Consider the following 57671-nt stretch of genomic DNA (forward strand, 5'->3'; position numbering starts at 1 on the left):
CTGCCTCGACCTGGGGCCGGGGCAGCTGGACCTGCACGCGTTCGAGGCACTGGTGGCCCGCGGCCGGGCCGCGCGACGGCCGGAGGACGCCCGGGCCGCGTTCCGCGAAGCACTGGCGCTGTGGCGCGGGGAACCGCTCACCGGCATCGACAGCGGCGTCGTGCGCGCCCACCAGGTCCGCATCGCGCAGCGGCGGGTGGAGGTGCTCGAGGACTGCCTCGACGCCGAACTGGAGCTGGGGCTGCACCGTGAGATCGTCGGGGAGATCTCGGTGCTGACCGAGGAATACCCGCTGCGCGAGCGGTTCGTGCTGCAGCTGATGACCGCGCTGCACCGGTGCGGCCGCCGGGTCGAGGCCCTCGCCGCCTACCGGGCCGTGCGCCGCCGGTTCGTCGACGAGCTGGGCCTGGAACCCGGCGCCGCGCTGCGTGAGCTGCACCAGGACATCCTCGCCGGATCAAGCGAGGCACCCGCGGCCGGCTGGGCGGCCCCGCGGATGCTGCCCGCGCGCCTGCCGTACTTCACCGGGCACGAGCGGCTGCTGGCCGGGCTCCGGCGCGGCCTCGCCGACGACGGCCCCGGCGCCGCGGCGGTCACCGTCCTCACCGGACGCGGCGGCGTCGGCAAGTCCGCCGTGGCTGCGGAGGCCGCCCACCGCGCCGCGCCCGCCTTCCCCGACGGCGTGCTCTACGCGCGTCTCGCCGAGGAGGACGCCGCCGATGTGCTCGCCCGGTTCCTGCACGCACTCGGCGTGCCCGCCGCGGAGATCCCCGAGGAGCTGGACGGCCGCGCCGCGCTGTACCGCAGCGTGCTCGCCGGGCGCCGGGTCCTCACCGTGCTGGAGGACGCGGCGAACCTGTCCCGCGTGACGCCGTTCGTCGCGGACGCCCGCGGCTGCCGGCTGCTCGTCACCACCCACGCCCGGGTGGCGTCGCGGCCCGGCGTGGCCGTGGCCGAACTGGACGTGCTGGACGGCGCCGAAGGCGTCGAGCTGCTGTCGGCCCTCGTCGGCGAGGACCGCGTGACCGCCGAGCTGTCCGACGCGGTGGAGCTGGTCGAGCTGTGCGGCGGGCTGCCGCTGGCGGTCACCGGCGCCGCCACGCACGTCGCGGCCCGGCCCGGCCGCACGCTGGCCCAGGCGGTGGCGCGGCTGCGCGCCGAGGACGACCGGCTGAACCGCCTCGGCGCGGGCGTCCGCGACGCCGTCGGGCGCGGCCTCGACGAGCTGCCGGCCCCGGCGCGCGACCTGTTCGCCCGGCTGGCCCTGCTCCCCGCGGGCAGCTGGCCGGGCTGGTCGGCGACGGCGCTCGCGGACGCCGGCCCGGCCGAAACCGCGGACGCGCTGGAGGCGCTCGTCGACGCCCGCCTGGTCGACGTGGCCGGCACCCGCTACCGGCTGCCGTCGCTCACCCGGCTGCTGGCGCTCGAACTCCTGGCGGCGCAACCACTTCCCGCCCGCGCGGCGGCGTCACGGCGGCTCTTCGGCGCGTGGCTGCACCTGGCCGACCAAGCCCGGGGCGTCGCGGTGGAAGGCCTGCCGCGGACACCGGTGCCGGCAGGACCCGGCGACCCGCGCACCTGGTACGACCGCGAGCACACCGGCCTGCTGGCCGCGGTGCGCCAGGCCGCCGACGCGGGGGAACCCCGCTACTGCGCGGAACTCGCGCTGGCGGTGGCCGACCTGGCCGGCGAACGCGGCTGGTACGCGGACTGGCGCGAAAGCGGCGAAACGGCCCTGGGCGCGGTGGTCCCGGCGGGCGACCGCCGCGCGGAGGCGGCGCTGGAACGTTCCCTAGGCGAGCTCGCGGTCCGCGAAAGCCGGTTCGCCGACGCGGCCGGCCGCATCACCCGCGCCCTGACGGTGGGCGAGCAGGCCGGCGACCTGACCTGGGACGAACTGGTCCGCCAGGTCCTCGCGGGCGTGGGCCGCGCGCGGGCGGAGGTGGCCGCGGACCCGGTCCCGCTCGCCCCGGCACCGGGAGTGCCGACGCTCGGCAACCGCACGGCGTCACCGCGGATCACGTTGGGCCGCAACCAGTTCGACCTGGCGGCCGACCGAGCCCAGCCCGAGGGGGCGCCCCGGTCGACTGGACGCGCCGGGCACCGCCGCCTGCCACGTCCACGGCCGATCTCGTGGCGCCGCGAGTCCGATTACCCGGAAGAAGCGTGATCCCGGCCGCGCCGGGCATCGCCGGATCGGTGGTGCCGCGAGCGGGTGCTCGGTGCGCCGGGCACCTGTCTTGCGGGTCGCGCGGTCGGTGGCGCGTCGAGCTGGAGTCCGGGGCGGGCGCCTCCCGGCCGGCCGCGCGCGGCCGGCGGCGCTGCGAGCCGGAGCCCGGTGCGTCGGGCGGCCGCCCCGCGGGCCGTGGCGCCTCGAACCGAAGCTCGGCGTGCCGGCTGGCCGTGCGTGGTCGGTGGCGCCGCGAGCCGAAATCCGGCGGGCCGGGCCCCCACCCGCGCCCGGCGCGCCGGGCCGCGAATCCGATGCCCGGGCCCATCACCGTCTGCCGCGGCCGGTCTCGTGGCGTCGTGAGTCCTACTGCCCCGCAGAAGCCTCATCCAGGAGGAACCCCATGACCATCGGTGCCGCGCTGCCCGCCGGCGACCTCTCCGGGGCCGCCAACAGCGTCGAAGAGCTGCTCGCCCAGACCCGTGAGGCCGCCGCCGCCGGGTTGCGTTCCGTGTGGTTTTCCCAGCTGTTCGACCACGATGCCCTGACCCTTGCCGCCCTCGCTGGGCGGGAGGTGCCCGGCATTGCCGTCGGGACCGCGGTCGTTCCGCTCTACCCGCGGCACCCGCTGCACCTGGCCGCCCAGGCGCAGACCGCGCAGGCCGCCACCGGCGGCCGGTTCACCCTCGGGCTCGGCCTCGGCGTGCAGCGCCTGCTGGAACCGGCGTTCGGCTTCGAATACCCGCCGCCGATCACGTCGCTGCGCGAGTCGCTGACCGTGCTGCGCGACATCTTCGGCGGCAGCCGGCCGTCGTTCGACGGCGAGACCCTCACGGCCTGCCCGCCGCTGCCCACGACCGTCCCCGGCGGCGGCGACGTCCCGATCGTCGTCGCCGCCATGGGAGCGCAGGCGCTGCGGGTGGCGGGGGAGCTGGCGGACGGCACGCTGCCGTTCCTGGCCGGGCCGCGCGCGCTCGCGGAGCACATCGTGCCCACCCTCACCAAGGCCGCCGCGGACGCCGGCCGTCCGGAGCCGCGCGTGATCGCGGCCGTGCCGGCGGTGGTCACCGACGACGCCGGCCCGGTCCGCCAGATCGCCGCGGTGCACCTGGGCTACTACGGCGACATCCCGTCGTACCGCCGGATCCTCGACGCCGAAGGCGCCACGCACGCCGCCGATCTGGCCCTGATCGGGGACGAGCGGGTCGTCGAGGCGGGGCTGCGGCGGTACTTCGACGCGGGGGCCACGGAAATCGTCCTGATCCAGTCGGGGATGCGTTCGGCGCGGGACCGGCTGCGCACCTGGCAGCTGGCGGGCTCGCTGAACACGCGGACGTCCTGACCCGGGCCGTGATCAGCGGTCGCCGAGCGGGAGTTCCCGGATGCGCCAAGCCGTGACGGCGGCGACCGCGGCGACCACAGCTGCGACGGTGAAGATGCGCGACATCCCCGTCACCACGGCCGCGGGGCCCGCGCCGCCGGTCGCGAGCAGGGCGCCGAACACCGACGTGCCGACCGCGCCGCCGATCGTGCGGAACATCGTCGTGGTCGCCGTCGCCACCCCGATTTCGGCGACCGGCACGGTGTTCTGGGCGATCAGCATCACCACCTGGGTGGCGAGGCCGAGCCCGGTGCCGACGAGCACCAGCGCGCCGCTGGTGAGCCAGACCGGGGTGCCGGCGTGCGCGGTGGCGAGCACGGCGCAGCCCGCGGCCATGGCCGCCGCGCCGATGACCGGGAACCGGCGGTACCGGCCGGTCCGGCTGGTCACCCGCCCGGCCACCTGGGACGCGACGACGACGGCCAGCGTCATCGGCAGCAGCAGCGTTCCGGAGCCGGACGGGGACGCGCCCTGGACCGTCTGCTGGAACAGCGGCACGAAGGTGATCGTGCCGAAACTGATGACGCCGACCACGAAGGTGACCACCGTCGTCAGCCGGAGGTTCGGCCGGGCGAACAGGCTCAGCGGCAGGACCGGTTCGCTGCTTCGCCGCTCCACCAGGACGAAGGCGACGGCCGCCCCCACCGTGACCACCGTCAGCGGCACCGCCGGGCCCGTGCCGCCGGTGACCAGCAGCAGACCGGTCACCGCCGTCGTGAGCAGCAACGCGCCCGCGGCGTCGAGGTGCACCCGGCGCCGGGGCACCGGCGGCACCACCAGCACCAACGCGGTGGCCGCGAACACCGCGAGCCCGAGCGGGAGGTTGAGGAAGAAGTTCCAGCGCCAGCCCAGCAAGCTCGTCACCAGGCCGCCGAAGAGCGGGCCGCCGATCTGCCCGGCCGCCATGACGCTCGCCGTCATGCCCTGGTAGCGGCCGCGTTCGCGGGGCGGCACCAGGACGCCGATCAGCGACAACGCGCCCACGGCGAGCCCGCCGCCGCCGACGCCCTGCACCGCGCGGAAGGCGATCAGCTGGGGCATGTCCTGGGCGAAGCCGCACGCCACGGAGGCCGCGGTGAACAGGGCGATCGCGCTCAGGTGCACGCGCTTGCGGCCGTAGAGGTCGCCGAGCTTGCCCCAGACCGGCGTGGTCGCGGCCGTGGTCAGCGTGTAGGCCGTGACGACCCAGGCCAGGTGGCCGAGGCCGCCGAGCTGGGCGACGATCGTGGGCATCGCGGTGCCGACGACGGTGTTGTCGAGCATCGCGAGCAGCATCGACAGCAGCAGCACGGCGAACGCCGCCCGCAGCCGGGCCGGGCTCATCGCGGTGGGTTCGGGCCGCGGCGGGGAGAGGATCATGATCGCTCCGTCCAGGGGTGGGTGGCCGGGACGGGCGTAGCCCGCCGGTGGGACGAGGTGGCGCCGTCCGGGACCGCCGTCGAGACGCCGTCAGCAGCGCGCTCCGCGACCTCGCCGCTCAGCCCGTGATTCCGCGGCCGAGGACGAGGTCGGCGACGCGCTCGGGTTGTTCGAGCTGCGGCTGGTGGCCGGCTTCGCGCACCACGGTGAACTCGGCGCCTTCGTCGTTCTCCCCGGCGAAAGCGGCCGCGTAGGCACGTCCGTAGGACAGGCCGGCGACCCCGTCGCTTTCGCCCCAGAGGACCCGCACCGGCAGCCGGACCGCTTCGAGCCGGGCCCGCAACGCCGGGTCGTGCATGTACGGATCGCCCGCGTAGCGGTTCAGTGCCGCGGCGTTGCCCTGCATGGCGGTGAGGCGCTCGGGCGGCAGGAGCGACGGATCCACCCGGAAACGGTCGGGGGAGTGGAAGACGAGGTCGGGCAGCTTGTCCGGTGGCACAGCGGACAGGTCGGTGATCGGGTGCCCGTCGACGGTGATCCCGACGGCGTCCAGCAGCACGAGCCGGCCCACGCGGTGCGCCGAGGCGTCCCCGGTGTCGCGCGCCGCCTGCTCGTCGACGCCCATCTGCGCCGCGATCCACCCGCCGACCGAGTTGCCGGCGACCAGGACGTCCGACACCCCGAGTGCGCCGAGCAGCTGCCGGAAGAGCCGGGCGAGCCCGGGGACGTCGGCGACGTCCCCCGCGGCCGGGGTGCCGTCGAAGCCGGGGATGACCGGCGTGAGCACCCGGGTACCCCGCGCGGCGAGCAGGGTGGCCAGGCCGGCCACCGACGCCGGGCCCGCTCCGCCGTGCAGCAGCAGGACCGGGCGTCCGGTGCCGCGCTCCTCGAGCCGGACGGCGACGTCGCCGACCTGGACGTCGGTGGTCCGCGGCTCGGCCGCCGGGGTGTCGTCGCCGGCGTAGGTGGTGGCCGGTTCGGTGTGGTAGCGGGCCATGATCTCGGTGATTTCGCCGCCCTGCGGCGGCCGCCCCGCCTGCTCGGCGAACGCGCGGAGGTCGCGGAAGTACTGGACGTAGAGGTCGGGCGTGAAGGTGTTGAGGACGACCGCGGGTTCGTCGCCCGGGTTGGCGAAGGTGTGCGGCGCGCCCGGCGGCACCATCACGAGGCTTCCGGCCGGGGCGTCGTGGCTTTCTTCGCCCACGGTGAAGCGGACCGTGCCGCGCACGACGTAGAAGCCTTCGTCGTGCTGGGCGTGGCGGTGCTGCGGCGGGCCGGCGGTGTGCGGCGCGACGACGATCTCGCCGAGGCCCAGCCGGTGGCCGGTGGTGCTGCCGTCTTCGAGGATCCGCAGCTGGATCGGGCCGGTCAGGACGATCTCGCCGGCTTCGGGCCCGACGATGGCGATGCGTGGCATCGATGCTCCTCGTGAGAGTGGACTATCACGAGGAAGGTATACCCTCATTTGGCGTTCGTGCAAGTGGACTCTTAGGATGAGAGCCGGCTTGAAAGGCGGTGCGGATGGACGGCGGGGGACGGGTCAACCAGAAGCGGCGGACGCGCAACGCGATCCTGGCCGCGGCCACCGATCTCGTCCGGAGCGGCGGACCGGTGACGATGCCGGAGGTCGCGCGGGCGGCGGCGGTGTCCGAGGCCACCGCGTACCGCTACTTCCCGGACCTGGCGAGCCTGCTGCGCGAGGCGGTGGCCGGGACGTTGTTCGACCCGGCCGAGGCTCTCGCCCCGATCGCGGACAGCCCGGATCCGGTCGTCCGCGTGGCGGCGGCGACCGAGCACCTGCTGCGGCACGTGCTGGCCCACGAGACGGTGGTCCGCGCGATGATCGCGGCGACGATCACCCGGCCCGCCGACACCGCGGCCCGCCCCGGCCTGCGGTTCGGCTTGATCGACGGCGCACTGACCCCGCCGGCCGACCTGCGCGGCCTCGACGCCCCGGCGCTGGCCCAGCTGAAGCGCGACCTCGCGGTGGTCATGAGCGCCGAAGCGCTGTTCGGCCTCACCGACCTGCACGGCCTGCCCCCCGACGAGGCGGTCCGCAGCCTGATCCGGACGGCGACCACGCTCACCGAAGCCGCTCTCGGAGCAGCTTCGGCGGGTTGAGGACGTGGTGCGGTCCGGCGGTCGGGGGCCTCGGCGGCGGTGCCCCTCCCGGCAGCACCGAAGCCGCTCTCGGAAGAGCGGCTTCGGCGGCCTGACAACGCACCTCCGTCAGCTCGGCACCACGAACACGTGGGTCATCGCCGACGTGTGGTTCGGTGTCGAGCCGGTCACGCCCGTCTCGTCGGTCAGGCCCGCTGCCGCGCCGCCCACCGAGCCCGGGTTGCCCGCCACGTACGTCGTCGTCACCTCGGCGCTCACCTCGGTGCAGCCCGGGTTGACCGGGACCTTCGTGTACAGCGGGATGGCCGCGTGGTTGACCCCGCGCACCACCGTCTCCTCCGTCTGCGCGACCGGGGCGCTCGCGCAGTCCGGGCCGCCCGAGGTCGTGGCCGTGAGGGTGAAGCGGGCCGTCGAATAGTGGATCGGGCTGTCCGGGGTGGGCTCCGGGCCGCGGTGGAACTCCACGTCCGCGATCACCGCCAGTTCGCGGTAGCCCGCCGGCAGCGTCGCCGTGACGACCGGGGCCACCGTCGTCGACGTGACCGGGAGGTTGCCCGGCGGGAGCGAGCGCTGCACCGCCGCGCCGCCGGCGTCGCCGCCCACCGACGTCGAGGCGAACCTCAGCGTCCCGGAGACCGTCTCCTGGGCCTCGAAGGCCGACGTCGATGCCGTGCGCAAGTACAGCGTGCACGTCAGGGCGCCGCTCGTCGTGGCCGTGACCAGGAACCGGTTGACGATCGTGATGTCCCGCAGTGCCGGGTTCGGGCTCGTCGCGGGGAGCACGTTCTCGCCCATGACGACGTTGGACGAGCCCGCGCCCGAGCACCGGATCTCGTTGTCGATCAGGTTGGCCTGGTCGGCGTCGTAGGCCCGCAGCTCCGAGTAGACGTACGCGGTCGTCCCGGCGGTCAGCTGCGTGTCGATGGCGGCCAGCGGCACGACCTTCTGCGTGGCCTTCGCCGGTGGCGTGGGGGCCTTGGGCACTCCGGTGATCACCACCGGGCCGAAGTCCCGGGTGGTCGCGGCCGGGCTCGCGCCGGCCGGGGTGCCGCCGAGCCCGGTGAGGATCAGGGCGAGGGCGAAGCCGGCGCACTGCGTGCGGTTGTTCATGCGGTCCTCCGGGAGCGGTGCAAGGGTCTCGCCATCACCTGCTCGGGTGATCTCGGCGAACCGCGCCAACCTAGCCAGCGGCGCCTATACGGGGCCTACACGCCGTGGACAGCGGCTTTCCCGGCCGCGGACGCCCCTTTCGGGCGATCGATCCGCCCGGCAGTTCTGCTACGTTCCTCATCCGGGGTGGGAAATCGTGGGTGAGACCGCGCGGTTCGGGATCTTGGGTCCTCTGCACGTGACGAACGCGGGCCGGCCGCTGAAACCGGCGGCGCCGCGGCAGCGGGCACTGCTCGCCGCGCTGCTGGTGCGCACCCCGCAGGCGGTCGGCCTCGGCGCCCTCGTGGAGGCGCTGTGGGGCGAGCGGCCGCCGGCCTCGGCCGTCGCGAACGTCCACACCTACGTCAGCCGGCTGCGCCGGGACTTCGCCGGCATCGGCCTGCGCGACCTGCTGGTCACCGACGGCGGCGGGTACCGGCTGCACGTCGGCCCCGGCGCGCTCGACAGCCGGGTCTTCCAGACCACGGCGGAGGCGGCGCGGGCGGCGCTGGCCGCCGGGGACGCCGGCACGGCGGTGGCGCTGTGGGAACAGGCGTGGAGCGCGTGGCGCGGTGAACCGCTCGAAGACGTGCCGTGCGCCGGGTGGCTGGAGGTCGAGGTGGCGCGGCTGCAGCAGACGGCCGCCGCGGCCCGGGAAGACTTCGCCGACGCCCGGCTGGCGGCCGGCCAGTACAGCAAGCTGATCCCCGAACTGGCCGCGCTGGTGCGGCAGCTGCCGTTGCGGGAAGGCTTGTGGCAACGGCTGATGCTGGCCCAGCACCGGGCCGGCCGGCGCGCCGAAGCGCTGGAAACCTACCGCGCGTTGCGGGGCGTGCTCGTCGAAGCCCTCGGCGTCGAGCCGTGCGACGCGGTCCGGGAGCTGCACGAGCGGGTCCTCCGCGGCGAAGTCCCCGAGGACGGCGACGCCGTGCGGCCCATGCAGCTGCCGCCCGACATCGAAGACTTCACCGGCCGGGTCGCCGAATCGGCCGAGCTGCACCGCCTGCTGACCCGCCCGGCGCGGTCGGTGGTCACCGCCATCACCGGCAAGGCGGGGGTGGGCAAGACGGCGCTGGCCGTCCGGGTGGCGCACGAGGCCGGCGAGCACTTCACCGGCGGCCAGCTCTACGTCCGGCTCGGCGGTCCCGGCTCGTCGCCGCGCGAGCCCGCGACCGTGCTGGCGACCCTGCTGATCGCCTTCGGCGTGCACCCGCACGCCGTCCCGGCGGACCTGGAGGCCCGTGCCGCGCTGTACCGGTCGCAGCTGGCTGCGCGGCGGGTGCTGATCGTGCTGGACGACGTCGCGAGCATGGCGCAGATCCGCCCGCTGCTGCCCGGCTCGCCCGGGTCCGCGGTGCTCGTCACCAGCCGCGTGCAGCTGGTCGGCGCGCACACCGTGCACCTCGACGTGCTCGGCGCCGGCGAGTCCGTGCGGCTGCTGGCGTCGATCGCCGGCCCGGCGCGGATGGCGGCCGAGCCCGGCGCGGCCGCCGCGGTGGCCCGCTACTGCGGCAACCTCCCGCTGGCGCTGCGCATCGCGGCGTCCCGGCTGGCCCGGCGCGGTCAGTGGACGGTCGGCCGGCTGGCCGCGCGGCTCGCCGACGAGGGCACCCGGCTGAACGAGCTGCGCATCGACGACCTCGAGGCGCGCGCCAGCCTCGCGTGGAGCTACGAGGCGCTGGACGAGGTGCAGCAGCGGGCGTTCCGGCTGCTGGGCCTGCTCGACGTCCCGGACTTCCCGGCCTGGGTGGTCGCCGCGCTGCTGGAGATCGGCCTGCCGGCGGCGGAAGACGTCCTCGACAGCCTGGTCGACGTGCACCTGGTGGAGGTCTCCGGCACCGACCCGGGCGGCCGCGGGCGCTACCGCTTCCACGACCTGCTGCGGGTCTTCGCCCGGGAACGCGCGAACGCCGTCGACCCGCCTGCCGAGCGGACCGCGGCGCTGCGCCGGGCATTTGGCGCCTGGCTGGGCCTGGCCGTGCGCGCGGAATCCGGGCTGCCGTGCCGGTTCCTCAAGGTGCGGCTCACCCCGGAGCTCGGCGCGCCGTTCGACGCCGGCACCGCCGAGGAGCTGCTGGCCGATCCGCTCGGCTGGCTGGACGCCGAGCGGGACGCCTTGGTCGCCGTGCTGGAGCAGGCGCTCGCCCTCGACCTGACCACCCTGGCCTGCGACACCGCCTGCGTCCTGACCACCCTGTTCGACCTGCGCAGCCACTACGACCTGTGGGCGCACACCCACCGGCTCGCGCTGGCCGCGGCCGGCCGCGCCGGGGCGCGGCGCAGCCGGGCGATCCTGCACCAGGGGCTCGGCGCGCTGGCGTTCTACCGCGACCGCTACGGCGAGGCGAACGAGCACTTCGCGCAGGCGCAGCGCATCTTCGCCGGGATCGGGGAGTGCCGGGGGCACGCCTACGCCACCCTGGGGCTCGGCAGCGTGCACCTGTTCCACGGCGCGCATGCCGAGGCGGCGGCCGAGCTGGACCAGGCACGGGCCACCTTCGACCGGTGCGCGGACGCCGCCGGGGCCGCCTTCGCCCTGCAGGCGCTCGGCATCGTGCACCGGACCGAGGGACGGTTCGAGGAAGCGGCGCGGTGCCTCGGCAGCGCGCTGACCACGTTCCGCGAGCTGGGCAGCCGGTACGGCCAGGCCTGCGCGTTGTTCAGCCTCGGCCTGCACCACAAGGCCCGGGGCGACCGCGAAGAGACCGAGCGGGCACTGTCCGAGGCCATCGAGCTGTTCCACGCGGCCGCCTGCCCCCGCGACGAGGCGCTGGCGCTGCACGTGCTCGCCGCCACCTGCGCGGAGCAGGGCGACGCGGACCGGGCGTCGAGCCTGATGTCCCGGTCCCTGGCGGTCTTTTCGCCGGGCGACGAGAGCGCCGACAAGGCATCGGTTCTGTACAGCCTCGGCTGGGTGGCGCACCGCAACCGGCGCTTCGCCGAGTCCGCCGCCTGTTTCGACCGGTCGGCCGAGCTGTTCGGGCGGCTGGGCATGCGGGTCTCCCACGAGCGCGCGGTGGCCACCCGGCACCGGCTGGGGCTCAGCGTCCCGAGCCGGTGAAGCCGATCGTCCGGACCAGGTGCCGTTGCAGCAGCACGAAGACCAGCAGGCACGGCACCCCGGTGACGGTGGCCGAGGCCATCAGCTGACCGGCGGTCAGGTGCCCGGCTTCCAAAGTGGACAGACCGACGGTCAGCGTGCGCATTTCGTCGGACTGCGCGACCACCAGCGGCCACAGGAAGTCGTTCCAGTGCCACAGGAAGACGAACACCGCCAGCGTCGCGAGCACCGGGCGGCACAGCGGCAGCACGATGCTCAGGTACACCCGCCAGTCGCCGGCACCGTCGACGCGTGCGGCGTCGAAGACCTCGTCGGGCAGGGCCGCGATGAACTGGCGCAGCAGCAGGACGGCCTGGGCGTTGGCCAGTGTCGGCACGATCAGGCCCGCGTAGGTGCCCGACCAGCCCAGCCGGGAGATCACCACCACCGACGGCATCAGCAGCGCGTGGAACGGCACCATCATCGTGGACAGCAACGACCACAGCAGCACCTCGCGGCCGGCGAACCGCTTCCGGGCGAACACGTAGGCGGCCATCGACGCCGAAAGCAGCACGGCCACCACCGAGACCACCGAGTAGATCACCGTGGTGGCCGTCCAGCGCAGGAAGCTCTCGGTCGAGAGCACCCCGGCGAGGTTGTCCCCGGTGAGCGAGTCCGGCAGCCGGTTCGGCAGCGTCGGCGCGCTGCCGGGCGACAACGCGACGAGCAGCATCAGCACGAACGGCCCGACGGCCACCAGGGAGGCGACAGCCAGCAGCGCGGCGGCCCAGCGGCGGCGACCCGTCACGGGTTCCGCTCGAAAGCGCGGCGCTGGGTGAGCGACACCAGCAGCACGATGGCCCACAGCGTCACCCCCGCGGCGGCGGCGCGGCCCACGTCGAAGTACCGGAACCCGTAGTCGTACACCGCATACGCCAGCGTGTAGCTGGCCCGGACCGGGCCGCCGCCCGTCATCACGTACACGGTGTCGAAGACCTGGAAGGCGGCCACGGTCTCGACGACGAGGACGAAGAACAACGCCGGCCGCAGTGAGGGCAGCAGTACGTGGCGGAACCGCTGCCACGCGCTCGCGCCGTCCACTTTGGCCGCCTCCAGGCAGCCGGCCGGGACGTCGCCGATGCCCGCCAGCAGCACGAGCATCGCGTAGCCGAACCCCTTCCACACGCCGACCACGGCGAGCGCGGGCAGCACCAGCCCCGGCTGCCGGAGGGCGCCGGTGGGTTCGAGCACCCACCGCCAGACGACGCCGCCGAGCACCAGGCTGGTGGCGTAGGGCGCGAGCAGCGCGGCGCGGAACAGGCCGCGGCCCCACGGCACGACGTGCAGGAGCAGCGCGGTGCCCAGCGCCGTCGCCACGGTGAGCGGCACGTAGAGGGCGACGTAGCCGAACGTCGTGCGCAGGCTGTCCAGGAAGATCCGGTCGGAGAACAGGCTCCGGTAGTTCTCCGTGCCCACGAACCGCCAGTCCCCGCCGACGTGGTAGTCACTCAGGCTCAGCCCCACCGCCCCCAGCATCGGCAGGAACCGGAACACCCCGAACAGCACCAGCACCGGCAGCAGGAAGACCAGCACCGGCAACGCCCGGCGCGCCCGGGCCATCAGCTCCTGCCGAGCAGCGCGTCGGCCTCCGCGGCGGCCTCGGCGAGCGCCTGTTCCGGGGTCTTCTCGCCGAGCAGCGCGGCCTGCAGGTGCGGCGCCAGCAGGCCCATCACCTTCCGCGCCTGCGGATGCGCGTCCCCGGCCGAGGTGAAGGGCAGGGCCCGGGCGAACTCCCGGTCGACGGCGTCGGCCGAAGGCGGCGCCGCGTCCGACCACGGCCCGAAGAAGCCGGAGCGGGCGCAGAGCTCGCCGGCCACCGGCGGCGAAGTCAGGGCGGCCAGCAGTTTCCGGGCCAAGTCCGGGTTCTTCGCGCCGCGCAGCAACGACAACGCCCCCGGTGTCCCGAACGCCACCCGGGCCCGGTTCTGCAGCGGCAGCCCGATCACGGCGTTCTCCGGTCCGATCGCGGCGATGACGGTGCGGGCCGCGGCTTCGGTCACGGCGTGCGCCATCGCGGCCCGGCCGGTCACCATGGCGTCGTCGGCGAGCCCGCTGCGTTTGGTCGCCGCGTCCCGCGGGAGGCCGTTCACCGCGTTGAGGTCGACCAGGAACCGCAGCGCCGACACGCCTTCCGCCGACGCGAACGCGCTCTTCCGGCCGTCGGGGGTGAACACGCGGCCGCCCGCCTGCCACAGCAGCGGGTAGAAGGTGAGGTTGAGCGTCTCCTCGGTGGAACCGGAGTAGTCGAGCACCGGGATGCCGTGCGCGGCGAGTTTCGGCGCCGCCGCCTTCACCTCGTCCCACGTCCGCGGGAGCTGCGTGATCCCCGCTTCGGCGAACAGCTTCCGGTTGTACACGGTGGTCGTCACGGTCCGGTACAGCGGCACACCGTAGGCCTGGCCGTGCACCCGCAGCGCGTCGAGGACCGGCGGCGAGTACGCGCGCGGGCTGCCCGCGACCACGTCGTCGACGGTGGCCAGCGCGTTCTCCCCGACGTACTGCGGGATCATGTCCGACTGCAGCAGGACCACGTCGGGGCCGTTGCCCGCCATCAGCGCGGCCCCGAGCTTCTCCTGCCTGCCCTCCCACGGCTGCAGCTCGATCCTGAGGTCGGCACCGGTGTCGCGTTCGAACCCGGCCTCGGCCCGCTGCCAGAAGGCCCGGCTCTGCGCCTGGTCGGCGATCACCGGGTACATCCACAGCGTGACCGTGTTGACGGCCGCGCCCGGGCCGCAGGCCACGAGCGAAGCCGCGATCAGCGCGGACACCACGAGGACGGCGGCCGGCCTCATGCGCCCGGGCCCGGTTCGGCCGCGATGCCGAAGAGGCCGGCCGCGTTGCGCCACATCACGTGGTCGTACTGCTCGTCGGTGAGCCCGTCCTCCAGAACCACGCCCATGGCGATCGCGGGGTCGACCAGGGTGCTGTCCGTGCCGAACAGCAGCTGGCCGAGCGGCACCCGGTCGAGCGCGTACCGGAACCGGCCGCGGTCGGTGATCGAGCAGCAGGGTTCGAGGTAGAGCCGCTCGTGGCGGCGGGCCGCCTCGACGGCCGTCCGCCACGCCGGGCCGCCCATGTGCCCCGCGATCACCCGCAGGTCCGGGAACCGCTCCAGCACGTCCACCAGCCCCAGCACGGTCTCGTCCCACGTGTGGACCAGGACCGGCAGCCCCGCCTCGGCGGCCAGCCCCAGCGCGTCCCGGACCTCGGCCGACAGCAGCGGCCGGTCCGGGTAGGTCGTGTGCACCTTGACCCCGACGAACCGGCCGCCGGGCCGGTACTTCTCCAGTTCCCGGGCGGCGCCGCCGAGGTCGTTGGGGTTCACCACCACGTACCCGAGCAGGCGCGGCTGGGTGTCGAGGACCTCCGCCAGCCACCGGTTGCCCGACACCATGTCGTAGGTGACGGCCTCCGAGGCGGAGACGATCTGGCGGTCGATGCCGTAGCGGTCCATCAGCGCGAGGTTCAGGTCGACGCTCCCCACGTCCGTGCTGAAGAACCACGGCCCGGCGTGGCCGTGGACGTCGATGATCATGCCCCCTCCGCCAGCCACGCCGCGGCCGTACCCCCGGCCACCTGCCGCCACGCCTCGTCGTCGAGCCCGGCGGTCCGCAGTCTCAGCGCCGAGGGCAGGACGTCGTGCAGCGGGGCCCGCGACCCGTAGGCCAGGTGGTGCGCGCCCACCTCGCCCGCGATGCGCTCGATCGAGTCGGGACCGCACAGCAGCCGCGTCGAGGCGACGAACCCCGGTTCGCGGCGGGCGAGCACGACGAAGTCCGCCACCCGGTAGGCGTGCACGTCGAGGAAGCACACCCGCGCCCCCCGGCCGGCGAACGGCCGCCAGAACCGGCTGAAGTCGCCGCTGGTGAGCAGGACCAGCCCGTGGGCGACCGCGACGTCCACGACGTGCGCCAGCGCCGCCGAATCCGGCTCCACCCACTGCTCCGGCGGGAAGAGCCGCAGCAGCCGCACCCCGGACGCGGCCATCCGCGGGATCTCCGTGTCCGCGGTCAGCGCGTCCCGGACGTCGACCGTGCCGACGGGGACGAACCGCGTCCGGTCACCGGCCTTGCGCAGCTCGTCGTTGCCCGCGCGCGCGTCGAACAACGCCCCCCGCAACGAGCAGACCAGGCCGCGCCGGATCCGGTGCTTCACGTGCTGTCCGGTCGCCGCGTCCAGGGACGCGTCCAGCCGCCGGCTCGGCAGCGCGCCGAACAGCACGTCGACGTCGATACCGATCTCCTGCCGCCCGGCGGGTACCGGCGGAAAGGGTGACCTGCTCACCTCGTCCCCCGTCCGTCGGATCCGGTACCCGAGCCTGCCGAGCGCGGCTACACGATCGCTACACGCACGCGGGGAAGGCCGCCGCTGCGGGACGGCCTTCCCGGGGAGGTCAGGCGCAGGTGCTGTCGCCGCGGTAGCAGGCGACGCCCTTGAGGTAGGTCCCGCCCCCGTCGGTCATCCAGAGGTCGACGACGTCGGCCCCGCCGACGACGTCCGCGGTCAGGGAGAACGACGTCGACGTGGTCGAGTCGCAGTGCGTGCTGGTGCTCCGGTAGTCGGTCCGGACGCTGCCGGCCCACGCCGACGCGTACACCCGGCGGCACCCGGTGGCCTTGAACGTCCCGGCGACGCCGACCGAGCGGTTGTACCAGGTGACGGTGCCGCGGTAGTAGCTCGCGCCGTAGGTGATGTCGAAGGTGCTGGTGGGGTAGGCGGCGTTGGCGGGCTGGGCGGCGAAGACCATCCCGGCGGCCGCGGCCACCACGGCGGCGGCCGCGCCGATCTTCCGCGTCGTCATTCGTTCTTTCAGTGTCATCACGGGCTCCCCGGTATTCGAGTGGGCGGTCGAGCCGGAAATCTATTGAGCCGCCTTACAGTGCGGCCATACGTTCGCTACACGTGATCGGTGACACCCGGACGGGTTGAAAAGGTTTATTCTGCGAATCGTGGCGTTTCCGCGGCGTATTCACTCGTCAAGGCGATCATGATCTTGTTCCGGTGGCCGGTCCGCCGAACCGTCGGTTAGCGTGGGCGCGGCCCGGGAAACGGCGCGCCACAAGCGCTTCGCCGACCGGTTTCGCCCGAAGGCGTCCGAACAGGAGATCCGGGAAGCCTTCATTTCCTGCGCAACACACGGTTGGTTCCTCGACGGGGAGAAGGCAATGTCATTCGGCAATGGCGCGATTCCGCGCGCGCGGCGGCGCGGCAGGTCCCGCCCCAGGCGGGCCGGCGGAGTGCTGGCGGCGCTGGTACTGGCCGCCACCGCCGCCTGCCCGGACGCGCACGCCTATCCCTCGCGGGTCCAGGTGTTCGTGGCGAACAGCGGTTCGGACAACGTCACCGTGTACGACACGCGGATGCAGGAGGTGGTCGCGACCATCCCGGTGGGCCGGTCACCGGTCGGCGTGGGCGCGGCGCCCGACGGCGACCGGGTCTACGTCGCCAACGAGCTCTCCGACACGGTTTCGGTGATCGACGCGCGCACGTATTCCACGCTGGCCACGGTCCCGGTGGGCCTGCACCCGTTCGGCGTCGCGGTCGCCGGCTCGCACGCCTACGTGACGAACTTCGGTGCCGACACGGTTTCGGTGCTCGACACCACGACGAACGCCGTGGTGCACCGCATCCCGGTCGGCCGGTTCCCGCACAGCCCGGCCGCCAGCCCCGACGGGCGCCGGGTCTACGTGACCAACAACGGCGGGGCCACGGTCTCGGTGATCGACGTCGGAACGGACCTGGTCGTGGCCACCCTCCCGGTCGGCCGCTTCCCGGCGGGCATCGCGACCAGCCCGGCGGGCGACCGGGTCTACGTGGCGGCGACGGGCGCGAACAGCGTCGACGCGATCAGCGCCACCGGGCCGACGCTGATGACGACGCAGCCGGTCGGCCAGGTGCCGATGGGGGTGGCGGTGACCCCGCGCGGCCAGGTCTACGTCGCCAACGCGGGCTCGGACACGGTGTCCCTGCTGGGCCACACGGCGATCCCGGTGCAGGACCAGCCCGAAGGCGTGGCGGCGGCCCCCGACGCCAGCTACGTCTTCGTGACGAACTCGGGCTCGGGCTCGATGTCGGTGATCGACATCGCGACCAACAAGGTGATCGCGACGGTGCCGGTGGGCAGCGAGCCGGAGGGGCTTGCGGTGACGTCATGACCGGGCCTGCGCCGGGTGCATGAGTGGTTCCGCGGCGAGGGCGGTGAGGGTGGTGCCGGGTCGGGTGCTGGCTTCGGCTGCGACGCGGCTCAAGGCGAGCGGGACTCCGCCGCAGAGGTCGATCAGCCGGTCGGCCGCCGGTGCTTCCGCCGCCACCCGGGCGGCGCCGAGCCGGGCCGTGAGCAACGCCCGGGCCTCGGTGCCGGACAGCGCGTCCAGCGCCAAGTGCCGAGCCGCTTGCCGGGCGACCAGGCCGGGCAGACGGGTGCGGCTGGTCACCAGCACCGTGCACGTGCCGCCGCCCGGCAGCAGCGGGAGGACCTGACCCGTGCCGGCTGCGTCGTCGAGCACCAGCAGCAGGCGCTTTCCCGCCACCAGGCTGCGGAACAACGCCGTCCGGCGGTGCGGGGCCGCCGGTACCCGGAGCACCCCCAGCGCCTCCAGGAAGCCGCCCACGACCTCGGCCGGGTCCGTTCCGGCGGGCGCGCGGCCGCGCAGGTCGGCGAACAGCTGGCCGTCGGGGAAGCGGCCGGGGTGGCGGGCTGCCCAGCGCAGCGCCAGCGACGTCTTGCCGATTCCCGCCGGGCCGACGATCGCGCACACGGACGGGCCGGCGTCGAGCCACGCGAGCTCCCGGCGCCGTCCGACGAACGACGCCGGCGTGGCGGGCAGCTGCCGGGGAACCACGGGCGTGCCTGGGTCGGCGATCGGCCTCGCCGGCGCCGGAGAGGCCGCGGGCGGATCCAGGGCCGGGTCCGCGCGCAGGATCCCGGCGTGCACGCGCCGCAGGCCGGGGCCCGGATCCGCGCCGAGGTCGCCGGCCAGCCGGCGGCGGATGCCGTCGAACACCGCCAGTGCGTCGGCCTGGCGGCCCGCCCGGTAGAGCGCCAGCATCAGCAGTTCGCGCAGCCGCTCCCGGTACGGGTGCTCGGCCGCCAGGCGGGTCAGCTCCGGAATCGCCAGCGCGTGCTCGCCGCGGCGCACGTCCAGCTCGGCCAGGTCCTCCAGCGCGCCCGAACGGTACTCCGCCAGCCGCTCCCGTTCGGCGGCTGCAGCAGGAGTGTTCAAGCCCCCGAACGCCGGCCCCCGCCACAGGCCGAGCGCGTCGGTGAGGCACTGCCTCGCGGTGCCGAGGTCGCCGTCCGCCGCCGCCGCCCGCCCCCGCGCCAGCCCGGCCGCGAACCGCGCGCTGTCCAGCCGGCCGGGCGGTACGCACAGCAGGTAGGCCGTGCCCAGCGTCCGCAGCGAACCGCCGTCCAGGCCCAGCGATCGGCGCAGGTCGCCGACGTACTTCTGAACCAGGTTGACCGCGCTCCTCGGTGCCGCCCCGCACCAGACGTCCTCGATGATCCGGTCCCGCTCCACGCGCTGGTTCGCCGACAGCAGCAGCGTGCCCAGCACTCGCAGCGCCTTGCCGGAGCCCACTTCGGCCACGTCCGCGCCACGCCAGGCCGTGACCGGTCCGAGTACCCCGAACCGCACATCGGGCATGCCGACCCCCTTTCCGTGTGACTGCAGTGCCGTTGCAGCGGGCCCTGCCACGATCGCCTCCGTCACGACACTCCGTTCCGAATCGAGGGGGAACCATGAGGATCAAGCACCGGGTCGCGTCGGTCCTGCTCACCGCGTGCGGGCTCGCCGCACCGCTCGCCGCGCCGCCGGCGGCGAGTGCCGCCACCGCGGCGTACTCCGACTTCTGCGCCACCGGGACGGTGAAGTCACTGGCCGACCGGCTCCCGATCGAGGAGGTGCCGTACGGGACCGTGGTCGGCTCGGCGAGCAAGGGCAACGTCCTCGCGTGCTGGCAGAACCACTACACCCTCTCCAACACCCGCTACACCGCCTGCGGCGTGTCGAACGCGAACGGATGGCTGTACGTGCAGGCGACGGACGGGAACTGGGGCTGGACCTACATGACCTGCCTCGCGGACGTTTAGCCCCGAACCAGGACTCCCAGGGTCGCAGCCGGCCCTACAGGATCGGCACATTCAGCCGATATCGCCGGCCCGGCCCCAGTTCGCCGCGCGTTTTTCGACCTCGTCCGCGGCCGGGTGCAGGTTGCCCGCCCGGTACAGGTCGATGGCCTGGTGCCACGCCTCGCGCGCCTGGTCCGGGTGGCCCAGCGCCTGGTGGGCGTCGCCCATCGCGGCGAGCGTGGCCGCCTGGCGGTAGGTGTTGTCCAGGTGGCGCCACAGGGACAGGGCCCGCCGTGACTGCTCCAGCGCCTCGCCGTGGTCGCCGGTTTCGCCGGCGATCGCGGCGAGGCTGTCCAGCGCGTCGGCCTGGCCGTAGACGTCGCCGCGTTCACGGCAGCGGGCCAGCCCCGCCTCGGCGTGGGCGCGCGCCTCGTCGTGGCGGCCCAGCCGGCTCAGGCACCCGCCGATCAGGCTGAACGCGCGCGCTTCCCACTTGCCGTCGTCGAGGGCGCTGTACAGCTCCTGCGCGCTGACGGCGTGCGCCAGCGCCCGCTCGTCGTCCTTCTCGTTCGTCCAGTGCAGCGCCAGCACGAAGTGGACGCCCGCCTGGCCCAGCGTGTCGCCGATTTCCCCGGCCAGCTCCAGCGAACGGTCCAGGTGCGGCAACGCCTCGGCCGGCATCCCGAACGGGCCGTAGACGAGGCCGAGGCGGCGGTGCGCGCGGGCCTGCACGGCCACGTCCCCGAGGCGCTCGGCAGCGGCCAGGCCGGCCAGCCACGACGTGATGTTGGCCTGGAGGTGACCGCGGCGGTAGTGGAAGTTGTCCAGCGTCCAGGCCAGCTGCCACACCCACGTGTCCCAGCCGGCGTCCTCGGCGGCCTGCCGCGCCGCGAGCACGCACTGGTGGTTGCCGTCGAACCAGGCCATCGCGGCCGTGTCGTCGGGCACCGGGGCCGGCACGCAGCCGGGCGGCGGCTCGCCGACGTCGATCGGCGGGTGCTGCTGGTCGAGCAGGCGGCTGGCGCGGTGGCCGGTGTGCAGGTGGAAGCCGATCAGCCGGCGCAGCGCCGCGGTCCGGGCCGGTTCCGGCTCGTCGGCCAGCGCGGTGGCCTGCGCGTGCTGGCGGACCAGGTCGTGGAAGCGGAACCGGCCGGTCACCGGCTGCTGCAGCAGGTGGTCGTCGACGAGGCTCTCCAGCAGCCGCTCGGCTTCCCCGGGGGCCACGGCGGCCAGCGCCGCGGCGGCGGGGACGTCGATGTCCGGGCCCGGGTTCAGGCCGAGCAGCCGGAACATGCGCTGCTGCGCCGCGTCGAGGTGCCCGTAGGACAACGCGAACGCCGCGGCCACGCTGCGGTCGCCCGCGGACAGCTCGGCCAGCGGACGGCCGGCCTGGCGCAGCCGGTCGGCCAGGTGGGCCACGGTCCACGCGGACCGGGTGCGCAGCCGCGCCGCCGCGATCCGGATGGCCAGCGGCAGGTACCCGCACAACGCGACGACGTCGAGGACGGCACCGGCTTCGGCGGCGGGCCGGTCGTCGGCGACGACGCCGTTGAACAACGCGACGGCGGTTTCCTCCGGCAGCACGTCCAGGGACAGGATGTGCGCCGCGTCCAGGCCGGCCAGGCGCCGCCGGCTGGTGACCAGCAGCAGCGTGCCCGGGCTGCCCGGCAGCAGCGGCCGGACCTGCGCGGCGTTCGCCGCGTTGTCCAGCACGACGATGATCGAACGGCCGGCGAGTTCCGCGCGCCACAGCGCCGCGCGGGCGTCCGGTTCGTGGGGGATCCGGTCCGCGGCCACGCCGAGGGCACGCAGCAGTGTGTCCAGCGCCGCCGCCGGGGTGGTCGGTGCCTGGGCGGAGGTGTGCCCGTGCAGGTCGATGAACAGCTGGGCGTCGCGGTAGTGGGCGGCGAGCCGGTGCGCGGCGTGGATGGCCAGGGTTGTCTTGCCGATGCCGGCCATCCCGTCGATCGCCTCGATCACGACGGCCGTCGGCGCGCTGTGCGTGACGCCGTCCCGGGCCGCCAGCAGCCGCGCCAGCTCGGGTTCCCGGCCGGCGAAGTCGGCGATGTCGCCGGGGAGGTCGTTGCGGACCGGTCCGGCCGGTTGGACGACCGGCCGGACCGGGGGCGCGGGCAGCAGCCGCGGATCGTTGTCGAGGATCCGGCGGTGGATCCCGGTCAGGCGCGGCGAAGGGTCCAGCCCGAACCGGCCGACGAGCACCGCCCTGGCCCGCGTGAACGCGTCCAGCGCGTCCGCCTGGCGGCCCGCGCGGTAGAGGGCCGTCATCAGCTGCCCCCACAGCCGCTCGTGGCCGGGGTGCCGGTCGCTCAGCGCCGTCAGTTCGCCGATCAGCGCCTCGCCGGCGCCGGCGGCGAGGTCGGCGTCGATGCGGTCTTCGAGCGCGCCCAGCCGCAACGCCTGCAGCCGCCGGGTTTCGGCCAGCAGCGCCACGGTGCCGGTGAAGTCCTCGTAGGCGTCACCGCGCCACAGCGCCAGCGCGCGGGAGAGCCGGTCCGCGGCCGTCACCGGGTCCGCCGCCAGCGCCGCCCGCCCGGCGATCACCAGCTGTTCGAACTCGCGGGCGTCGAGCAGCGCGGGTGCCAGCCGCAGGGCGTAGCCGGCCGCGCGGGTCTCGATCAGGTCGCCCACGCCGAGGGCGGCGGCGACCGGCGCCAGCGAGCGGCGCACCCGTGACATGTAGGTCCGCACGGTCCGGGGTGTGCCGGGCGTGGCGTCCACGTCCCACAGCGCGTTCGCCATCGTGTCCACCCCGGTCACCCGGCCGGCGTTCGCGATCAGCAGCGCGAGCAGCGTCCGGATGCGGGGACCGCCCAGGTCGAGCGGCCTGCCGCGCACCAGCACCTCGAACGGGCCGAGCACGCGGAACTCCGGTCGGTCCTGCCCCAGGGCCGCGCCCGCCGGATCGTCCATCCCCACCCTGTTCAGGAGGGCCGGACCGCGGTGTGGATACGGGTCCGTTCGGCCCAATCGAGCACTGTCGACGGGCTGTCGACGCGCCTTGTCACGGTGGTCCATGGACGTCGCCAGTGAGATCGTGCTGCGGCTCGCCGATCCGGTGGCCCGCCCCGCGCTCGTGACCGAGCCGGCGACGGCGACTTTCGACCGGTTCGACCTCGCCGTGCCGCTCGGGGCCCGGGTGTCCGCGCCGGCCCAGTTCCGCCGCACCGGCGAGCCGGTGCCGTGGGAGGTCAGCGCGTCCTGGGACACCGGGCAGGCCCCGCCGGTCGCGGCCGACGCGGTGTGGACCGGCGCCGTCGTGCTCCGCACGGCGGTCGCCGACGGGACCATTGTGGACGTCGCCACCGGGGAGTCCGGTGTGGACGACCGGATCGCGCTGGGCACGACCGTGGCGATGAGCCCGCCCGGGCCCGACCCGGCCCCGGTGCTGCTCGCCCTGCCGGTGCGTCACCGTCACCGTGAACCACCTCGTCCCCGCTCATCGCAGCTGCGCCGGCAGGGCGGCGGCCTGATCGCCCGGACGAACGCGCCGGCGGCCTGCTGGGCCTGCCGCGGCAAGGGCCGTACTCGGCCGCGACGGCCGCCGTGCGGGACCCTCATCATCAGCGAAAAGCAGGTCGTGCGGGCACTCCGGCGCGAACCCGCCGACGCGGCCTTACCCTGGACGGCGTTCACGCTGGCCCGGCTCCGGCGGGCCCTTCCCGCCGCCGTTTCCGGTGCCCTGATGCGGAAACCGGCTCAGCGGGTGGCGCGGTCCCAGATCAGCACCGGGGGCTCGTTCGGGAAGTCGGCGTCGTGGGCCCAGACCTTGTCCACCTTCGGGTTGTGGCGCAGGATCGGGAACTCGTCCATGTCGAACACGTTGTTCGGCCGCCGCGAGCCCAGCTCGTCGCCCTGGTGGGCCCAGCCGCTCGATTTGCCCGGGGTGTTCGGCAGGGCGATGTGGACGTCGCCTTCCGCGTTGTGCGCCAGCGCCTTCGACGCGTCCTTCCACACCTTCTCGCCGTTGGGGTGGTTGTCGGCGAACTTGGGCATCTCGACGCCGTTGTCCTTCAGGATGCCTTCGAGGGTGTTGCCGCCGTGCTTCTTCGCCATGTCGATGGCCGGGTCCTCGAGGGAGCCGTGGTACTTCTGCTCCGTGATGTTCTTGCCGGTGACGGGGTCGTAGAGGTGCGAGTTCGGCTTCGACGGGTCCGCGTTCTTGCCCCACACCGGAACCGCGAAAACTCCGAGTCCTTGATGTGGCCGCCCGACCAGAACCACGACTTGTCCTTGCCCGGCGCCATCATCTCGTCCCACTTCTTCGAGAACTTGGCGTACTGCTCGTCGGTCATGTTGTGCGGGCGGATCTTGCCGTCCGGGTCGCGGAACTCGTCGAGGCCGTCCGGTTTCTTGGCGCCCGGCGGGACCTTCGCCGCGTCGCCGCCGCCCGCCGGGTTGTCCGGGGGCTTCGGGCCGCCCGTCTTGCCGCACGGGCTCTGCACCAGGCCGAGCGGGTCGCCGTGCAGGTGCGGCTGCGAGACGTACCCGACCGGGTCGGGCGCCGCGGCCAGGCCCAGCGGGTCCTGGCTCAGGTACCGGCCGGTCCGCGGGTCGTAGTAGCGGTAGACGTTGTAGTGCAGCCCGGTTTCGGCGTCGCGGTACTGGCCGGGGAAGGCCAGCGGCATCGGCGCGGTCCCGGACGTCGACGGCAGCAGTTCGCCCCAGAAGCTCATGCGCGCCTGCCACTCGACCCGGCCGTCCGCGCCGACGAGCTCGGTCGGCGTGCCGGCCGGTGACGTCACCACCGTGTGGAACCGCACCTCCGCGCCGCGCTGCTCGATCTGGACCACCGGCCGGCCGTCGTCGGGGTGGCGTTCCCAGGTGAGCACGCGCGACCGGCCGTCGTCGGTCAGTTCGATCTCCTCGACGAGCTCGGGGCCGCTCCAGACGAACCACGTCTCGGCCGTCTGCCGCGGCGCGCCGTCGTCGCCCAGCTCCCAGCGCCGCTTGGCGAACCGCCGGCCGAGCGGGTCGTACAGGTACGTCCAGAACGCCTCGTCGGGGGCGATGACGGCGATCAGCCGGTCCAGCTCGTCCCAGACGAACCGCCATTCCTCCGGACCGGCGGGGGTGACCCGCACCCGGCCGGTGACGCGGCCCTGCGGGTCGTGGCCGTACCGCGTCCCGGCCGGGGTGAGCCGGCCCGCCGCGTCGTAGGCGAAGCGTTCGACGCCGTCGGGCGCGTGCACCTCGGTGACCCGGCCCGCCTGGTCGAACCCGAACCGGACCGGCCGTGCGTCGTCGATCGCGGCGAGCCTGCCGTCCGGCGTGTAGGTGTAGCCGCGCCGGCCCAGGCCGGTGATCACCTGTTCGCCGAGCCGGTCCGAGGCGTCGAAGACCTGGCGCAGGACCACTTCGCCGTCGACCGAACGCGTGGTCTCCCGGCCGGCTTCGTCGTACTCGAACGCGATTTCGTGCCCCGCGACGCGAAGTGACACCGGACGGTCGCCGTCGTAGTGCCACTCACTGTCCACACCGGACAGCGTGTGGCGGCGGACGCTCGTGGCCCCGTAGGTCCACCGCACGCCGACGCCGTTGAGCGTCTCCTCGCGGATCCGCCCGCGCTCGTCGCGGACGATCTGCAGGACCGACTCGTTGTTGACCGCGTATTCGAGTTGCCCGAGCGCGTCGTAGGCGTACCCGGTGACGCCGGTGGCCGTGCGGCGTTCGACGACGTTGCCGAGCACGTCGTAGGAGTACTCGGTGACCTCGCCGAGGCCGTTCGTCATCCGGAGCAGCTGCCCGGCCTCGTCGTAGGCGTAGGTGAGCCGGCGTCCGTCGAAGTCGGTCTCCTCGACCAGCCGCCCGGCGGGGTCATAGGTGTAGCGCCAGGTCTGGCCGCGCGGGTTGGTCACCGCGATCAGCCGCAGCTCGGCGTCGTAGCCGTACGTGGTGCGCGCGCCGGTGGCGTCGGACTCCTCGATCGGCAGGCCGAACGGGCCGTACGTGCGCCGGGTCGTCCGCCCGGCGGCGTCGCGGTGCTCGACGACGCGGCCTTCGCCGTCGTGGCGCCAGCTTTCCCGAGCGCCGTCGGGGCCGATCCGCCAGGAGCGCTGCCCCTCGGCCGTCCAGCCGAGCCGGGCCGCGCCACCGGAGGCGGTGTGCACCAGCCGGGGCCGGCCGAACGGGTCGCGGTCGCCCGGCCGGGCCGCCGCGGTGATCACCGGCTCGTCGCCGAGGGGGTCCGCCGGCCCGTCGACGCGCAGCCGCGTGGAGACCCCCGGGAGGGCGGCGTAGGGATCGGCCGCCGGGGCCACCACCCGGGCGTCGCCGGCGCGCAGTTCGACCTCGCCGACCGCGGTGGGGCGCAGCCGCACCTGCGAGCCATCCGGCCGCGTCACCGTCGTCAGCACGCCGTTTTCGTAGCCGTAGAAGGTGATCCGGCCCAGTTCGTCGGACTGCGAGAGCAGGTCGTCGTAGCGGGTCCAGGAGTACCGGCGCGTGTGCCCGAGCGGGTCAGTGCGTTCGACGAGCTGGCCGGCTTCGTTCATCCGGTAGGTCCAGGTGTGGCCGAGCGCGTCGGTGTGCCGGGTGGTCCGGGCTTCGGTGTCGTAGGCGAACGTGCCGTTGAGGTAACGCCCGGCGCCGACGCTGCGGACGCAGCGGCCCGCGGCGTCGTAGACGTAGCGGTACCAGGTGCCGGTGCGGTCCTGCCAGCCGACGATCCGGTCGTCGACGTCGTAGTCGAGGTTCACCGGGCGGCCGGTGAAGCCGGCGATCTGGGTCAGCTGGCCGAGCCGGTTGTAGCCGTACCGGACGACGGGCGCGCCGCCGGGCACGCCGAGCGCGGTGATCCGGCCGGTGCCGGCTTCGACGCTGATCTCGGTGCCGTCGGCTCGCCGCAGCAGCCGCGGGGCGCCGCTTTCGGCGTGCTCGATCGTGGTGCGGGAGCCGTCCTGCTCGATCGCCGTCAGCGGCAGCACCTGGCCGCGCCCGCCGGCGAACTCCAGGTCGCGGGCGCCGGCGGAGAGCCGGTAGCCGCCGGCGATCCGGCGCAGCGGGTGGCGCGGCCCCTCGATCGGCAGCACGGGCCGGTCGCCGTCGGGCAGCGGGTAGACGAGGACCATGCCGTCCTCGGCGAAGAACCGGACGTGCGCGCGGCCGACCTCCAGCCGCTGGTCCAAAGTGGACGCCCAAGAGCGGCCGAACCACCGGCCGCCGCGGTAGGCCGACAGGTGCGTCCGCGACAGCACCAGCTCGCCCGCGTCGCCCGGCAGCGTCAGGTCGATCTGGGTCAGCACGACCTCGCCGGTGGCGACGTCGACCGGGTCGGAGACGCAGACCTTCTTGTCGTCGGGCACCGCGCGGTCGCGCGGGCCGTCGCCCTTCGGGTCGCCCTGGGGCTTGCCACCGCCGCCGGGGCCACCCCTCGGCGTGCCCCCGGGCGGCGCTTCGGTCTTCGGCGGTGGCGGGGTGTCGGCCGGCGGATCGCTCTTGGGCGGCGGATCGGTCTTGGGCGGCGGGTCGCTCTTCGGCGGCGGGTCGCCCTTCGCACCGGACGTCGTGGTGCTGTCGCCGTCCTTCGGCGGCGGGTCCGTTTTGGGTGGCGGGGCGTCCGGGTCACCCTTGCCCTTCGGCGGGCCGATGTCCTTCGGGCCGCTCTTGATGTCAGCGTGCTTCGGCGGCGGCGGCGCGGCCTTACCCGGCTTGATGTTCTTCAACGCCTTCGCCGCATCTGCGAACAAATCCCCGGCGCGCTTCAGCAGCGGAATCAGCGCCTTCAGCGCCGTGACCAGCCGCTTCACCAGATCGGCGATCTTCGACGCGGTCTTGGCCACCGCGTTGATCACCTGCGGCACCACCCACGTCATCCCGATGCCGAGGGTGAACACAACCTGCAACGCCCAGCTGATCAAATGCCCGACCAGCTCCGCGATGATGTCCCGCACCAAGGCGCGGACCGCCGCGACCACTTCGCCGGCGGTCTTGACGCCGCTGGAAGCGCCCTCACAGCCCTTCTGCGCCGTCTCCAGCAACGTCACCGTGTCCTGCGCCCGCTGCCGATAGGTGTCCGCCGCGTTCCCGGTCCAGGACGCGGTGTCGGCCTTGACCATTCCGGTCAGGTCCTCGCCGACGCTGCCCAGCTCGGCCGCGATGTTCTTCCAGGTCTCGGATTGCGCGGCGATCTCGTCGGCGTTGCCGGTCAGCCCGTTGAGCGCTTCCTTCAACGGACCGACGTGCTCGATCAGCCACCCGACCCCGGCGGCGAGGATCGCACCGAAGGGGTCCATCGCCATGGACAGCGCGTCGAGGGCGGTCCCGACCGCACCAAGGGCCACCGACGCCCAGTCGCCACTTTCGATGGCCGACTTCAGATCATTCGCCGACTCCAGCAGCGAAACACCCGAATACGCCTTCGTGGAATCCTTGGTCTCCGCCACCAGCGGGTTTGCCATCGCGCAACCCTCTTTTCACCGAGTTGTCGGCCAAAATTAGCAGCGCCGGACCGTCCCCTGCTGGTAGTGGCATCCTGCTGCCCGAAAATCCACGATCGCTGCCCGGCGCGGGCAACGCCCCCGCCGACGTGGAGGTGATCACCACCGGAGCGGCCGGACGAGTGGGCGGTTCCGCCCTCTCTTCCCGGCCGGAACCGCTCCTAGAGTCACTGGGCGACCGGAAGAAAAGGGGTGCCATGGACGGGTTGATGCAGCCACGGCCGCTCACCATCGCCCACATCCTGGAGCGCGCCGAGCGGCTCTACGCGCACAAGGAAGTCGTCACGGCGGGGGAGGGGCGGCTGACCTACGCCGAGGTCGCCCGCCAAACCCGCCGCCTCGCCACCGCGCTGGACACCCTCGGCGTCCCGGCCGGAGCCCGGGTGGCCACCTTCGCCAGCAACCACCGGCGTCACCTGGAGCTCTACCTGGCCGTCCCGGCCACCAAGCGGGTGCTGCACTCGATCAACATCCGGCTGCCGGCCGAGCACCTCGAGTACATCGTCGGGCACGCCGAGGACGACGTCGTGTTCGTCGACCGCGCGCTGCTGCCGCGGATCTGGCCGAGCGCCGGTCGGCTGCGGCGGGTGCGGCACTGGGTGGTGCTGCCGGACGACAGCGGCGTGCCGATCCCGGCGGACCCCCGCGTCCTGGACTACGACGAGCTGGTCTCCGGAGCCGCGCCCGCCACGGGCTCGTTCGAGGAGACGTTCACGCTCACGGACGAGCAGCTGGCGTCGGGGCTGTGCTACACGTCCGGGACGACCGGCCCGCCCAAGGGCGTGCTCTACAGCCACCGGTCGACGGTCCTGCACGGCCTGGGCACCCTCGCCGCGGGGTTCATCGGGCTCTGCGAGAGCGACGTCGTGCTGCCGATCGTGCCCATGTTCCACGCCAACGCCTGGGGCCTGCCCTACGGCGCGATGCTGGCGGGCGCGTCCCTGGTGCTGCCGGGGCCGTCCGCGGATCCGGACCACCTGCTGCGGCTGATGGCGGCCGAGCGGGTGACCGTCGCCGGGGCCGTCCCCACGGTCTGGACCGGCCTGGCGCCCCGGCTGCGGGACCACGACCTCGGCGCCACGCGGTTCCTGCTCGGCGGCGGCTCGGCCGTCCCGCCGGCGCTGTCGGAGGCCTACCGCGCCGCGATCGGCGTCCCCATCACGCATTCCTGGGGCATGACGGAGATCAGCCCGGTCGGCGCCATCGGCGGCACCCGCACCCAGCACCGGGACGCGGCCGAGGCCGACCGGGTGGCGGTGCGGGCCGCCCAGGGCCAGCCGCTGCCGCTGGTGAACGTGCGGATCGCCGACGTCGAGACCGGCCGGGAGCTGCCCCGCGACGGCACCGCCGTCGGCGAGCTGCAGGTGGCGGGCCCCTGGGTGGCGGGCGGCTACTTCCGCGTGGACGCCGGCAGCAGCTTCACCGCCGACGGCTGGCTGCGCACGGGCGACCTGGCCACCATCGACGCCGACGGCTACCTGCGGCTGGTGGACCGGATGAAGGATCTGATCAAGTCCGGCGGCGAGTGGATCTCCTCGGTCGAGCTCGAAGGCGCCATCGCGTCCCACCCCGACGTCGTCGAGGCGGCGGTGATCGCGCGCCCGGACCCGCGGTGGATGGAACGCCCGGTGGCCTATGTCGTGCTGCGCGAAGGCAGCGCGGCGACGGCGGACGAGCTGCTGGCGCACATCACGCCGATGGTCGCGAAGTGGTGGCTGCCGGACGAAGTCGTCCTGGTCCCCGGCCTGCCGAAGACGGGCACCGGCAAGATCTCGAAGACCGCCCTGCGCGACTCGGCCGCAGCCTCAGGACGTGACCGCGCGGAGCTGGTGCAGCCGGAGGCCAAGCTGTAGTTCGAGGTCGTTCTCGTGGCGCCAGTCGAAGCCGAGCACGGTGCCGGCCCGGTCCAGCCGCTTGAGCAGCGTGTTGACGTGCAGGTGCAACGCGCGGGCCGTCGCCGCGACGTTCGCGCGGTGGACGTAGTACGCGCTGAGCGTGCCGACGAGGTCGGTGCCCCGCCGCTCGTCGTACTCGAGCAGGGTGCCGATCGAGCCGGCCAGGAACCGGTCGAGCTCGCCGGCCCGCTCGGGGTCGAAAACCATGGCGTACAAGGCGTACTCGCGTGTGGTGGTGCCCAGGTCGGTGTGGCCGAGCGCGCGCAGCACGGCGCTGCACCGGCCGGCCATGGCGAAGGCGCGGGCCCAGTCGTGGTCGCCCGCCCGTTCCCCGACGACGAGGACGGGACCGCCCAGCGAGCGCCGAAGTCCGGTGTGGACTTCCGCGACGGTCCGGTCGTCGCCGGCGCCGGGCAGGATCATCGTGGCCCGGCCCAGGTGCTCGCCGGCCAGCCCGGCGCGGTCCCGGGCGATGTCGTGCAGGTGCCGCGCCAGATCGGCCGGCGACGCGGCGGGGGAGTCCGCGACCAGCACCAGGTCCAGCGCGTCGACGTCGATCGTGCGCGCCCGGGCGCGGGCGCGCTGGGCCGGGCCGGCCCCCGGCCCGCCGACCAGGAGCTCGGTCAGCAGCTCACCGCTCAGCCGCTCGCCCGCCTCGGCCACGGCCCGCTCCTTGAGGATGAGCAGCCCGAGGATGTGCGTGGCGCGTTCGAGCGTCCGCAGGTCCGTGTCGTCCGGTACGTCGTCGTGGCCGTCCGCCGCCCGGCGCCACACCAGCGCACCGAGGTAGCTGTCGCCGGCCTGGATCGCGGCCACGCTCCGGGTGGTGCCGCCCGCGTCCACCGAGACCGAGCAGCGGCCCGAGCGCCGGGCTTCTTCGACGGCGGCGGCCAGGTCGCTCTCGCCCGTCCGGTCGAGGAGCGTGACGCTCCCGCCCAGCTGGTCGGCCAGGTGCTGGGCGACGTCGGCGGGTGTGCCGCCGCCCAGCACCACCCCGGTCAGTGCTTCGTGGATCGCCTGCGCCCGCTCGGTTTTCCGGTACGCCACCCGCAGCTCCCGCAGGGCGGTCCGGCTCTCCTCGTAGAGCCGGGCGTTGTCGAGCGCGACGGCGGCGTGGTCGGCGAAAGCGTTGAGCAGCGCGATTTCCTCGGCCTGGAAGGACCGTTCGGACCGGTCCGCGGCGAACAGCGCCCCGACCGCCTCGCCGCGGATGACCAGCGGCACCCCGAGCAGCGCGCCCAGTTCCTCGGTGACGACCAGCCGGTCGAAGTCCGGGTCGTGCTGGATGAGCGTCGAGGTGGCGTAGTCGCGCACCCAGTGCGGGCTCTTCGAGGCCAGCACCTTCCCGCCGAGCCCGACCGTGGCCGGGATGGTCGCGGCGAGGAACTCGGCGGAGATCGTCCCGTCCGACGCCCGTGCCGAGAGCCGGCCGTCCGCGCCGACGAGCGAGAGGTAGGTGAAGTCGGTGCCGATCAGGTCGTGGGCGTGGTGCACGATCGACTGCAGGACCTCGTCGAGCTCGCCCAGGGCGGTGAGCGACTTGACGGTCGCGTACAACGACGCGAGTTCACGCTGACGGCGGCCGGGCGAGCCACTGGTCACGGCACGGTCCTCCGGGGGCGTCGGGTGGGGGAAAGATCCACCGAGCGGGGTGGAGGAGTGGGTGGTCCACACCTCCGGTCGCAGCGTAACGGCGCCCTACCATGACCGCCATCACCTTGCCGGAGCTCCTCGACGAAGGCGGCATCCATGGCCATCCCGCTCACCCAACCCGAAGGGCAGTCCGACGCCGCGGTGTCCGCGACCCGGCGCCGGTCCTTCCGCAAACTGCTGGCGGCGGGGCTCGTCGGCAGCTCGATCGAGTGGTACGACTTCTTCCTGTACGGCACCGCGGCCGCGCTGGTGTTCCCGAAGGTGTTCTTCCCGCACTCGACGGCGTTGACCGGGACGCTGCTGGCCTTCAGCACGTTCTGGGCCGGGTTCGTGGCGCGGCCGGTCGGCGGGGTGCTCGCCGGGCACCTCGGGGACCGGTACGGGCGCAAGCCGGTCGTGGTCGCGTGCCTGGCCCTGATGGGGGCCGCGACCTTCCTCATCGGCTGCCTGCCCAGCGCGGCGAGCGTCGGGGCACTGGCCCCGACCCTGCTGGTCATCCTGCGGTTCGTGCAGGGGCTCGCGGCCGGCGGGCAGTGGGGCGGCATCGTGCTGCTGCTGACCGAATCCGCCGGTCCGAAGCGGCGCGGGTTCGCCGGCACCTTCGGGCAGACGAGCGTGCCCGTGGCCGTGATCCTGTCCAACCTGATCTTCGTCGCCGCGAGCGCGCTGATGCCGGACGCCGCGTTCCTCAGCTGGGGCTGGCGGATCCCGTTCCTGCTCAGCGTCGTGATGTTCGGCGTGGTGCTCTACATCCAGGCGAAGGTGGAGGACACGCCGGAGTTCCGGCAGCTGCAGGAAGCCGTCGCGCGCCACGACGGCCCGGTGGTCCGGGCGCCGCTCGCGCAGGTCCTGCGCAGCAAGTGGGGGACCGTCCTGCTCGGCTGCGGCCTGCTGTCGGCCACCAACAGCCTGTTCTACGTCAGCATTTCCGGGCTGCTGAGCTACGGCACGGGGTCCCTCGGGCTCAAGCGCAACGCGCTCCTCGCGGTGGTGCTGCTCAGTTCCGCGGCGATGCTCGCGACGATCCCGTGGTCCGGGCACCTTTCGGACAAGGTGGGCCGGCGGCCGCTGATCCTGATCGGCGGCCTGGGTGTCGCCGTCTGGGGCTTCCCGTACTTCGGGCTCGTCGGCACCGCGTCCCTGCCGCTGATCTTCGTCGCCGTGACGGTCGGGTTCGTGTTCCAGTGCCTCACCTACGGCCCGATCGCGAGTTTCCTCGGCGAGCTGTTCGCCCCCGCCGTCCGCTACTCGGGTGCGTCGCTGGCCTACCAGCTGTCCGCGATCGTCGTCAGCGGCGGCACGCCGTTCCTGATGACCGCGCTGATCGCGGAGACCGGGAGCACCTGGCCGGTCGCCCTCTACATCACGCTGATGGGGCTGATCACGTTCGCCAGCGCGTGGTTCCTGCCCGAGACGAACCCCGCCGAGGTCCGCGCCGATCCGCACGCCGTCCCGGGTGCGCACCTCCACTGAGAAGGAGCCGCTATGAGGAAAACCCGCAGGCTCGTCGTCTCGGCGGCCCTGTTGCTGGCCGCGAGCGCACCCGGACCCGCCGCCGCGGCGACGCCGGAGCCGGGGTGTGCCGGGCTGGCCGGGCTGCGGATCCCCGCGTCGGTCATGAGCCTGCCGACGAGCGGCGGCCGCGTCACGGCGGTTTCGGTCGTCTCCGCCCCCGTCGAGTACTGCCGGGTCGACGCGGACCTGTTCCCGGTCGACCCGGCCGCGCCGGCCATCAAGCTGCGCGTCGCCCTGCCCCGCGCGTGGAACCACAACGCGCTGATGTTCGGCGGCGGCGGGTACGACGGCACGATCCCCGACCCGGCGGCGAACGTGCCGTTCGGCCCGGCCGACCGGCCGGTGCCACTGGCCCGGGGCTATGCGACCTTCGCGAGCGACTCGGGTCACCAGCAGAACCCGGCGTCCCCGCCGTCGCTGGACGGTTCGTTCGGCGTGAACGACGAGGCCCTGACCAACTTCGCCGCCGGTGACGCCCTCAAGAAGACCCGTGACGCGAGCCTGTTCCTCATCCGGCACGCCTACGCGGCGACGCCTGCCGAAGTGTTCTTCGCCGGCGGGTCGACCGGCGGCCGCGAAGCTCTCGTCGTCGCCCAGCGGTGGCCGGCCGCGTTCGACGGCGTGATTTCCGCCTATCCGGCGTGGAACAACCTCGCCGAGATCCTGGACCTGGGCTACCTCACGCAGATCCTGGCTCGGCCCGGCGCCTTCCCCGGCCCCGCGAAGCAGGCACTCCTCTACGACAGCGTCATCAAGGCGTGTGACGGCTTGGACGGCTTGACCGACAAGGTCGTCTCGAACCCGGGAGCATGCCGCTTCGACCCGCGCGCGCTGCGGTGCCCGGGCGGGGCCGACACCGGCCCGGACTGCCTGTCCGATCCCCAGATCGGTGCCGTGCTCGCGATGTCCACCCCGTTCCGGTGGCCGTACCGGATCGCCAGCGGCGAAACCGCTTACCCGGGCTTCCCGTTCCTCTCCGGCGCGGACATGCGGACGCCGTTCCTCGGCTTCGGCACCACGCCACCGGCCGACCCGATGCCGGTGACCAGCGGCTACGGGATGCAGTACTGGGACCAGTGGGTCAAGTACTTCCTCACCCGGGACCCGCGCCGCAGCGGGCTGGACGTGGATCCCCGCCACCCCGGCCAGTGGCTCGGCCGGATCAGCGCCCTGTCCACGGTCGAGGACCGGAACGACGCCGACCTGCGCCCGTTCGCCCGGGCCGGCGGGAAGCTGATCCTGCTGCACGGCGCCGCGGACGAACTGGTCTCCCCGTACTCGACGAGCGACTACTACGAGCGGGTGCGCGCGGTGGCGGGCCCGCGCACGACGAACGCGTTCCTGCGCTACTACGTCGTGCCCGGGGCCAACCACGCCAACTTCGGGACTCCGGCGTTCGCGGCCGGCTGGGACTCGCTCACCGCGCTCGAACGATGGGTCGAGCGGGGCCAGGCGCCGGCGAACCAGGTCGTCACCGACCTGGCCCACCCGCGCACCCGGCCCCTCTGCGAATACCCGGCCTGGCCGCGGTACCGGGCGGGCGACCCCGATACCGCCACCAGTTTCACCTGCGCCCGGTGAGGTTCAGCCGATGGCCACGGTGAAGATGTGCATCGCCGCGGTGCCCATCTGCGCCCCGTCGCTGACGTCGGGCAGGGTCACCGACTGCACGGTTTTGCCCGGCTGCAACGGGATCGGGGCGTAGTACAGGCTCACCTGCTGGTCCAGCCGCCCGCTGCTGTTGTCGAGGTACGGCAGGGTGGTGAGGATGTCGCCGCCGGTCGCCGCGTTGGCCCACCAGTCGGCGAAGCTGACGGAGTGGGACTCGGTGGTGCCGTCGGTGTAGGTCACCGTCGCGGTTCCGCTCGGGCTGCCGTAGTCGCCGGCGCCGATCAGGCCGAGGGTGTGACCGGAGCCGGAGAGCATGATGGTCTGCCCGCCGCCCACCCCGCCGGCGACGACGTTGTCCGGGCTGCCCGGCGGGACGTCCGGCCAGGTGAACGTCAGACCGTCGTGGGTGAACGTGGCTCCCGGGGTGAGGCTGGGCGTCGCCGCGGCCAGCGCCTGTGCCGAGAAGCTGGCGTTGCCGCCGTCGAAGTTGCCGGAGCCGGGACTGGCGTCGTCGGTGACGCCCACGTTGTTGTAGGCGGCCGCCAGTGACGGGTACGGCGGGTGCGGCAGCAGCACGGTGGTCGCGTCCACGGAGGTGCCCGGCCCGTTGGAGGAGGTGAACGTCGCCTGCGCCGACACGGCGAACTTGCCGGGTTGCGCCGAGGCCGGCACGCCGACCTCCCAGGTGGTGCTGACCGTCTGCCCGGCGGGGACGACGGCGAAGGTGGCCGGCGAAGTGGCCTTCGCGGTCCAGCCCGCGGGCACGTCGAGCGTCAGAGTCACGTCACGCAGCGGGCGCGCGCCCGCCGGGTTCGGCAGCGTGGTGGTGACGGAGTAGGTCGTGCCCGCCTTCACCTGGGCCGGCGCGGTGAGCGTGAACGGCTGCTTGACCACCACCGGCGTGGTGCCGGTGACGCCGTCGACCGTCACGCTGATGGTCGTGACACCGGGCGCCACCATGGTCACCTGGCCGGTCCGGCTGACCTGGGCCACCCGCGGATCGCTGCTGCGGTAACCGATCCGGGCGTGCGCGAGGTCGGTGAACGACTGGTCGTCGCGCACCGCTTCGACGACGTGGTCGGCCGGCACGTGCTGGGCGGCCTGCCCGGTGTCGTCGGCGATCCACGGGTTCCGGCCGGTCAGGTCGAGCCGCGCGCCCGGCGCGAAGACGACCTGGTCGGGCTGCACGGTCACGTACCGCGTCTTCGGCGTGATGGCCCCGGTGACGGTCACCGTGGCGGTGCCGGCGAGGTGACCGGCGTCGGCGCCCACGCCGAACCGGTAAGGACCGTCGTACACGACCTGGCGGTGCTTTCCCTCGTCCCACAACGCCAGGTCCTTGATGGAAACCGGGATGGCCAGGTGCTGGGTCTGGCCGGGGGACAGCACCTTCGTCTTCGCGAACCCGGCCAGGCGCTGGCGCGGCAGTTCCACGCCGGGCACGCCGAACGCCGTGGCCGCGTACAGCTGGGCGACGGTGGCGCCGGGCGTGCGGCCGGTGTTGGTGACGTCGACGTGCACGGTGACCTGCCCGTCCGCGGTGACGTGCCGGGTGTCGGCGTGCACGCGCGAATAGGCGAATTCCGTGTAGGAAAGGCCGTAGCCGAAGGGGTACGCCGGCGTGCCGGTGAAGTACTGGTAGGTGCGGCCGAGCCCGCCGGTCTGCGACGGCGTCAGGCCGTAGTTCTTCATGGCGGGCAGCTGCGAGTCGTCGGCGTACCAGGTGAAGTTCAGGTGCCCGCTGGGGTTCTGCTTGCCGAACAGCACGTCGGCGAGCGCGGTGCCCTGGCTTTCCCCGTTGTACGCGCTGAACACGACGGCCGGGACGCCGTCCTTGGCGTGGGCGAGGGAAACGGCGCCGCCCGCCTGGACGGCCAGCGCGATCCGGGGATTGCCGGCCGCCTTGACCTGGTCGATCAGCGAGTCGTAGTTGCCCGGCATGGCGATGCTGGTGCGGTCCTTGCCTTCGGTGGCGGTGTTCGTGTCGGTCCCGGCGGCCACCACGACGAGGTCGGCGGTCTTGAGCGCGTCCAGGGTCGCCGCGGAGCAGCTCGCCGGCGTGGTGGCGGCGGTGGACGTGCCGCACGCGTCGAAGGTCAGGGTGGCGTCCGGGCTAGCGGCCTTCAGCGCGGCCGTGAGGCCCTGGACGGCGGTCACCTGCACGGCGGGTTCGCCGGAGTAGTCGCCGAGGGTGACCTTGCCGGCGAGGTCGCCGACGACGACCACGCTGCGGAGTTTCGCCGGATCGGCGGGCAGCAGCGGCCGCCCGGTGCCGGCGAGGGCGTCGTTCTTCAGCAGCACCAACGAGTTGGCGGCGACCTTCGCGGCCAGCTCGTGGTGCGCGGCGCTCTGGATTTCGTCCTTGGTGATCTTCGTGTAGGCCACCCGGTCCGCCGGGTCGAATTCGCCGGTCTGCATCCGCAGGGTGAAGACGTGCACCAGCGCGTTGTCCAGTACGCCTTCGGACAGGACGCCGGCCTTGATTGCCTCCTCGACGTTGGCCACGGTGGCTTCGGAGCCGGTGCAGTTGAGCTGGGTGCCGGCACGCAGCGCGTAGGCCTGGCCTCCGGCGGCCCCCGAAACCTGTTGGCCGGTGGCGGTGTTGGTCCACTGCGTCGCGGCCCCGGCGGTCGTGGTGGTCCACCCGGGCGGCGCCCAGTTGTGGCTGCCCGGCGCGTAGACGTCCCCGACGGCACCGCAGTCGGAGGTGGTGTAGCCGTCGAAGCCGTAGGTGCGCTGGGCGAGCGCGTTCGCGGTGTAGGTGTTCGCCGGTGCCGGGGTGCCGTTGATGGCGTTGTAGGACGTCATCAGGCCGGACACGTGCGCGTCCTGGATCAGGGCGCGGAACTGGGCGGTGTAGTAGTCGCGGATGTTGGCGTCGGTGGTGTCGGAGGAGTCGGCGTGCCGGTCGTTCTCGACGTCGTTGAGGGCGTAGTGCTTGGCCGTGGCGGCGACCTTGAGGTAGGGCGTCATCGGCCGGCCGGACGGCGTCTGGCCCTGGTAGCCGTTGACGAACGCCCCGGCCATTTTCGCGACCAGGAAAGGATCTTCGCCGAACCCTTCGTCGGTGCGGCCCCACCGCGGATCGCGGTCCAGGTTGACGGTGGGCGCCCAGTAGGTGAGCGAGCCGTAGCCGTTCTTGTCGGGCCCGATGTTGTTCTGCGCGACGCCCCACAGGGACTTGTCGAGCATGCCGCGGGCTTCATCGGAGATGGCCGTGGTCTCCTGGTAGATCAGCCCAGGATCCCACGACATGGTGCTGGCGAGGTTCGTGGGGAAGCTGGTGGCGTGCACACCGCCGGTCGCGGTGCCGTGATCGGTGTTGGCACCGAGCGTGTTCAGCCCGTGCTGCCCTTCACTCCAGTAGGTGTACTGCTGCACCCCGAGCCGCGGAATGGCGGGCGCGCTGTTGGTGTGCAGCTGCAGCACCTTTTCGGGCAGGGTCATCCGCGACACGAGATCGGCGGCCCGTTCGGCGAAGCTGTAGTGGGTGTCCCGGTACACGGGCAGGGTTGGCGAGGGGGCGGCCACCGCGGAGGTACCGGCGGTGAGGGTGGCGGCGGCGATCACGGCGCTGATCGCGGTGGCGGTCAGCCGCCGGCCGGGGAGGAGCAAGGACATCGGATCTCCGTCACAGAAGGTCGATGGCACATCAGCTGCGGCTTGGACCGCCTGTCATCGTTAGCAGCCGCTCAGCGGGGGAGGCAAGGAGCCGGTGGTGCGCCCGAGGTCGCGATCGGTGAGAATGCGGAAAGGGTTTGTAAATTTCACGCGCGCGAGGGGTCAACTCCGCTCGTTCGTGTGCCGGAGCGCGAGCCGGTGGGTGAATCGGGCGTCGGACACGTTTCGACCTTCGTTGTCGCAGCGGCGCGGCCGGATCGGCCCGGTTGATAGCGGCTGAGCTGCGGGAACGACTCGAAAGTGTCGCACCAGCGCGACGGAAATCCTGCCACGCCAAGCTGTTCTTGAATTCGCCCTCGCCGAGCGGCCGCCGAAGGAGCGATGAACCCGGCGAACAGGAACGCCGACAAGGCGGTACCCGTTCCGATGGACGGCACCCGATCGGAGCTGTCCGGTACTGCCAGTGACGTCGTTCAGGCGCGGGACGTCAGTGGGGGAGTCCACTTTCACCGAGTCGGCCCAACGCGGCGGGACGTTCCCCGCCAATTGCTCGGTGACGTGCGGGGATTCGTCAACCGCGCCGCCGAACTGGGCCGCCTGGACACGGTTCTGTTTCCGCCCGGACCGGACGCCGCCCATCTCACTGTGATCGTCGGAACAGCCGGCGTGGGCAAAACGGCTCTGGCACTCCGCTGGGCGCACCGCACTCAGGAGCAGTTTCCCGACGGCCAGCTGTACGTGAACCTTCGCGGTTACGACCCGGGCACCCCGATCACCGCCGAACAGGCGCTTGACCGGTTCATCCGCGCCTTGGACGTGCCCTCGTCGCGCATTCCCGCTGATCTGGAAGCCAAGGCGTCGCTCTACCGGTCGTTGCTGGCCAACCTCCGCGTCCTCATCGTCCTGGACAACGCCGAGAGCGTCGGGCAGGTCCGGCCTCTGATCCCGGGCAGTGACGGCTGCCGGGTCATTGTCACCAGCCGGAGCAGGCTCGCGGGGCTGATGGCCCGCGACGGAGCCCAGCGCGTCATCGTCGAAGTCCTGCCCGAATCCGAATCGGTCGAGCTGATCACGGCCATCACCGCGGATTATCGCGGTCAGGACGATCCCGCCGACATCGCCGAGCTCGCCCGGCTGTGCGCCTGCCTGCCGCTGGCGCTGCGGATCGCCGCGGAACGGGCCGCGACCCGGCCGTGGATGCCGCTGGCGCAGCTCATCCAGGACCTGCGGGACGAATCCGGGCTCTGGGATGCCCTCACCGCCGAGGACGGCGAAGAAGCGGACGGCGTGCGCGCGGTCTTCGCCTGGTCGTACCGCGCCCTGCCGGTCGACGCGGCCAGGATGTTCCGGTTGCTCGGCCTGCACCCGGGGCCCGAGTTCAGTGTCCAGGCGGCCGCCGAACTGGCGGACGTCACGGTGCTGGACGCCCGCCGGTTGCTCGACGCGATCTGCGGTGTGCACCTGATCGAGCAGACCGGGCCGGACCGCTACGAGTTCCACGATCTCCTCCGTGCGTACGCCACGAACGCCGCCCACCACCAGGACTCCCTGGAGGACCAGTACGCCGCGCTGAGCCGGGTTCTGGCGTGGTACCTGCACGTGGCTTACGCGGCCGGGACGGCCATGCGGACACCGGTCCGGCTCCTTCCGCCGACCGCGCTCCCGGCCCCTTCGGCGGTGCCCGGTTTCCCGGATTACCTCGACGGTGCCCGGTGGTTCGAGATCGAGTGGGCCAACCTCCTCGCCGCCGTGCAAGCCGCGGAAAAATCCGGGCTGGACCGCGTGTCGTGGCAACTGGCGCTGATGTTGCGCCCGTATTTCACACGGGAGGCAACGATCGCCGACCGGCTGCAGGTGATCGAGGCCGCGATCAGTGCCGCCCGCCGGGACGACGACAAGCTGGCTGAAGCGGAAGCCTTGTTCGCTCTCGGGAGCGGCTACTCCAACCAGCATCGGCTGGACGACGCGGAACGCGTGCACCGGCAGGTGCTCGCGCTCCGTCGTGAACTCGGTGACAGCGAAGGAGAATTGCTGTCGGTCAACATGCTCGGCGTCCTCTTCCTCATGCAACGCAGGTTCACTGAAGCCGTCGAGCAATTGGAGTTGGCTCGACTGCTGTCGCGCGAACGTAACGACACCGAGCGTGAGGCGACGGCGCTGTTCAACCTCGCTGATGCTTACGGTAGCTCGGGGCGGTATCCGGAAGCCATCGAGGCTGCGAGCCAGAGCCTGGCACTGAGCCGCGAACTTGCTGACCAGCGGCGGGAACTGGTCGCGCTCGTCGTGCTGGCCCGGGCCCAGGCCGATTCGGCGGAAAATGACAGAGAAGAAGCGCTCGAATCGGCCGGGAAAGCGCTCGAGCTCGCGCGCGCCCGCAACGAAGACCGCAACGAGGGTTGGGTGCTCCTCGAGTACGCCCGGATCCAGCGGCTCAACGGCCTGTTCAACGACGCACTCGTGTCCTGCCAGCGGGCCACCACCCTGCACCGGGCACTCGAAAACCGGGCCAGGGAAGCTGCGGCGCTGGACGGCACGGGAGAGGCGTACCAGGGACTGGGCCGCGCAGCGGACGCCGTTCCGTTCCACCGCCGGGCGGTGGTGATCTTCCGGGAGCTCGACGACCGGTGGCAGCTCGCGGTCGCTCTGGACAATCTCGGTGCGGCGCTGGCGGAGGAAGATCCCGCCGAAGCGCGGGCGTGCCGGCAAGAAGCGTTCGAACTATTCGCAGGCTATTCCGATCCGCTGGCGCGGGAGAATTCGGCGCGGATAGCCCGGCTGCTCGGCTGAGGTCAATCGCCTTGACACTGAGGGCCCGACTGCACCGGCGGGCAGTCGCTGCCGCCGATTCGCTTGGCGAAGCCGGCGGAGATCGCCGCCATCCGCGGGCCGGCGAGAATGCTCTCCACCGGCTCCCGGTGGACGTTCCCGATGCGGATCCACCGCGCCATCACGCAGGGCGAAACGTTGCCGAGCGGGTCGATGGCCGCACTTTCCTGAGCGCATCGACCGCACAACTCGGCGGCTGAAGGGTGGTTTCCGCGGGAGCCGCGGCCGATCTTCCGGAACCGGCCCACGGTGACTTTTTCGACCCCCAGCGCGGCAAGATCCGCACACGCCTGATCGGCCACCGCACCGGACCCGACCACCGCCACCCGGATCCGCACTCCCGCCCGCACGGCTCGGGCGATGTTGGCGCGCGTACGGGCATGACTGCCCCGCAGGCCGGTGAAGGCGTCGTGGGTCGCGGAATCAGCGGTGTAATAAGACGTTGCCACGGATACGCCCGGACGCTGGTAGCGGGACCACCAGGATCGGCTGACCTGCACCAGGTTGGTGAACACTTCGACACGCATATCCTTGGCCAAGGCGTGTTCGACCAGGCTCGCGCACTCGGGGTGCAGCGTGGGCTCGCCGCCGATGAACTGCACTGCCGCCACGCCGGTTCCGGCCGCCGCGTCGAGCACTCGCCGCCAATCCTCGCCGGTCATGGAACCGTGCCCGCCGCGCGGCGAAGATTCGGCGTAGCAGTGGGCGCAGGACAGCTGGCAGCGCCCGGTCAGTTCCAGAGCGAGTGATCGGATGCGCGTGCCGGCTGGCATCGGTTCTCTCCCCTTCCCCGGCCACAGAGCGAGAGCCCGTTTACGAAGGGTCGCAGGTAGTTCGCGGAGGGTCAATGGTCGCGGGACGGTTGTCCAGTCCGTCACGGCCGCCGGTAGAGCGTGATGGCGTGGCCCACTTCGTCGATCGGCGTGCTGGTCCCGATCAGCGCCGCCAGCCGGGCGTCCGCTTTGGCGACCGCGGAATCCGACACCGCCAGCAGCCCGTGGACCTCGGCTGGTGGTACCGCCAGCGGGTCGGCCGCCTTGATCCCGTAGTACGACGGCACTCCGCTGCCCTTGTACACCAGCCACACCCGCTCGCCCGGGTGCTCCTGCCGCAGCCGTGCGGCCAGCCGGCTCAGGTCCTGGCCCCAGTCGACGTTCGAATCGTGCAGGTGCAGGTGCGTTGCCGTCGGGCCGCCGAATGCCTCGTTCGCGTACGGCAAATAATACGGGTACGTCCGCAGCGAGCTCGCCGCCGTGCACAGCACCAGACCCGCCACGACGACCGTTGCCCAACGCCGGCGCAGCTCGATCACGCCGGCCGCCGCGATCGCCAGGAACATCGGGGCGAAGACCGCGTACCGGACGCCGAGGTCGCGGCTGCCCGTCATGGCCGCGGCCAGCAGGACCGCCGTGGGGAGGAGCACGTACGCCGCCGCCGGGCGGAGGTGGGGGAGCGCCGGCAGCAGTGCCGCTCCGGCCGCCCACAACGCCAGTGCGCCCAGGGGCGTCTTCACCAGCAGTGCCGCCGGGAGGTAGTACCACAACGATCCGACGTGCTGCGTGCCGAACAGGAACGTCGTCCACACCTGGTCTTCGAGGCCGAACTGGATGCGCATGCCGGCGAGGTACGGCTCCGGGAACGGCAGCCACGCCGCGAGCGCGCGCAGCCCTCGGAACGGCGGCACGCCCGGGGGTGTCACCCAGCGCAGCTGCGGGTCGACGACCAGATAGGACGCCCACACCACCGCGACCGCAAGCAGGGCAACGGAGACGGCCGCGGCGACCCCGCGCAGCCAATTGGTCCAATGTGGACCGTAAGCACGCCGGACCGACAGCACGACCAGGAGCAGCAGCACGGGAACCGCGGCGAGCGCGCTCATCTTCGTGGCCACGGCCGCGCCCAGCGCGAGGCCCGCCAACGGGGCGTACACCGCGGGACGCCGCCGGGCGCGCCACAGCAGCCAGGCCGTCGTCACCAGGAACCCGGCCACCGGGACGTCCAGGGTCGCCAGGGAGCCGTGCGCGATGACGTCGGGGGAAAACGCGTACAGCGCCAGCGCCACCAGACCGCCGGCCGGGCCGGTCAGGTCGCGGGCGAACGCGAAGACGACCAGACCGAACAGCAGCGTCAGGACGATCACCGGCAACCGGGCCAGCAGCAGCAGCAGCAGACGGCCCGCGTCCTGGCCCGACTCGTAGAGCACGTGCCGGCCCAGCTGCGTCTGGTCGCCGCCGAAAGCCGGGTCGAGGTGCACGCCGGCGAACGCCAGCCCGGTGGCGATGACCAGTTTGCCCAGCGGCGGGTGCTCGGGGTTGTACCGCAGGCTGTGCTGCTGCAGGTAGACGACGGCGGTGCCGGCGTAGACCGGCTCGTCGATGGTCGGGGACTGCTCCACGGCGGTGGTGATCATCGCGATCGCCATCTCCGCGAGCAGGGCGACGACGACGAGCGCGTACAGCCACCGTCGCCGCCCGCGGGCCGTCGTGGGCAGCGCCGCCGGTGGCGTCTCGGCCGGGCTCGCCGGCCGGCTGGTCAACAGGGACAACCCGCAGCACGTCCTTCCCGGTGAGGGCACCACCTCCATTAGACGCCCGGCCGGGTGCCGTCGTTGAGCCCGTTCGCCGGCTGCCGCTCCCATGACACGGACCGCGCAAGCAAGTATCGTCCCACGGTACGAGACAGTGGATCGATCACGCGCGAAGTCCTTAAAGTCCTCGATCGTCACTCGATCGGCTGAACCTTGAAGGTGTTGTGACCCTCCCCGCCCTGCCGCCCCTGGCGGCGCGTTCCCTGCCCGCCGCGGTGTGGCGTGCCGTCCGGTCCGGGCGGTGGACGTCGGTCTGCGCGGTGCTGATCGTCGGCATCGGGCTGCTCGCCGCCGCGGCCGACCTGTTCGTCCTGGCCGAGGGGCAGAGCCTCACCCCGGACATCGGCACGCTCGGCCCGACCGGCCTGCCGGCCGGGAGGCTGGGCGGGGTGAGCGGCGCGCACTGGTTCGGCGTCGAGCCGCTGACCGGCGTCGACCTGTTCGCGCTGGTCGCCCACGGCGCGCGGACGTCGCTGCTGGTCGGGCTGGGGGCCACCGCGCTGGGCACCGTGCTCGGCGTCGTGGCCGGGGTCAGCGCCGGCTACCTCGGCGGCTGGTGGGACCGCGTGGTGACGTGGACCGCCGACGTCATCCTCGGCTTCCCGTACCTGATCTTCATGATCGCGCTCGGCGCGGTCCTGCCGGTGGACTTCCCGCGCCAGGTGACGCTGATCGTCGTCCTCGGGCTGTTCGGCTGGCCGCGGGTGGCCCGGATCGTCCGCGCCCAGACGCTGAGCCTGGCCCAGCGCGACTTCGTCGCCGCGGCCCGGGTGGTCGGTGCCGGGCCGTGGCACGTGTTCACGAAGGAGCTGCTGCCCAACCTGTGGGCGCCGGTCATCGTCGTCGCCAGCCTGACCGTCCCGTCGATGATCGGGAACGAGGCCGCGCTGTCGTTCCTCGGCGTCGGCGTCCTGCCGCCGACCCCGAGCTGGGGCCGGACCATCAGCGCCGCCATCGACTTCTTCGAAACCGACCCGATGTACCTGGTCTTCCCGGGGCTGCTGCTGTTCGGGATCACCCTGGCCTTCAACGTCGTCGGCGACGCGATCCGCGACGCGCTCGACCCGCGCTCCGGAGGTCCGGCCTGATGCGCACCGCCCGCTTCGTCGCCACCCGGTTCGCCGGGATGCTGCTCGTGCTGCTGGTCGTCGCCTTCGTGACGTTCGTGGTGTTCTACATCCTGCCCGCCGACCCGGCCCGGATGGCGTGCGGCCGCCCGTGCTCGCCGGCGGGACTGCAGCTCGCGCGGGAGTTCATGGGCTACGACGTTCCGTGGTACCGGCAGTTCCTGGACTTCCTCGGCGGGATCGTCGGCGGCCGCACCTTCGGCACCGGCGCCGCGGCCATCCACTGCACCGCGCCGTGCTTCGGCTGGGACTTCCAGAACAACGTCGACGTGCTCGGCGAGATCGGCGGCCGGGTCGAGGTCAGCTTCTCGGTCGCGCTGGGCGCGGCCGCGATCTGGATCGTCGCCGGTGTCGGCCTCGGCGTGCTTTCGGCGCTGCGCCGCGGCAGCGCGGCCGACCGGATCACGATGGCCGCCGCCATGGCCGGCGTGTCCATGCCCGCCTACCTGGCCGGGATGATCGGCATCACGATCTTCGCCTTCGCCCTCGACGTCGTGCCGAAGTCCGGCTACGTCCCGCTGACCGAGAACCCCGCGCAGTGGGCCTGGCACCTCGTGCTGCCGTGGTTCGTGCTGGCGTTCCTGCACGCCGCCATCTACGCGCGGCTGACCCGCGGCCAGATGCTGGAGACCCTCGGCGAGGACTACATCCGCACCGCGCGGGCGAAGGGGCTCACCGAGCGGAAGGTCGTCGGGCGGCACGCGCTGCGCAACGTCCTGCTGCCGGTGGTCACGGTGTTCGGCGTCGACCTCGGCGGGCTGCTGGCCGGGACCGTGATCACCGAGCGGATCTTCGGCATGGCCGGCGTCGGGCGGCTGCTCGTCGACGCCATCGCCTCGCTCAACCTGCCGGTGCTGCTGGGCGTGACGCTGTTCTCGGCCCTGCTGGTCACCGTCCTGAACTTCCTGGTCGATCTCTGCTACGGCGCGCTCGATCCGCGGGCTCGCCTCGTCTGAAGGGGGAACCGATGAAACGGGCACACTGGCTGGTCGCCGGGGCGACGGCCGCGGTCGTGGTGCTGACGGCGTGCGGGGCCAACGACGCACCCGCCGGGGCGGGCGGCACCGTCAAGCCGGGCGGGACCCTCCTGCTGCTCAACGACGCACCCTCGATCACCTGGGACCCGGCGAAGAGCTCGAACCTGGTCGTCACCACGCTCGGGCTGATCCACCGGCGGCTGACGTCGTGGGACGTCGCGCCGGGCAAGGACACCACGATCGTGCCCGACCTGGCCACCGACACCGGGCGGCCCAGCGACGGCGGCAAGACGTGGACGTTCACCCTCAAGGACGGCCTGAAGTACGCCGACGGCACCCCGATCAAGAGCGAAGACGTCAAGTGGGGCCTCGAGCGGTCGTTCGCGCCGGCCTTCAGCGGCGGCCTGGCCTACCACAAGGACCTGCTCTCGCCGGGCCTGGCGTACAAGGGCCCGTTCGACGGCGGCAAGGAACTCGACACCATCCAGACGCCGGACGCGAAGACGATCGTCTTCCACCTCGCCCGCGCCTACGGCGACTTCAACTGGGTCGCCAGCACGCCGGCGTTCTCCCCGGTGCCGAAGGGCAAGGGCGCCGAAGCGAACTACGGTGACCACCCGGTCGCGTCCGGCCCGTACCAGCTGCAGAACTACCAGCGCGGCAAGTCGGCGAAGCTGGTGCGCAACCCGAACTGGAGCCGCGACGAGGACAAGACGCGGCTGGCCTACGCCGACACCATCGACTTCGAGCTCGGCCAGGACACCAGTGTCATCTCCAAGCGGCTCATCGACGACACCGGCAAGGACCGCGCCGGCTTCGGCATGTCGTTCGCCTCGCCCGCCCAGCTGGCCCAGATCCAGGGCAACGCGTCGGCGAAGTCCCGGCTGGTGACGTCGGAATCCGGGGCGCTGGCCTACCTTTCGCTGAACACCCAGCGTGGGAACCTCACGAACCCCAAGGTGCGCCAGGCATTCCAGTACGCCGTCGACAAGGCCGCCTACCAGGTGGCCAGCGCGGGCAGCGCCCAGCTGGCCGGCGACGTCGCCACGACGCTGATCACGCCCGGCCTGCAGGGCCGCGAGCAGTACGACCTGTACCCGGCGCCGCCGTCCGGCGACCCGGCGAAGGCCAAGCAGCTGCTCGCCGAGGCGGGCTTCCCGAACGGCATCGAGGGGCTGGTCCTGGCCACGCACAACGAAAACGGCTACCCGGAGAAGGCCGCGGCGATCCAGGCCGCGCTGGCGCGGGCGGGCATCAAGGTCACCATCAAGCCGCTCGACGACGACACCTACACGTCCGAAGTGGACACCAAGGGCCTCTCGGACTACGACCTGACGCTCACCTCGTGGCAGCCGGACATCCCGTCGGCCAACGCGAACATCCAGCCGCTGTTCCAGTCGACCGAGATCGGCAACGGTGGTTACAACGAGTCCCGCTACAGCAACCCCGAGGTCGACCGGCTGATCGCCGAAGCGCAGGCCACCGTGGACCCGGCCGAGGCCGGGAAGAAGTGGGCGGCGCTGGACAAGAAGATCCTCGCCGACTCGCCGGTCGTGCCGCTGATCTACACCCGCAACTCGTTCCTGCACGGCTCCCAGGTGGGCGGCGTCCAGATCGGCCGCTTCCCGGCCTACGTCGACTACCGCAAGTTCGGGCTCGTCCAGTGAGCCCGGCCGGGCTCCTGCGGCTGCACGACGTGGCGGTCTCGTTCGGCGGCGTCGAAGCCGTCCGCGGGGTCGGCTACGAGGTCGGCGCGGGCGAAGTCGTCGCGGTGGTCGGGGAGTCCGGCTCCGGCAAGACGGTCACCGCGATGTCCCTGCTCGGCCTGCTCCCGCCCACGGCCCGCGTGACGGGCCGCGCGGAGCTGGCCGGGCGGGACCTCTACGCGATGCCGCCGGCCGAGCTGCGGGCGGTGCGCGGCGGCGAGGTCGGCATGGTGTTCCAGGAGCCGATGAGCGCGCTGAACCCGGTGTTCACCATCGGGGACCAGCTCGTCGAGGCGATCCGCGCCCACCAGCCGCCGGCGGCTCCGGCCGCCCGGGACCGCGCGATCGAGCTGCTCGGGCTGGTCGGCCTGCCGGACCCGCGCGAGCGGTTCCGGTCGTACCCGCACGAGCTGTCGGGCGGGCAGCTGCAGCGCGTCGTCATCGCGATGGCGGTGGCGAACGAGCCGAAGCTGCTGATCGCCGACGAGCCGACCACCGCCCTCGACGTCACCGTGCAGGCGGAGATCCTCGAGCTCCTGCGCGACCTCCGCGCGCGGCTGGGGACGGCGGTCCTGCTGATCACGCACGACATGGGCGTGGTCGCCGACCTCGCCGACCGGGTCGTGGTGATGCACGACGGCCGGGTCGTCGAGCAGGGTGACGCCGGGCGGATCTTCACCGCTCCCGCCGAGGACTACACGCGGCAGCTGCTCGGCTCGGTGATCTCGCTCGGCAGCGCGGCGACGACCGGGCTCGAACGCGTGGTGGCCGCGGAAGTCTCGGTGGGGCCGGGGCACGTCGCCGCGGCGGAGCACCCGGCGGTGGCGTCGGTGCCCGACGTCCCCGCGGTGGCGCCGCTGCTGCGCGTGGCGGACCTGGCGGTCACCTACCGCGGCCGGTTCCGCGCGCTGGCCGTGCACGCCGCGGCGGGGGTGAACCTGCACGTGGAGCCGGGCGAGGTGCTCGGCCTGGTCGGCGAGTCGGGCTCGGGCAAGAGCACGGTGGCCCGCGCGGTCACCGGCCTGATCGCGCCCACGGCGGGCTCGGTGCACATCGGGGACGTGGACGTCACGCGCGTGCGCGGCCGGGCGGCGAAGGCGTTGCGGCGCCGGATCGGCGTGGTGTTCCAGGATCCGCTGTCGTCGTTGAACCCGCGCACCACGGTGGGGGAGAGCGTCGCGACGCCGTTGCGGCTGCACCGCGCGGTTCGTGAGTCCGAAGTGGACGGACGAGTGGCGGCCCTGCTCGACGCCGTCCGGCTGACCCCGGCGCTGGCGGCGCGCTACCCGCACGAGCTGTCGGGCGGCCAGCGGCAGCGCGCGTGCATCGCCCGGGCCCTGGCGCTGCGCCCGGACCTGCTGGTGGCCGACGAGCCGACGAGCGCGCTCGACGTGACGATCCAGGCCCGCATCCTGGACCTGCTGCGCGAGCTGCGGCAGGAGTTCGGCTTCGCGTGCCTGTTCATCAGCCACGACCTCGCGGTGATCGAGCAGCTGGCCGACCGTGTCGCGGTGATGCACCGCGGGCACGTGGTCGAGCAGGGCCCGGCGAAGGAGGTCCTGACGACCCCGGCGCACGCGTACACGCAGCGCCTGCTGTCGGCGGCGCCGGTGGCGGACCCGGAAGCCCAGCGCCGGCGCCGCGAAGCCTGGCGAAAGCTGCGTCAGGGATAGGCCGTGGTGACCGGCGACGGGCCGAAACCGTCGAAATGGGCCACCGCGCAACTTTCACCAGCGGGGCTCCGGCGCTTCGTGGCCCGCGCTGCTTGTGCACCGGACTGGCGCCCAATCACCGCTCGGGTCGTGACAGCGGGGAATGTTAGCGCTAACGTGCCATCCGCGTCCTCCACTCAGCGACGATCGGAGAACCCGGTGAACTCCTCCTTCACCCGGCGGCGACTGCTGCAAGCCGCCGGAGCCACCGCCCTCGCCTCGGCCGCCGGACCGCTCATCGGCAGGCCGCTCGCCCGGGCGGCCACCGATCCCGTCCGCTCGGACATCGGGGTGGCCGCCGTCCCGTTCGACCTCGGCCAGGTGCGGCTGACCGCGAGCCGGTGGCTGGACAACCAGAACCGGACGCAGAACTACCTGCGCTTCGTCGACGTCGACCGGCTGCTGTACAACTTCCGGGCCAACCACCGGCTTTCCACCGGCGGCGCGGCCACGAACGGGGGCTGGGACGCACCGAACTTCCCGTTCCGCAGCCACGTCCAGGGCCACTTCCTGACCGCGTGGGCGCAGCTGTGGGCCGTCGCCGGTGACACCACCTGCCGGGACAAAGCGACCTACATGGTGGCGGAACTGGCCAAGTGCCAGGCCAACGACGGCGCGGCCGGCTTCGGCACCGGGTACCTGTCCGGCTTCCCCGAGTCCGACTTCACCGCCCTCGAGGCCGGGAACTTGTCGAACGGCAACGTCCCGTACTACTGCATCCACAAGACCATGGCCGGGCTGCTCGACGTCTGGCGGTACGCCGACAGCACGCAGGCCCGTGACGTGCTGCTGAACCTCGCCGGATGGGTCGACCGGCGCACCGGACGGCTCAGCTACAGCCAGATGCAGTCGGTGCTGAACACCGAATTCGGCGGCATGAACGCCGTGCTGACCGATCTCTACCAGTACACCGGCGACTCGAGGTGGCTGACCGTCGCGCAGCGGTTCGACCACGCCGCCGTGTTCGACCCGCTGGCGGCGAACCGCGACCAGCTCAACGGCCTGCACGCCAACACACAGGTCCCCAAGTGGATCGGTGCCGCCCGGGAGTACAAGGCGACGGGCACCACCCGCTACCGGGACATCGCCACCAACGCGTGGAACATCACCGTCGGCGCGCACACCTACGCCATCGGCGGCAACAGCCAGGCCGAGCACTTCCGCGCCCCCAACGCCATCGCCGCGTACCTCAACCAGGACACGTGCGAAAGCTGCAACACCTACAACATGCTCAAGCTGACCCGGGAGCTGTTCGAGCTCTACCCGGACCGCGCCGACCTCGCCGAGTACTACGAGCGGGCGCTGCTCAACCAGATGATCGGCCAGCAGAACCCGGCCGACAGCCACGGGCACATCACCTACTTCAGCTCGCTCAACCCGGGCGGCCGCCGCGGCCTCGGCCCGGCGTGGGGCGGCGGCACGTGGAGCACCGACTACAACTCGTTCTGGTGCTGCCAGGGCACCGGCGTGGAAACCCAGACGAAGCTGGCGGACTCGATCTACTTCCACACCGACACGACGCTGATCGTGAACCTGTTCCTGCCTTCGGTGCTCACCTGGACCCAGCGCGGCATCACCGTCACCCAGACCACGTCCTACCCGGCGAGCGACACGACGACGCTGACGGTCACGGGCACCGCGAGCGGCAGCTGGGCCATGCGCATCCGCATCCCGAGCTGGGCCGCCGGGGCGACGATCAGCGTCAACGGCGTCGCGCAGAACGTCACCGCCACCCCCGGCAGCTACGCCACCCTGACCCGGTCCTGGGTCTCCGGTGACGCGGTCACCGTCCGGCTGCCGATGCAGCCGGTCCTGCGGCCCGCCAACGACAACGCGAACGTCGCGGCGGTCACCTACGGCCCGGTGGTCCTGGCCGGCAACTACGGTTCCAGCACGTTGAGCGCCTTGCCGACGCTCGACCCGGCGTCGATCACGCGGACCAGCACCAGCTCGCTCGCCTTCAGCGCCAAGGCCAACGGCTCGACGGTCAACCTGGTGCCCTTCTACGACGCCCAGGGCTTCAACTACACGGCCTACTGGAAGACCGGCGGCAGTTCCGGCGGGACGACGTCCCGGCTCGTCAACGTGGGCAGCGGGCTGCTGCTCGGGATCGAGAACATGTCCACCGCCGACGGCGGCCGCGCGCTGCAGTGGTCGGACAACGGGACCGCGGACCACAACTGGGAGATCGTCACCGACGGGACCGCCGTCCGGTTCCGCAACGCCAACAGCGGCAAGGTGCTCGGCGTCCGTGACATGTCGACGGCGGACAACGCCCAGGTCCTGCAGTGGTCGGACAACGGAACGGCCGACCACCGCTGGACGGTCGTCGACCAGGGCGACGGCACGGCGAAGATCCGCAACGTCAACAGCGGCAAGCTGCTGACGATCGAGAACAACTCGACCGCCGCCGGCGCGTACGCCGCGCAGGGTCCCGACAGCGGCGCCGCCGCCACCCGGTGGCGGATCGTCCGCAACGGCTGAGAAGGGCCGGGCCGGCCGGAGGGGTGACCCCCGGCCGGCGCCGGCCGCGACTCCGCGGTGAGGCCGGGCTCCGGTGATCGGGTGCAGGTAATTTTCACGCTTTCGAAAGTTGGCCGAAACTTTTTGCGTGGCCGCCGAACGCCGTGTTGTGCTGGCCTTCCAGCCCGGAAGGAGACCACGGATGGCAGAAAGTTCCCCGGACCCGCGCCGCCCACGGCGGTGGTGGCGGTCGCCGGCCACCCGAGTTCTGGCGGGGGTGACCACCCTCGCCGCGACCGCGGCGGTGCTGGTGGCGGCGCCCGGTGCGGACGCCGCCGCGAGCACGCTCGGGGCCGCGGCCGCCCAGTCGGGCCGCTACTTCGGTACCGCGATCGCCGCCGGCCGGCTCGGCGACTCGGCGTACACCACCATCGCGGCGCGCGAGTTCAACATGGTGACGCCCGAGAACGAGATGAAGCCCGACGCGACCGAGCCCAACCAGAACCAGTTCAACTTCTCGGCAGGCGACCAGGTCTACAACTGGGCGATCAGCCACGGTTCCCGGGTCCGCGGGCACACCCTCGCCTGGCACGGGCAGCAACCCGGCTGGATGCAGAGCATGAGCGGCAGCGCGCTGCGCAGCGCGATGATCAACCACATCCAGAAGGTGATGGCCCACTACCAGGGCAAACTCGCCTACTGGGACGTGGTGAACGAGGCGTACAACGAGGACGGCAGCCGTCGTCAGTCGAACCTGCAGGGCACCGGCAACGACTGGATCGAGGTCGCGTTCAAGACCGCGCGCGCCGCCGACCCGTCGGTCAAGCTCTGCTACAACGACTACAACATCGACAACTGGAACTACGCCAAGACCCAGGGCGTCTACCGCATGGTGCAGGACTTCAAGTCCCGCGGTGTGCCGATCGACTGCGTGGGCCTGCAGGCCCACTTCACCGGCGGCAGCTCCGTGCCGAGCAGCCTCCAGACCACGATCTCCAGCTTCGCGGCGCTCGGCGTCGACGTGGCGCTGACCGAGGTCGACGTCACCAACGCGAACACCTCGCAGTACTCGGCGCTGACCCAGGCGTGCATGAACGTCGCACGCTGCGTCGGCATCACCGTGTGGGGCGTGCGGGACAGCGATTCCTGGCGCTCCAGCGAGAGCCCGCTCCTGTTCGACGGCAGCGGTAACAAGAAGGCCGCCTACAGCTCGGTGCTGAACGCCCTCAACGCCGCCTCGCCCACGACGTCGACCACCCCGACGGGTCCCACGACCCCGACCACCCCGACCACCCCCACAACTCCGACGACACCGACCACCACGCCCACGACCCCGGGCGGGGGCAGCTGCTCGGCCACGCTCTCGGCCGGCCAGTCCTGGGGTGACCGGTACAACCTCAACGTCTCGGTCAGCGGTTCCTCGTCGTGGACGGTCACGATGAACGTGCCCAGCCCCGAGCGGATCAGCACCACCTGGAACATCAACGCCACCTGGCCGAGCAGCCAGGTGCTCATCGCGACTCCCAACGGCAGCGGCAACAACTGGGGTGTCACGATCATGACCAACGGGAACTGGACCTGGCCCAGCGTCAGCTGCAGTTCTTCCTGACCGGCGTGGGTGACTCGCCCGCGGGCTTCCGCGGGCGAGTCACTCGCGTCGCAGGTGGTCGTGGGCCAGCAGGGCCAGGCGGCAGCACAGCTGGTGGCGGTCGTCCTCCAGGGACGCACCGGTGAGCTGTTCCAGCTTGCGCAGCCGGTTGAGCACCGTGTTCCGGTGGCAGTACAGCAGTTCGCCCGCGCGGGTGGGGGAGCGGTCCGCGCGGAACCACGCCCGCAGGGTGTCCAGGAGCACCCGGCGTTCCTCGTCTTCGAGGTCCAAGACCCGGCCCAGGGTCCGGGCCGCCAGCCGGTGGGCCAGCCGCGGGCTGGCCACGACCAGCGCCTCGGGCAGCCGCTCGTCGAGCACCGCGAGGCCCGGCGCGTCCGGCGCCTGCGTGGACAGGGCGATTTCGGCCAGCTGGTAGGCGATGCCGATCTCGGCCAGGCCGTCGACCTCGCCGGAGAGACCCGCCCGGTGGTGCAGGTGCGGCGCCAGCAGACCGGCCAGCCGCTCGGCGGTGACCCCGCCCAGCTCGACCAGCCACACCACCCGGTCCCGGTACGGCGCCACGACCACGCGCACGCCCAGCGCCGCCAGCCCGGGCACCGGCGCCGGATCTTCGGCGCCCAGGTCGCAGACCACCAGCACCACGACGTACCGGCCGTGCCCGGGCAGGCCGAGGTCGGCTTCGGCGTCCGCGGCCACGGCCGGGTCCGCGCCGCGGCCCTCGACGAGCACCCGGACCAGCCGCTCCCGGCGCCGGTTCGCCCGCGTCTGCAGCTGGATCTCCCGCGACCGGTACCCCTCGACCATCGCCGTCGAGACGCGGTCGGTCGCCTGCCAGAGCACCATCACGCTGTCGACGAACTCGGCCAGCTCGTCCGGTGACCGGCGGCGGGCCGCGGCCAGCAGCATCCCCCACAGCAGCTCGGTGCCGAGCCGGAACAGGTGCAGCACCGCCTCGAGGGGAACGCCCTGTTCGGCGCGGCGGCGGCCGGTCGCCAGCGGGGCCGCGATCCAGTCGGCCCGCGTTTCGAACCCGTCGGTGATGAGCACCAGCGCGCTGCGGGCGTTGTCCATGAACGACTGCCGCATGTCCGCGGGCGCCACCCAGTCGCCGTGGGCGTAGAACGTCTTCTCCTCGACAGCACCCCGCTCGACCAGCCGGTCGGCGAACACGGGCAGCTCGGTGAGGACGACGGTGGCCACCTCGCGGATGACCCTCCTGGACGCGTGCGGATGGCCCGGCATCCGCCGACCCTAGCGCCGGCGGGCTGGGCGGGAGCCGCGAACCGGTTGTGCGCGGCGCACAACCGGCCCGGAAACGGCCCCACCCGTCAGCTGTCGGTCAGCGGCCGTTGCCAGCGTGCACGTCGTGGCCGCCCGGCCCGCGCAACCCCACCCGTGAGAGGTAGCCCCGTGAGCCCTTCCGACGACATCGAGCGCACCCTGGTCCAGCTGATCCGGAAGGTGTCCGGCACCGACCCGCTGGCGATGTCCGCCGGCCGCCCGCTGACCGGCCTGTCGCTGCGCGAGGAACTGGACATCGACTCCCTGGCCATGGTCGAGCTCACCGACGAGATCGAAACCAGCTACGGACTGACGATCCCCGAGGACGGCCTGCACCGGCTGGAGACGTTCGGCGACGTCGCCGACTACCTGCGCGCCGCTGCGTGAACAGCTTGTCCCGCAACGACATCGAGGTCGTCGTCACCGGCGTCGGCGCGACCACCCCGCTCTGCGGCGACGTGCCTGCCACCTGGCGGGGACTGCTGGAGGGCCGCTCGGGGGCGTCGGTCCTCGACACCGAGTGGACGCGGGAGCACGACTTCCCGGTGCGGATCGCCGCGCGGCTGGCGGTCGAGCCCGACCTCGACCACGTCGAGCTCAAGCGGATGGACCGCGCCGAACAGCTGGCCGTCGTCGCGGCCCGGCAGGCGTGCCGGGACGCGGACCTCACCGACGGCACGGTGGCACCCGACCGGTGCGGCGTGGTGATCGGCACCGGGATCGGCGGCGCGTCGACCCTCGTCACCCAGCACGACGCCCTGCGGGAGCGCGGCCTGCGGGCGGTGTCGCCGCAGCTGATCCCGATGGTGATGCCCAACGGGCCGGCCGCGCTGGTCGGGCTCGCGCTCCGGGCGCGGGCCGGGGTGCACGCGCCGATGTCGGCGTGCGCGTCCGGGGCCGAGGCGATCGCCTGGGCGTGGCGCATGATCATGGCCGGCGAGGCCGACGTCGTGGCGGCGGGCGGAACGGACGCCTGCATCACGCCGGCCATCATGGCGGGCTTCGCGCGGGCGCGGTCGATGAGCACCCGCAACACGAGCCCGGAGACGGCGTCCCGCCCGTTCGACGCGGACCGCGACGGCTTCGTGCTGGGGGAGGGGGCCGGCGTCCTCGTGCTGGAGCGCGCGGACTTCGCCGCCGCGCGCGGCGCGAAGGCGTACGGCAGGCTCGCCGGCGTGGGCATGAGCAACGACGCCCACCACATCACCGCCCCCGACCCCGACGGCACCGGGCAGTGCACCGCCATCACGGCCGCGTTGCGCCGCGCGGGACTCGAAGCGGGCGACATCGGGCACGTGAACGCGCACGCGACGGCCACGCCGCTGGGCGACCTGACCGAGAGCACCACGATCCGGCGCGTCCTCGGCGACGGGCCGGTGGTGACCGCACCGAAGGGCGCGCTCGGCCACCTGCTCGGGGGATCCGGTGCGGTGGAGGCGATCGCGACCGTGCTGTCCGTCCGCGACGGCTTGGTGCCGCCCACGGCCAACCTGGCCACGCTCGACAGCCGGATCGGCCTCGACGTCGTGGCCGGCGCGCCCCGCGAGGTCCGGCTCACCGCGGCGATCAGCAACTCGTTCGGCTTCGGCGGGCACAACGTGTCGTTGGCTTTCACCGGCGCCTAGGGAAGGACACTGTCTTGAACGTGACGATCGGCGGCGTGTCCGCCTACCTGCCTCCGGCCCTGGTCGCCGACCGGGAGATCGAAGACCGCATCGGCCGCGAGAGCCCCGGTTTCACGCCCCGGCCGGGTGCCATCGGCAAGCTCAGCGGGATCCGGACGCGGCACCGGGCCGCCGAGGGCGAACAGGCGTCCGACCTCGCCGTGACGGCGGCCGCGAAACTGCTGTCCGAGACGGGGCTGGCCGCGTCCGATGTGGACCTGATCCTGTTCGCGTCGGCCTCCCAGGACCTGATCGAGCCGGCCACGGCGCACGTCGTGGCCGCCAAGCTCGGCGCGACCTGCCCGGTGTTCGACGTCAAGAACGCCTGCAACAGCTTCCTCAACGGGATGCAGGTCGCGGAGTCGCTCATCCTCAGCGGGCAGTACCGGCGCGTCCTGGTCTGCACCGGCGAGACCGGCTCCCGGGTGGTCCGGTGGTCGGTCGCGGACCGCGAGCAGTTCGTCGACTCCCTCGCCGGGTACACGCTGTCCGACGCCGGCGCCGCGATGCTGCTGGAGTCCTCGGCCGGCCCCGGCGTCTTCTACCGGGACTTCACGGCGGACTCGGCGCGCTGGCACGTCAGCTCGATCCCGGGCCACGGCGGCGCGAACTCCCGCGACCCGGTCGCCGACGGCTACATCCGCGGCGCGGGCCGCACGCTGATGGAGTCCGTCGTGCGGGGCATCCGGCCGCAGCTGGACGCCGCGCTGGCCCGCACCGGGCTGGCCCGGGAGGACTTCGCGGTCTTCTTCGTGCACCAGGTCGGCGTGCCGCACCTGCGGGTCTTCGTGGAGCACAGCGGGGTACCGGAGGAGCAGCTCGTCGTGACGATCGCCGACCACGGCAACGTGGCCTCGTGCAGCCTGCCGCTCCAGCTGAGCCTGGCGCTGGAGTCCGGCCGCTGCGGGCCCGGCGACAAGATCGCGTTCATCGGGCTGGCCGGCGGCACCAGCATCGGCGTCCTCTTCGCGGAGCTGCCCTCATGAGCGAACGGCTGTGGGTCGTCATCCCCGCGTACAACGAAGAAAAGTGGATCGAAGGCCCGCTGCGCTCGCTGGCCGCCCAGCGGTACCGCGACTTCACCGTGCTGGTGGTGGACAACGCGAGCACGGACGCGACGGCCGACGTCGTCCGCGCGTTCGCCGCCGATCACCCGGAGATGGACGTCCGGGTGATCGGCGAACCGCAGAAGGGCACCGGCGCCGCCTGCGACACCGGCATGCGGCACGCGATCCGCCTCGGCGCCACCCACCTGGCCCGGACCGACGCGGACTGCCTTGTCGCTCCACAATGGACGGAAGCCGTCCGGCGCGGGTTCGCTTCCGGGCTGGAACTGGTCGCGGGCCGGTTCAAGGCGCGCACCGACGACTTCGCCGTGCCGCGGTCCGAACGGGCCGTGCTGGCGTTCCTGGTCGCGTTCGGCGGGTACGCCGCCCGGTTCAAGCGCGCCAACCGGGGGCCGGAGTACACCGGGCCGTACCTGTTGTGCGCCGGCGGGAACACCGCCATCACCGCGCGCCTGTACGAGCGGTGCGGTGGCTACCCCAGGACGGCCATCGAGGAGGACCACGAGGACCGCACGCTGGTGAACCGCGTCCGGCGCGTGACCCGGGCCTA

At 72.9% G+C, this 57671-nt stretch carries 38 protein-coding genes (2 of these 38 running past the window's edge); 20 read left to right on the plus strand and 18 right to left on the minus strand.

What is annotated here, in order from left to right:
* Both AB0M93_RS03380 and AB0M93_RS03385 read left to right on the plus strand, forming a co-directional pair.
* Positions 1-2170, plus strand: partial view of a BTAD domain-containing putative transcriptional regulator gene (locus AB0M93_RS03380; RefSeq protein WP_364267895.1) — the 3' portion only. The gene continues 296 nt to the left of window position 1, outside the view; only the last 2170 of its 2466 coding nucleotides appear in the window; its start codon lies off the left edge, out of view; the stop codon is at positions 2168-2170.
* A gap of 403 nt (positions 2171-2573) precedes the next feature.
* Positions 2574-3512 carry a TIGR03564 family F420-dependent LLM class oxidoreductase gene (locus AB0M93_RS03385; RefSeq protein WP_364267897.1) on the plus strand — a complete coding sequence of 313 codons (939 nt, stop codon included), beginning with the start codon at positions 2574-2576 and terminating at the stop codon, positions 3510-3512.
* Between the two features lie 12 nt (positions 3513-3524).
* On the opposite strand, the gene AB0M93_RS03390 is transcribed toward AB0M93_RS03385, so the two are convergent.
* Both AB0M93_RS03390 and AB0M93_RS03395 read right to left on the minus strand, forming a co-directional pair.
* Positions 3525-4910 (minus strand): MFS transporter, encoded by a 1386-nt coding sequence (locus tag AB0M93_RS03390; protein WP_364267899.1) that lies wholly within the window; start codon positions 4908-4910, stop codon positions 3525-3527.
* A gap of 118 nt (positions 4911-5028) precedes the next feature.
* Positions 5029-6327 (minus strand): alpha/beta fold hydrolase, encoded by a 1299-nt coding sequence (locus AB0M93_RS03395; protein WP_364267901.1) that lies wholly within the window; start codon positions 6325-6327, stop codon positions 5029-5031.
* Positions 6328-6431: 104 nt separating this feature from the next.
* Between AB0M93_RS03395 and AB0M93_RS03400 the strand changes: the two genes are divergently transcribed.
* Positions 6432-7031 carry a TetR/AcrR family transcriptional regulator gene (locus tag AB0M93_RS03400; RefSeq protein WP_364267903.1) on the plus strand — a complete coding sequence of 200 codons (600 nt, stop codon included), beginning with the start codon at positions 6432-6434 and terminating at the stop codon, positions 7029-7031.
* Between the two features lie 108 nt (positions 7032-7139).
* Here the strand turns inward: AB0M93_RS03400 and AB0M93_RS03405 are convergent, their stop codons facing one another.
* A complete protein-coding gene (locus AB0M93_RS03405; RefSeq protein ID WP_364267905.1) occupies positions 7140-8141 on the minus strand; it encodes a hypothetical protein in 1002 nt (333 codons plus the stop codon).
* A gap of 196 nt (positions 8142-8337) precedes the next feature.
* Here AB0M93_RS03405 and AB0M93_RS03410 point away from each other — a divergent pair, with 196 nt between their 5' ends.
* On the plus strand, positions 8338-11241 hold the full coding sequence (locus AB0M93_RS03410) for a BTAD domain-containing putative transcriptional regulator (RefSeq protein ID WP_364267907.1): 2904 nt from the start codon (positions 8338-8340) through the stop codon (positions 11239-11241).
* Here AB0M93_RS03410 and AB0M93_RS03415 read toward each other — a convergent pair.
* The 6 genes from AB0M93_RS03415 to AB0M93_RS03440 form a co-directional block, all read right to left on the minus strand.
* Positions 11222-12028: a carbohydrate ABC transporter permease gene (locus tag AB0M93_RS03415; protein ID WP_364267909.1), complete on the minus strand. Its 807-nt coding sequence runs from the start codon at positions 12026-12028 to the stop codon at positions 11222-11224. The two genes, AB0M93_RS03410 and AB0M93_RS03415, sit on opposite strands and share 20 nt — an antisense overlap.
* Positions 12025-12840: a sugar ABC transporter permease gene (locus AB0M93_RS03420; protein WP_364267911.1), complete on the minus strand. Its 816-nt coding sequence runs from the start codon at positions 12838-12840 to the stop codon at positions 12025-12027. Before AB0M93_RS03420 ends, AB0M93_RS03415 begins: the two co-directional genes overlap by 4 nt.
* Complete coding sequence (locus AB0M93_RS03425; protein ID WP_364267913.1) at positions 12840-14072, minus strand: extracellular solute-binding protein; 1233 nt, start codon at positions 14070-14072, stop codon at positions 12840-12842. Before AB0M93_RS03425 ends, AB0M93_RS03420 begins: the two co-directional genes overlap by 1 nt.
* Entirely contained in the window at positions 14069-14815 is a 747-nt protein-coding gene (locus AB0M93_RS03430; protein ID WP_364267915.1) for an amidohydrolase family protein, read from the minus strand. Before AB0M93_RS03430 ends, AB0M93_RS03425 begins: the two co-directional genes overlap by 4 nt.
* Positions 14812-15564 (minus strand): hypothetical protein, encoded by a 753-nt coding sequence (locus tag AB0M93_RS03435; RefSeq protein WP_364267917.1) that lies wholly within the window; start codon positions 15562-15564, stop codon positions 14812-14814. Before AB0M93_RS03435 ends, AB0M93_RS03430 begins: the two co-directional genes overlap by 4 nt.
* A 109-nt stretch (positions 15565-15673) precedes the next feature.
* Positions 15674-16099 carry a hypothetical protein gene (locus tag AB0M93_RS03440; protein ID WP_364267919.1) on the minus strand — a complete coding sequence of 142 codons (426 nt, stop codon included), beginning with the start codon at positions 16097-16099 and terminating at the stop codon, positions 15674-15676.
* A 346-nt stretch (positions 16100-16445) separates the two neighbouring features.
* Between AB0M93_RS03440 and AB0M93_RS03445 the strand changes: the two genes are divergently transcribed.
* Positions 16446-17435 carry a beta-propeller fold lactonase family protein gene (locus tag AB0M93_RS03445; protein ID WP_364267921.1) on the plus strand — a complete coding sequence of 330 codons (990 nt, stop codon included), beginning with the start codon at positions 16446-16448 and terminating at the stop codon, positions 17433-17435.
* Here AB0M93_RS03445 and AB0M93_RS03450 read toward each other — a convergent pair.
* Positions 17430-18926, minus strand: a complete 1497-nt coding sequence (locus tag AB0M93_RS03450; RefSeq protein WP_364267923.1) for a BTAD domain-containing putative transcriptional regulator — start codon at positions 18924-18926, stop codon at positions 17430-17432. The two genes, AB0M93_RS03445 and AB0M93_RS03450, sit on opposite strands and share 6 nt — an antisense overlap.
* Positions 18927-19021: 95 nt before the next feature.
* Between AB0M93_RS03450 and AB0M93_RS03455 the strand changes: the two genes are divergently transcribed.
* On the plus strand, positions 19022-19372 hold the full coding sequence (locus AB0M93_RS03455; RefSeq protein ID WP_364267925.1) for a hypothetical protein: 351 nt from the start codon (positions 19022-19024) through the stop codon (positions 19370-19372).
* Between the two features lie 51 nt (positions 19373-19423).
* On the opposite strand, the gene AB0M93_RS03460 is transcribed toward AB0M93_RS03455, so the two are convergent.
* The 3 genes from AB0M93_RS03460 to AB0M93_RS03470 all read right to left on the minus strand — a co-directional run bounded on the left by AB0M93_RS03460 (position 19424) and on the right by AB0M93_RS03470 (position 27768).
* On the minus strand, positions 19424-22714 hold the full coding sequence (locus AB0M93_RS03460; RefSeq protein WP_364267927.1) for a BTAD domain-containing putative transcriptional regulator: 3291 nt from the start codon (positions 22712-22714) through the stop codon (positions 19424-19426).
* Positions 22715-23068: 354 nt separating this feature from the next.
* On the minus strand, positions 23069-23425 hold the full coding sequence (locus AB0M93_RS03465) for a hypothetical protein (RefSeq protein ID WP_364267929.1): 357 nt from the start codon (positions 23423-23425) through the stop codon (positions 23069-23071).
* Positions 23383-27768, minus strand: a complete 4386-nt coding sequence (locus AB0M93_RS03470; RefSeq protein ID WP_364267931.1) for a DUF6531 domain-containing protein — start codon at positions 27766-27768, stop codon at positions 23383-23385. The genes AB0M93_RS03465 and AB0M93_RS03470 overlap by 43 nt, the downstream gene beginning before the upstream one ends.
* A 236-nt stretch (positions 27769-28004) precedes the next feature.
* On the opposite strand from AB0M93_RS03470, the gene AB0M93_RS03475 reads away from it, so the two are divergent.
* Positions 28005-29660, plus strand: a complete 1656-nt coding sequence (locus AB0M93_RS03475; RefSeq protein WP_364267933.1) for a long-chain fatty acid--CoA ligase — start codon at positions 28005-28007, stop codon at positions 29658-29660.
* Here the strand turns inward: AB0M93_RS03475 and AB0M93_RS03480 are convergent.
* On the minus strand, positions 29613-31304 hold the full coding sequence (locus AB0M93_RS03480; RefSeq protein ID WP_364267935.1) for a GAF domain-containing protein: 1692 nt from the start codon (positions 31302-31304) through the stop codon (positions 29613-29615). The two genes, AB0M93_RS03475 and AB0M93_RS03480, sit on opposite strands and share 48 nt — an antisense overlap.
* Positions 31305-31451: 147 nt before the next feature.
* On the opposite strand from AB0M93_RS03480, the gene AB0M93_RS03485 reads away from it, so the two are divergent.
* Both AB0M93_RS03485 and AB0M93_RS03490 read left to right on the plus strand, forming a co-directional pair.
* Complete coding sequence (locus AB0M93_RS03485; protein ID WP_364267937.1) at positions 31452-32828, plus strand: MFS transporter; 1377 nt, start codon at positions 31452-31454, stop codon at positions 32826-32828.
* A gap of 12 nt (positions 32829-32840) precedes the next feature.
* Positions 32841-34451: a tannase/feruloyl esterase family alpha/beta hydrolase gene (locus AB0M93_RS03490; RefSeq protein ID WP_364267939.1), complete on the plus strand. Its 1611-nt coding sequence runs from the start codon at positions 32841-32843 to the stop codon at positions 34449-34451.
* 3 nt (positions 34452-34454) lie between these two features.
* On the opposite strand, the gene AB0M93_RS03495 is transcribed toward AB0M93_RS03490, so the two are convergent.
* On the minus strand, positions 34455-38102 hold the full coding sequence (locus AB0M93_RS03495) for a glycoside hydrolase family 3 C-terminal domain-containing protein (RefSeq protein WP_364267941.1): 3648 nt from the start codon (positions 38100-38102) through the stop codon (positions 34455-34457).
* A gap of 381 nt (positions 38103-38483) precedes the next feature.
* On the opposite strand from AB0M93_RS03495, the gene AB0M93_RS03500 reads away from it, so the two are divergent.
* Positions 38484-40889: a tetratricopeptide repeat protein gene (locus AB0M93_RS03500; RefSeq protein WP_364267943.1), complete on the plus strand. Its 2406-nt coding sequence runs from the start codon at positions 38484-38486 to the stop codon at positions 40887-40889.
* A 2-nt stretch (positions 40890-40891) separates the two neighbouring features.
* Here AB0M93_RS03500 and AB0M93_RS03505 read toward each other — a convergent pair whose 3' ends face one another.
* Positions 40892-41701, minus strand: a complete 810-nt coding sequence (locus AB0M93_RS03505) for a radical SAM protein (protein WP_364267945.1) — start codon at positions 41699-41701, stop codon at positions 40892-40894.
* Positions 41702-41802: 101 nt separating this feature from the next.
* Positions 41803-43473: a phospholipid carrier-dependent glycosyltransferase gene (locus AB0M93_RS03510; RefSeq protein WP_364267947.1), complete on the minus strand. Its 1671-nt coding sequence runs from the start codon at positions 43471-43473 to the stop codon at positions 41803-41805.
* A gap of 206 nt (positions 43474-43679) precedes the next feature.
* On the opposite strand from AB0M93_RS03510, the gene AB0M93_RS03515 reads away from it, so the two are divergent.
* The 6 genes from AB0M93_RS03515 (at position 43680) to AB0M93_RS03540 (ending at position 53109) form a co-directional block, all read left to right on the plus strand.
* Complete coding sequence (locus AB0M93_RS03515; protein ID WP_364267949.1) at positions 43680-44603, plus strand: ABC transporter permease; 924 nt, start codon at positions 43680-43682, stop codon at positions 44601-44603.
* Entirely contained in the window at positions 44603-45598 is a 996-nt protein-coding gene (locus AB0M93_RS03520; protein ID WP_364267951.1) for an ABC transporter permease, read from the plus strand. The genes AB0M93_RS03515 and AB0M93_RS03520 overlap by 1 nt, the downstream gene beginning before the upstream one ends.
* An 11-nt stretch (positions 45599-45609) precedes the next feature.
* Positions 45610-47286: an ABC transporter substrate-binding protein gene (locus AB0M93_RS03525; RefSeq protein ID WP_364267953.1), complete on the plus strand. Its 1677-nt coding sequence runs from the start codon at positions 45610-45612 to the stop codon at positions 47284-47286.
* On the plus strand, positions 47283-48998 hold the full coding sequence (locus AB0M93_RS03530; protein WP_364267955.1) for an ABC transporter ATP-binding protein: 1716 nt from the start codon (positions 47283-47285) through the stop codon (positions 48996-48998). The genes AB0M93_RS03525 and AB0M93_RS03530 overlap by 4 nt, the downstream gene beginning before the upstream one ends.
* 198 nt (positions 48999-49196) lie before the next feature.
* Positions 49197-51521 carry a beta-L-arabinofuranosidase domain-containing protein gene (locus AB0M93_RS03535; protein ID WP_364267957.1) on the plus strand — a complete coding sequence of 775 codons (2325 nt, stop codon included), beginning with the start codon at positions 49197-49199 and terminating at the stop codon, positions 51519-51521.
* A gap of 181 nt (positions 51522-51702) precedes the next feature.
* Positions 51703-53109: an endo-1,4-beta-xylanase gene (locus AB0M93_RS03540; protein WP_364267959.1), complete on the plus strand. Its 1407-nt coding sequence runs from the start codon at positions 51703-51705 to the stop codon at positions 53107-53109.
* A 39-nt stretch (positions 53110-53148) separates the two neighbouring features.
* Here AB0M93_RS03540 and AB0M93_RS03545 read toward each other — a convergent pair whose 3' ends face one another.
* The gene (locus AB0M93_RS03545) at positions 53149-54351 is read right to left on the minus strand and encodes a helix-turn-helix domain-containing protein (RefSeq protein WP_364267961.1); all 1203 of its coding nucleotides are present in this window, start codon (positions 54349-54351) and stop codon (positions 53149-53151) included.
* Between the two features lie 168 nt (positions 54352-54519).
* Here AB0M93_RS03545 and AB0M93_RS03550 point away from each other — a divergent pair, with 168 nt between their 5' ends.
* The 4 genes in view from AB0M93_RS03550 to AB0M93_RS03565 are tightly spaced (at most 20 nt apart) and all read left to right on the plus strand, a layout consistent with a single transcriptional unit that may run on beyond the window.
* Positions 54520-54777 (plus strand): phosphopantetheine-binding protein, encoded by a 258-nt coding sequence (locus AB0M93_RS03550; protein ID WP_364267963.1) that lies wholly within the window; start codon positions 54520-54522, stop codon positions 54775-54777.
* Positions 54774-56015: a beta-ketoacyl-[acyl-carrier-protein] synthase family protein gene (locus AB0M93_RS03555; protein WP_364267965.1), complete on the plus strand. Its 1242-nt coding sequence runs from the start codon at positions 54774-54776 to the stop codon at positions 56013-56015. The genes AB0M93_RS03550 and AB0M93_RS03555 overlap by 4 nt, the downstream gene beginning before the upstream one ends.
* 20 nt (positions 56016-56035) lie before the next feature.
* The gene (locus tag AB0M93_RS03560) at positions 56036-57040 is read left to right on the plus strand and encodes a ketoacyl-ACP synthase III (RefSeq protein ID WP_364268907.1); all 1005 of its coding nucleotides are present in this window, start codon (positions 56036-56038) and stop codon (positions 57038-57040) included.
* Positions 57037-57671, plus strand: partial view of a glycosyltransferase gene (locus tag AB0M93_RS03565; RefSeq protein ID WP_364267967.1) — the 5' portion only. Its footprint extends 124 nt past the window's final position; the window shows 635 of its 759 coding nt (coding positions 1-635); the start codon lies at positions 57037-57039; its stop codon lies beyond the right edge, outside the window. Before AB0M93_RS03560 ends, AB0M93_RS03565 begins: the two co-directional genes overlap by 4 nt.

Source organism: Amycolatopsis sp. NPDC051102 (assembly GCF_040682815.1).
In the GTDB taxonomy this organism is placed as follows: Bacteria; Actinomycetota; Actinomycetes; order Mycobacteriales; family Pseudonocardiaceae; genus Amycolatopsis.

Bases quoted from the DNA above. Each gene is read 5' to 3' on its own strand.
- AB0M93_RS03385 (WP_364267897.1), top strand. From the start codon at position 2,574: ATGACCATCGGTGCCGCGCTGCCCGCCGGCGACCTCTCCGGGGCCGCC.
- AB0M93_RS03390 (WP_364267899.1), bottom strand. From the start codon at position 4,910: ATGATCCTCTCCCCGCCGCGGCCCGAACCCACCGCGATGAGCCCGGCC.
- AB0M93_RS03395 (WP_364267901.1), bottom strand. From the start codon at position 6,327: ATGCCACGCATCGCCATCGTCGGGCCCGAAGCCGGCGAGATCGTCCTG.
- AB0M93_RS03400 (WP_364267903.1), top strand. From the start codon at position 6,432: ATGGACGGCGGGGGACGGGTCAACCAGAAGCGGCGGACGCGCAACGCG.
- AB0M93_RS03405 (WP_364267905.1), bottom strand. From the start codon at position 8,141: ATGAACAACCGCACGCAGTGCGCCGGCTTCGCCCTCGCCCTGATCCTC.
- AB0M93_RS03420 (WP_364267911.1), bottom strand. From the start codon at position 12,840: ATGGCCCGGGCGCGCCGGGCGTTGCCGGTGCTGGTCTTCCTGCTGCCG.
- AB0M93_RS03425 (WP_364267913.1), bottom strand. From the start codon at position 14,072: ATGAGGCCGGCCGCCGTCCTCGTGGTGTCCGCGCTGATCGCGGCTTCG.
- AB0M93_RS03430 (WP_364267915.1), bottom strand. From the start codon at position 14,815: ATGATCATCGACGTCCACGGCCACGCCGGGCCGTGGTTCTTCAGCACG.
- AB0M93_RS03440 (WP_364267919.1), bottom strand. From the start codon at position 16,099: ATGACACTGAAAGAACGAATGACGACGCGGAAGATCGGCGCGGCCGCC.
- AB0M93_RS03445 (WP_364267921.1), top strand. From the start codon at position 16,446: ATGTCATTCGGCAATGGCGCGATTCCGCGCGCGCGGCGGCGCGGCAGG.
- AB0M93_RS03450 (WP_364267923.1), bottom strand. From the start codon at position 18,926: ATGCCCGATGTGCGGTTCGGGGTACTCGGACCGGTCACGGCCTGGCGT.
- AB0M93_RS03455 (WP_364267925.1), top strand. From the start codon at position 19,022: ATGAGGATCAAGCACCGGGTCGCGTCGGTCCTGCTCACCGCGTGCGGG.
- AB0M93_RS03465 (WP_364267929.1), bottom strand. From the start codon at position 23,425: ATGGCGAAGAAGCACGGCGGCAACACCCTCGAAGGCATCCTGAAGGAC.
- AB0M93_RS03470 (WP_364267931.1), bottom strand. From the start codon at position 27,768: ATGGCAAACCCGCTGGTGGCGGAGACCAAGGATTCCACGAAGGCGTAT.
- AB0M93_RS03475 (WP_364267933.1), top strand. From the start codon at position 28,005: ATGGACGGGTTGATGCAGCCACGGCCGCTCACCATCGCCCACATCCTG.
- AB0M93_RS03485 (WP_364267937.1), top strand. From the start codon at position 31,452: ATGGCCATCCCGCTCACCCAACCCGAAGGGCAGTCCGACGCCGCGGTG.
- AB0M93_RS03490 (WP_364267939.1), top strand. From the start codon at position 32,841: ATGAGGAAAACCCGCAGGCTCGTCGTCTCGGCGGCCCTGTTGCTGGCC.
- AB0M93_RS03495 (WP_364267941.1), bottom strand. From the start codon at position 38,102: ATGTCCTTGCTCCTCCCCGGCCGGCGGCTGACCGCCACCGCGATCAGC.
- AB0M93_RS03500 (WP_364267943.1), top strand. From the start codon at position 38,484: ATGAACCCGGCGAACAGGAACGCCGACAAGGCGGTACCCGTTCCGATG.
- AB0M93_RS03505 (WP_364267945.1), bottom strand. From the start codon at position 41,701: ATGCCAGCCGGCACGCGCATCCGATCACTCGCTCTGGAACTGACCGGG.
- AB0M93_RS03520 (WP_364267951.1), top strand. From the start codon at position 44,603: ATGCGCACCGCCCGCTTCGTCGCCACCCGGTTCGCCGGGATGCTGCTC.
- AB0M93_RS03525 (WP_364267953.1), top strand. From the start codon at position 45,610: ATGAAACGGGCACACTGGCTGGTCGCCGGGGCGACGGCCGCGGTCGTG.
- AB0M93_RS03540 (WP_364267959.1), top strand. From the start codon at position 51,703: ATGGCAGAAAGTTCCCCGGACCCGCGCCGCCCACGGCGGTGGTGGCGG.
- AB0M93_RS03545 (WP_364267961.1), bottom strand. From the start codon at position 54,351: ATGCCGGGCCATCCGCACGCGTCCAGGAGGGTCATCCGCGAGGTGGCC.